This window comes from Brucella sp. HL-2 (assembly GCF_025846885.2).
In the GTDB taxonomy this organism is placed as follows: Bacteria; Pseudomonadota; Alphaproteobacteria; order Rhizobiales; family Rhizobiaceae; genus Brucella; species Brucella quorumnocens.
Genome location: NZ_JAOYTK010000001.1, coordinates 517181 through 574851 on the forward strand (window position 1 = coordinate 517181; position 57671 = coordinate 574851).

Consider the following 57671-nt stretch of genomic DNA (forward strand, 5'->3'; position numbering starts at 1 on the left):
AGGTTCGAATCCTCTCGCTCCGACCATTTTCTTCTTAATTAATATTCCAAAAAAATATGTATGCGAAACCGGTGAAACTACTTCGTTTTGCCAAATACGGACATTCGCATGAACTCGCCGTCATATTCGGCAATTTCGACCAGTCTTTGCCTGTCGAGAATTTCAACCTTATACGATCTGAACATCACGAGCCCTTCTTCGCGCAACTCACGCATCATGCGATTGAGATGAATGGGGGTCAGGCCCAGGGCGTCCGCGAGCTGATACTGTGTGAGTGGACAATAAAATGAGTCTGGCTCACCCATTCCGCAGGATTTGACGCGATCTGAAAGCTCCAGCAAAAGATGCGCCGTGCGGACAAATGCGCTTCGGCAGCCAACATTCGTCAGGTGTTCAATGAGCATCGAACGCTGCCGCGAAAGAAGCTCAATGAAAATCATGCTCAGTCTGGGAATCTGCCAGATTGTTTTTTCCAGCGATGTTAGCGGTATTTCATAAACCGACATCGGTGTGATCGTCTTGATCGTATTGTAGCTGTAACCGTCTGCGGTTCTCAGCCCGACAAAGTCACATCGCATGGGAAAGTCGATGATTTGGCGTTCGCCACTCGAAAGATCGCGATAAACGCATCCCCAGCCTGAACGCACCAGATGAATACTTCTTATACGAGCGCCCTGATCAATGATGACGGCATCAGCAGGATAACTGCTCTCGGAAATGACGAGAGACTGCAAAGCTTGTTTTTCTTGCGTGTTTAATTTGGCCAGAATTGGAGGAGACTCCAATAAGCTAACCAAGCCGTCGATCAGTAGGGCGGTGGTGTTCAGGTTACCACTATGCATTTGCTGCCTATGCCCAACGAAAGTTATAGAATTTATAACTTTCTGTTCCCGAAGTCGTTCTAATGGTGACTACATTTTTTTATAAAGCGCTAACATAAGTTAATGACACGTTTATTTGACGATAGCAATATTTAGACCAGTCTTCACCGGGGTTGGCAATAAAAATCCTAATAAACTAGCGCAGTTTTTAGCATGACTAGTGTTTTGCGTCGAATGCAAACCTGAGTAACAGGGGAAACTAAGCAATGTTGGAAGTTAGAGAACAGTACTTATGGGCGACACCTGATGGCAGCGGCGATGGAGTTTCTATTGCTATAGGTGAGCGAACAAAAGACAGAGGATATTCGGCCGGTTTGCCTGTGCAGAGTGAGCCACATTTAATGCTCGTCTGTAAAAGCAATCTGGAGCGGGAGTGCCTCTTCAACGGACTAATGATGAACGGACTTAAACTGCCCGTCGTTAGCTATGCATCTATCGATAAGAACATGGCGTTGAATGGTGCAATCGTTATCCTCATGCATATCGGCTCAAAACGTCTCGCCGATCCGTTTTTTTCCGATGAGGTGGAGGCTGCGGTAAAGGCATGGCATCCGATACCGCTCGTACTCCTTGCCGAACGTGAGGAGTGGTCGCAGGTTTTGCGTGCGATGGAGATTGGAGCGCGCGGCTACATTCCGACATCGGTCGATATCAAGATTTGCGTGGAGGCCATTCATCTTGCCTTGGCGGGTGGGATGTATGTGCCAGCTTCGATGCTGATGAAACCGCCGCCGGAGGACTTGAGCGATGATGTATTGGGCGAGTTATTGACGGTACGCGAGATTGAAGTCGTTCATGCAATCCGAGTGGGTAAGTCCAACAAGATCATTGCGTTTGAACTTGGTATGAGTGAAGGCACAGTAAAGGCGCATGTTCATAACATTATGAGAAAGATCGGTGCCGCCAACCGCACCGAAGTCGCTTGCAAGCTGCACAAAATGTACGGCAATAAATTCAGCGAGGAATGAAATTATCCGCATGCATACTGATACACTCTGGAAAATTTGAAGCGTCGGACTGAAAACTCAGCCGGCGCTTCTTAGTTTTTGATGCATCTATACGGTATTCGGAAAAGATGCTCGTTAAAACAAACAGTGAGAGCGAAACGCGCTCTGAGTAAAAGGGTAGGGGCAGATTTGCACCTGCCCCTACAGAATGAGAGTGGGTATCCTTTGAGGGGACTCTCATTCTTTTCTGAGCGAGAGTAAACGCGATGACCTCCCGCTGCAGTCTTTCGGTTAGGTTGATTTCAAGCTCCGTTTGAATCCTCTGCGAAAACCTGCTGCGCACGTAACAGCCCTAACTCCAATCAGCGACGAAGGCTGATGCTGCCAGATGATCCTCCGGATGTCGTGCCAAAGGCAGAACCTGCGGAACTGCCACCGAGAAACCCGGTTCCGGATTGGGCCGTAGCTGCCGACTGGCCGCCTGAGCCGGATGTAAAGTAGCCCGAACCAATGCCGCCGCTGCCGCCGTAATGACCCATTTTGCTACCCATGCCACCGCCTATGCCAAGGACCGTGCCTTTGCCTTCTGCCCAGCCAGTGGTTGCGGCCTGGCCAGCAGCGGTGGAACCTGCGCCGAATGCAAAGCCGCCCGTCACTGCCGAGCCTGCGCCGCTGGCACCACCAAAGCTGCCATTCCAGTTTACGGTTTGCGCGGCTGCAGGCAGAGCGCCAGCCGCGAGAAGTGCGATAGAAGCAATAATGATTTTCTTCACGATGAAACTCCTCCTGTTTTTGACCGACATGTGTCCAAAGCGAATAGCCGAGGGGTGTCGGAGTTAGACCACTAGAGCGAGCATCGGCCCAAAAAATTGATTTTGAGCCGATGCTCTGAGCCGCCGCCCCGGCTTTACATGAGCGGTCCGGGGCAGTGCCATGCCCGGCTGTTGCTCGATGTATTACGCAGAACACATCCCTTGGCGCGCAACTGGTCTGAACTCAGGCCAAGGGCTTTTGCAGAATAAGTACGCTTACGGCCAGTTGCTTGTGGTGGTGGCGTAGTACCAGTTGCACTTGCAGGAATTGACGCTGGCTCTTCGTTAGAGACAGATGCCAAAAGTGGTGCCTGCTTTACTTGACGCGGCGCGGATGCGGAGCGAGCTCCCTGTGAAGGGCAGAACACACCTGTCGCATTGAGGGATGCTCTGACTTCCTTGTTGAGGCAAATCAGATCAAGTGCCGCCCCGTTTTGCCCCATGCCCAGAAGTGCTGCCGCATAGGCGCGCCGATTACATTCACGCATTTCATATGTACTGCCGATGCCGAGGCCCCAGCCTGTAGCTCCGACGCCGACGCTCGCCGAACCTGCACAAGAATGCACGCCCGCTGCCACAAGTCCCGGTGCAAAGGCCGGAACGGTGGTTTTGATTTTGTCTGGCGAGTTGTTACCTCCGCCAACAGCGATAGCTGTGGCGCCGGCCTGAGCCGACGAGTTTGTGTTATTATCTACATTCACGGTTTGAGCGAACGCACTTCCTCCGAAGAGAAGAAGTGTGCCAGACAAGCAAAGGATACCCAGTTTAGACATAGCTAACCCCTTCCACTTTTTACTTTGTATTTTTATGCTTTTATTATGATAGAGGCGCCAATATCATTTATTTTATTATTTCCATTTTACGCACGAAAAGGATTATTTCGATATTATGAAAATTCGTAGGCTTGTGAATATAATGTTGTGTTATTTTTTACCTACAACGTGTAAGTGGTTTATTATTATTAATCTTTATTGCTATCGTTCGGATATTTTCAAATCGCCAATTATGACGTTAGTTTTGCTTCTAAACGAAAGTTTATAGCTAGCGATTGCGATTGCAGGACTATGTTGGGAGGGGAACGCGCAAAAAGCTGGTTGCCTTCAATTGAGAAGCGAGAATTTCTGCCTCGTGAGGTCGCTTTCCGGCTGATGTGTCATCAAGCGGTTGCTTTCTCTTGCAAAACAGCGAAATTACGAACTCAAAGCATGTCGCGGAAAAGTGGGAACCGGTTTTCCGATAACGGCATGCGTGAAAATAAAGAGACAGAGCGAGCGCGTTGGGTATGATCAAAAGCGACTCGCTCTAGTTAGAACAATTCCATCGCCGGGCACAAAATGCAGCTTACTCCTCGCCACAATGCAATTCTGGATATCGCTCGCCGACAAGGGCAGGTGCTGGTCGATGATCTGGCAGCCGCGTTCGATGTGACACCACAAACTGTGCGCAAGGATCTCAATGATCTCTGCAAGGCGCGTTTGCTGCGGCGCATTCATGGCGGCGCACTCTACCCATCTGGGGTTGAGAACATGGAATATGAGGCGCGCCGCCGTATCGCAGCGCATGAGAAGGAGCTGATCGGGCGGGCGGCTGCTGAAATGATCCCCGATGGCGCATCGCTTTTTATCAATATTGGCACGACGACCGAGGCTGTCAGTCACGCGCTCATAGACCACAATCACCTGATGGTCATCACCAACAATATCAATGTCGCCAACACGCTGCGTGTCTATCCCGAAATAGAGGTCGTTATTGCTGGCGGTGTCGTTCGTGCCTCCGACGGTGGTATTGTGGGTGAAGCGGCGGTTGATTTCATCCGTCAGTTCAAGGTCGATTATGCGATCATTGGTGCCTCAGCGATGGATGAAGATGGTGCTCTGCTCGATTTCGATTTCCGCGAAGTGAAAGTCGCTCAGGCTATCATCGCCAATGCACGCCACGTGATTCTTGTGACCGACTCAACAAAGCTCGAACGAACGGCGCCAGTACGACTTGGTCATATATCGCAGGTCCATACCTTCATCACTGACCGTTGTCCGTCACAGCAATTGCGCGATTTGTGCCGCGAAAACGAGGTCGAACTCATCGAAACCGCCGAGCAAGCCTCTGCTGAGGAGAAAGAATTGTAGTTTCGTTTCATTTTCGTTTTGCTTTCGTATGAAATGAATTATATTCGCTTTGGTGGTTGGAGAAGGTCTTCAGGGTTCGCCATGGCGCAGAATAAAATATTCGATAAAATATTCGACATTTTCGTAATCGGTGGCGGCATCAACGGATGCGGCATTGCAAGAGACGCCGTGGGGCGTGGCTTCTCTGTTGGTCTTGCCGAGATGAACGATCTGGCAAGTGGCACCTCGTCGCGCGCCACCAAGCTCATTCATGGTGGTTTGCGCTATCTGGAGCATTACGAGTTCCGTCTGGTGCGCGAAGCGCTGATGGAGCGGGAAGTGCTGTGGGCCAATGCGCCGCATCTCATCCACCCGATGCGCTTTGTGCTGCCTTTTCATAAGGGCGGCGTGCGTCCGGCCTGGCTTTTGCGCCTTGGCCTGTTTCTGTACGACCATTTGGGTGGCCGCAAGAAACTGCCTGCGACGCGCACGCTCGACATGCGAACCGACCCTTCTAGCGCACCATTGAAGCCACTTTTCACCAAGGCTTTCGAATATTCGGATTGCTGGGTGGATGATGCTCGTTTCACCGCCCTGACTGCGCGTGACGCCGCCGATCGTGGAGCGATGATCCGCACACGAACCAAGGTCGTATCCGCGCGCCGTGACCATGAAGCATGGACTGTGACGCTGGAAAATATCGACACTGGTAGGCGCGAAGAGGTTCGTGCGCGTCTGCTGGTCAATGCCGCTGGCCCATGGGCCGATAAGGTATTGCAGGGCGTTGAGGGCGATCGGCAACTGCACAATGTGCGTCTGGTTCAGGGTAGCCATATCGTGGTGCGCAAAAAGTTCTCCGATCCGCGTTCCTATTTCTTCCAGAACAATGACGGACGTATCATCTTTGCCATTCCCTACGAGGACGATTTTACGCTGATCGGCACCACTGATCAGGACTATAAGGGCGACCCGGCCAAAGCTGCGATCAGTGACAGGGAAACCGATTATCTCTGCGCTTGTGCCAGTGAATATTTCAAGGAGCCAGTGCGCCTTGAGGATATTGTCTGGACCTATTCCGGTGTGCGCCCGCTTTATGATGACGGCGCAAGCAAGGCGCAGGAAGCAACCCGCGATTATGTGTTGAAAGAAGATGCCCCTCAGGATGCCGCTCCGCTGATCAACGTGTTTGGTGGCAAGCTGACCACGGCTCGCAGGCTAGCCGAGCATATGCTTGAGAAGATCGAGCATCGTTTAGGCAAAAAAGGTGCATCATGGACCCATGCAGCACCTCTGCCGGGTGGCGATTTTGAGGCAACGTCCTTTGATCGTGAGCTTGAAAAGCTGAAAGCGGCCTATCCGTTTCTTTCGTCCACTCATGCGCGTCGTTTGTTCAGGCTCTATGGAACGCGAGCACACGTACTGCTTGGCAAGGCGAGTTCGCTGGCTGATCTCGGGCGGCATTTTGGTGCCGATCTCTACGAAGCAGAAGTGCGCTATCTCGTTGAGAATGAGTGGGCGCATACGGCACAAGACATTTTATGGCGACGCACAAAACTTGGCCTGCGAATGAACGCGATAGAGGTTTCTGCTCTTGAGGCTTTCGTTCAACCAGTGAAAGCTGCTTAATCCCTGACTTGCAACGCTTGATATAAAAAGTCATTATCTTCCGGCAGGCGGTTTCCAGCCTTTCTGGGAGGAAAACATGGGTGCACCGCAAGACAGAATTCATGCTGACCGCATCCAGTCCGCTATCGATACGGGTGGTGCGGCCCGCTCGGCTCTCGTCGCGTCATGGCGGCGATCAGCACAGTTGCATGGACTGGACCCGGCGGAGCTTGGTGCCGTCCAGACGCTTTCTGACGGCGAATTTCGCAATGTGCGTGAGCGTATGGAGCGTGTCGTCAATATAGCCCAAGCGAGCATGGATCGCCTTTATATGGCGGTCGGCGGTGTTGGTTGCTGTGTGCTTCTCGCTGACAGTGACGGCGTGCCGGTTGAGCGACGGGGTGCTGCAGGCGATGATGATACATTCTACGAGTGGGGTCTGTGGACCGGTGCCGTGTGGAGCGAAGCTGTCGAAGGCACCAACGGGATTGGAACCTGCATCGCCGAACAACGTGCGCTGACCATCCATCGCGATCAACATTTTCACACTCGAAACATAGGCCTTTCCTGCACGGTTGCGCCGATCCACGACCATCAGGGTCGGCTGATGGCAGCGCTTGATGTCTCATCATGCCGCAGCGATCTGACTGAGGCCTTTGTTCAACTGATTTCCGTCGCGGTTATTGATGCGGCTCGCCGGATAGAGGCTGAAAACTTCCGTCAGGCTTTTCCTCAGGCACGCATAATGCTGGCTCCAAGTGCTGATCGCACCGGCGGTGCGCTGATCGCAGTCGACAAGGATGATCTGGTGATTGGTGCGACAAGGGCTGCAAGGCTTTCTCTCGGTCTTACCGATGAAACCCTTTCGGCAGCACTTCCGGCTGCTGACATTTTGGGTTGGAATGCGGATCCGCGAGAGGATATGGCGGAGTCTGAAAGAAGCGTTATCCTGCGGGCCATTGCGCGTTCAGATGGCAATGTTTCCTCCGCTGCCAAGCTTCTTGGTATCAGCCGTGCCACGCTTCACCGTAAGCTCAATCGCCTGAAAATCATTCGTCCGAACTAGAATCTTCATTCGGTTTTCCAATGTGTCTCATTATTGAGACACATTGATCCTGCATAGTCATCGGTGTGGATGACTCCTCCCAAGAGCCGCGCCATCTTGAATTAAGAAACGCCGTAGGAGCGGCGTTGTCTTTGGGAGGAATGTCATGAACAAGGTAGAATTTCATCGCTCCGTAAAGCCGGAGTTTGCCAAACGCTATGGCAATTTCATTGGCGGCAAATGGGTTGAACCCAAGTCTGGCCGCTATTTCGAAAACACATCCCCAGTCAATGGCCAGGTTCTGTGCGAAGTTGCACGTTCTGATGCGGCCGATGTTGATGCGGCTCTTGATGCGGCACACGCAGCCAAGGATGCATGGGGCAGAACCAGCCCTGCTGAACGTGCCGTTATCCTTAACAAGATCGCAGACCGCATCGAGGCAAATCTGCCGAAACTCGCAGCCGCTGAAACATGGGACAACGGCAAGCCGATCCGCGAAACCACAAATGCGGATCTGCCACTTGCTATTGATCACTTCCGTTATTTTGCCGGTGCAATCCGTGCGCAGGAAGGCGGAATTTCGGAAATCGACCACGACACGGTCGCTTACCATTTCCACGAGCCGCTCGGTGTCGTCGGCCAGATTATTCCGTGGAACTTCCCAATTCTTATGGCTGTTTGGAAGCTGGCGCCAGCACTTGCTGCCGGTAACTGCGTGGTGCTGAAGCCAGCAGAACAGACACCTGCATCCATCCTCGTGCTGATGGAGATCATTGGTGATCTTCTGCCTGCGGGCGTGCTCAACGTAGTCAATGGTTTCGGTCTGGAAGCTGGCAAGCCACTTGCATCGAGCCCGCGCATAGCCAAGATCGCCTTTACCGGTGAAACGACGACCGGTCGTCTCATCATGCAATATGCCAGCCAGAACCTTATCCCGGTTACGCTGGAACTGGGCGGCAAGTCGCCAAACATCTTCTTCTCCGACGTCACTGCGGAAGATGACGATTTCTTCGACAAGGCTATCGAAGGCTTTGTCATGTTCGCGCTTAATCAGGGCGAAGTCTGCACCTGTCCAAGCCGTGCGCTGATTCATGAAAAAATCTATGACAAGTTCATGGAACGCGCTTTGAAGCGTGTCGAGGCAATCGTTCAGGGTGATCCTCTTGATCCGGCAACCATGATCGGTGCGCAGGCATCTAGCGAACAGCTGGAAAAAATCCTGAGCTATATCGATATCGGCAAGCAGGAAGGTGCAGAAGTGTTGACCGGCGGTGGACGCAATGAGCTCGCCGGTGATCTGGCAGGCGGCTATTACGTCAAGCCGACCGTCTTCAAAGGCACCAACAAGATGCGGATTTTCCAGGAGGAAATCTTCGGTCCTGTTGTTTCGGTCACGACCTTTAAGGACGATGCCGAAGCGCTCGCGATTGCCAATGACACACTTTATGGTCTTGGCGCAGGTGTATGGACGCGTGACGGTACGCGCGCTTATCGCTTTGGTCGTGCCATTCAGGCAGGCCGCGTCTGGACAAATTGCTACCACGCCTATCCGGCCCATGCGGCGTTCGGTGGCTATAAGCAGTCGGGTATCGGTCGTGAAAACCACCTCAAGATGCTCGACCATTACCAGCAGACCAAAAACATGCTGGTGAGCTACAGCCCGAAGAAGCTCGGCTTCTTCTAAAAAGTAAAGGCGGTTCGTGGCTTTCACGCCTCGAGCCGCCGCCTATCCTTGCAGTTTCATCGGTACAGTACGGCCTCACTTGCACTATCGATCTGAGGCCGTTCCCCCCTGTTTCCTCCCAGGAAAGTGGCGGGTCGGTGCGGTTTATACCCTTGCCGGCCCGCCTAAAAACAGAAGGAACTTCCAATGGCAAAGACAATGAAAGCGGCCGTGGTCCGCGAATTCGGTAAACCACTGACAATTGACGAAGTCCCGATTCCCCAGCCGGGAGATGGCCAGATTCAGGTGGCAATTCAGGCGTCTGGCGTCTGTCATACCGATCTTCATGCCGCTGAGGGCGATTGGCCCGTAAAGCCTAACCCTCCATTTATCCCCGGTCACGAAGGCGTTGGTTTTGTCTCGGCTGTCGGTAAAGGCGTCAAGCATGTCAAGGAAGGTGACCGCGTCGGCATTCCTTGGCTCTATACGGCCTGCGGCCATTGCGTGCATTGCTTGGGTGGCTGGGAAACGCTTTGCGAAGAGCAGCAGAATACCGGCTATTCCGTCAATGGCGGCTTTGCTGATTATGTCGTTGCTGATCCCAATTTCGTTGGACACCTGCCCAAGAACATCGAGTTCAACGAGATCGCGCCTATCCTTTGCGCAGGCGTAACAGTCTATAAAGGCCTCAAGGTCACGGACACCAAGCCCGGTGATTGGGTGGTGATTTCCGGCATTGGCGGTCTTGGCCATATGGCAGTGCAATATGCCAAAGCGATGGGGCTGAATGTTGCTGCCGTCGATATCGACGACAAGAAGCTGGATCTCGCCCGCAGGCTTGGTGCGACTGTGACGGTCAATGCCAAGACGCATAATGATCCGGCAGCCTATATCAAGAAAGAAACCGATGGCGGCGCACAGGGCGTGCTTGTCACAGCCGTTTCGCCGAAGGCTTTTGAACAGGCAATCGGCATGGCTGCGCGTGGCGGCACAATTGCGCTCAACGGGCTGCCAGCTGGTGAATTCCCACTGTCGATTTTCAACATGGTGTTGAACGGTGTTACCGTGCGCGGCTCTATCGTCGGCACGCGCCTTGATCTGCAGGAATCGCTTGATTTTGCCGCCGATGGCAAGGTTAAGGCGACCATTCGCACCGACAAGATCGACAATATTAATGCGATTTTTGATGAAATGCGCGCGGGCCAGATTGAAGGCCGCGTTGTAATGGACCTGACGCAGTAATCAGGGCATATTTGTAAATAAAGCCGCCGTAGTAATGCGGCGGCTTTCTTCATGGGAGGAGGAAGCATGGCGCAAGTTGCACAAAATCAGCAGGTTACTGCGACTGACGCAGCGCTCGAGCTGATAAATGAATTGCAGGCAGAATACGGGGCGATCATGTTTCATCAGTCGGGCGGTTGCTGTGATGGCTCCTCGCCGATGTGCTATCCGCAAGGCGATTTACTGTTGTCTGATGCAGATGTGAAGCTTGGCGAGATCGGTGGTGCACCGTTTTACATCAGCGGCTCGCAATACGAAGCCTGGAAGCATACCGAACTCATCATTGATGTCGTGCCGGGGCGAGGTGGTATGTTCTCGCTCGACAATGGCCGTGAAAAGCGTTTTCTCACCCGCTCCAAGATATGCACGATTTGAAACATGTCTCCCAAAAGTGGGCAACGGTTTTGGGGATAAAGACAGGCGTAAAAACAATAGTTAAAGCGCATCGCGCTTTAGCGCTTTGCGTTGATAGGCAAAGCAGCTACTTAAACTATTGGGAATACCGGGGAGAGAGTACATATCGGCCATGGCCGCATCCAATAAAAGAGCGACAATCCATGATGTGGCGCGTCTCGCTGGCGTGTCTATCAAGACAGTATCAAGGGTTTACAATGATGAACCCAATGTGCGCGACACGATCCGTGAGCGTGTGAGAGAAGCGGGTGCCGAGCTGCGCTATCGCCCGAATGCGGCAGCGCGCAATCTGGTTGAAAGACGCTCGCATCTCATTGGGCTTTTCTTTGAAAATCCAAGCCACAGTTATGTCACAGAATTGCAGAACGGAGCGCTGGATCGTCTGCGTGGCACCCGCTACCGGCTGCTGATATTTCCGGTCGAAAATCGTGCCGATATTCGCGGTTCGTTGATTGAAACCGCGCATGCTTCCGGGCTTGATGGCATAATCGTCACGCCACCCATGTCTGATGATCCAGAGATTTTGCAGGAATTGATTGCTTCCGCCATGCCATTTTCACGGGTGGCGGGTGATTTTAATGTGCATCCGACTGACAGCGTGGCAATCGATGACGCCGCCGCCACCTTTGACCTGATGGATTATCTTCTCAAGCAAGGCCATACGAGGATTGCTATCATTATTGGTGATCTGACGCATCGTTCTGCGCAGTTGCGCCTTGAGGGCTATCGCCGGATGCTTGATGAGGCAGGCATCGAGCACAATCCCGATTATGAAGTTGGCGGTGGGTTCAGTTTTGACAGCGGGTTGACGGCTGGCAGAAAACTGATGGAGCTGCAAAAAAGGCCAACGGCTATTTTCGCTTCCAATGATGATATGGCGGCAGCCGTTCTGCAGATTGCCTATGATTATAAGCTGGACGTGCCCGGTGATCTGACCATTGTGGGCTTCGATGACAGCGCTATCGCAAGCATGGTTTCGCCACAGATTACCACCATTCGTCAGCCCATACGCGAGATGACCCGTGATGCCGTGGATATGCTTTTACAGCAGATCGAAAGCGGCGACGCATCGCCATCGCGGCATGTCGAATATAAGCTGATCATCCGTCAGTCGTCCGGCAAAGCGGCGGAGTAAAGCATGTCTCCCAAAAGTGGGAACCGGTTTTTGGGTCGAGACATGCGGAAAAGCAAAAGATTAAAGCGGGGCCGGTAATCCCGGCCCCTTTCGTTTTTAAGATGGAAGAACATCTTCCAGTCCCTTGGTCAGTTCCAGGGCTTGTCGTTCAAACATGCGGCGATAAATGCCACCCGGCTTACGGATAAGTGCATCGTGATCGCCTTCTTCGAGGATCTCGCCTTTGTCGAAGACCAGCAACCGATCAAGCGCACGAACCGTCGAAAGCCGGTGTGCAATGACAAGCGTCGTACGACCGATCATCAGCCGCTCCATGGCCTGCTGGATCAGCAACTCCGATTCTGAGTCAAGGCTCGACGTTGCCTCATCCAGAATAAGGATCGGTGCATCTGCCAGAAACGCACGGGCAATTGCCACACGCTGACGTTCGCCACCAGAAAGCTTCACGCCACGCTCGCCAACAAGCGTCGCATAGCCCTTTGGTAGACGCATGATGAAATCATGCGCACTGGCAAGCATTGCTGCGTGCTCGATCTCGGCCTGTGTTGCGCCGGGACGGGCATAAGCAATGTTTTCGGCCAGCGTCCGGTGAAACAGAATTGGCTCCTGTTGCACGATGGCAATCTGTGAACGCAGCGAAGCCTGTGTGACTTCCGCAATGTTCTGACCGTCAATCTTAATGGCACCGCCACTGACATCGTAAAGACGCTGGATGAGCTTGACGAATGTCGTCTTGCCCGAACCCGAATGACCGACCAGCCCCACACGCTCACCAGCATCAATCTTGACCGAGAAGTCGCGATAAAGCGCTGCTGCGTGGTTGCCGTAATGGAAGGTGACGTTATCGAATGTGATCTCGCCATTTCCAATCTTGATTGCAGACGCACCCGGCCTGTCGGCAATGCCATAAGGCTCGGCTTCAATCTGAACCAGTTCTTCCATGTCATTGACCGAACGCTGCAGGTTGCGGATATGCATACCAACGTCGCGCAGATAGCCCTGCAACATGAAGAAAGCGGTCAGAACGAAGGTGATGTCACCCGCCGTTGCTTTACCCTGGCTCCACAGGTAAAGCGCAAAGGCAATGACCACACCGCGCATAATCAGCAGATTTGCGCCCTGAATGAAGCCGTTCAGTGTGCCAATCAGCCAGGTGCGGCGTGTCCGGCCGCGCCACTTGGTGACAACCTTTGCAAGACGCGCATCTTCACGACCTTCAGCACCGAAAGCCTTAACGACTGCATTGCACGAAATGGCATCGGCCAAAGCGCCGCCCATGCGTGTGTCCCAGCTGTTAGCGAGCGTTGCTGCAGGTGCAACAAAGCCCAGCGAAATCACGATCGTGCACACGATGAAAAGCACCGAGCCGATAGCAACCAGCAAGCCCATCATCGGCCAGTACCACGAAAGCAAAGCAACCGAACCGAGCAACATCAGTATTGACGGCAGCAGTGCGACGATCAGCGTGTCGTTGAGCAGGTCAAGCGCCCACATGGCGCGCGAAACCTTGCGCACCGTTGATCCCGCAAAAGCATTGGCGTGCCAATCGGTTGAAAACCGTTGCAGCCTGCGGAACGAGCTTGCTGCCATGTCACTCATGATCTTCAGTGTGAAGTCTGTAATGACATAGAAGGTCAGCTGACGTGTTATGAGCGCTACTGCGCCCAGCACAAGCAGGACGATCAGGGCCTCGATTGCGGCGTTCCATGCATTGTCGCCGCTAAGCGAAAGCGCATCGACCAGTCGCCCTGAATAGAGCGGAGTCAAAACATCTGCGGCTGTTGCAAGCAGCATGCCGATAATCATCAGCGACAGCCGCACGGGCTGACTTCGCCAGTGGCTGAAAGTGTAGCCAAGGACATTGCGGAACGCAGGTCCCCGGAAATCTATACGAAACCGAGTCATATGAATAATACCAGCCCGCAAAACGGCGGATTCTGGTTCCTTTAAAAGCATTTCCAGCAAAAGTGCGAAGCGGTTTTGCGTCGGACAAAGCGTGAAACGAAGATAAAACAAGCAGCCGGAAGGGCTGCGGCAAATTGGGAAGTTTTTAGGAATGTGCCCTTTTAGGGAGGGCGGTCAGGCCTTAGCCTGCAGCACGGGCCAAAGACTTAAAGCTTGGAAGCGCCCGCGTTAACACCGGGCACCGACGGAAATGGATAGACACGCATCTCATACCTCTTGCCAGTGTTTCAGATGTCTGCACAATAAATGAGCAAATGTTTTTGCCAAGTGGCAAAATGCGGAATTTTGCTTTCAACCTATTGAGTGTGGCAAAAATGTCAGACCAGAATGTCTCCCAAAAGTTGGAACGGTTTTGAGGCTAAGACATGCGTAGAGCAAAGACTTACAGCGGTTCCAGTTAATATTGAATCATTGAAGCTGCTGTAACTATTTGTTTTTACGCATTTCCAAACGCAAAAGCGGGAACCGCTTTTGCGTTTGGAAATGCTTTAAAGCACATCGCGCTTTATACCTTTCGTGGCCAAGCCGCGAGCTTGCGCGAGAAATGCGAAATGGTTGCATGCAGCAGCATTGTGAAGGCTGCCAGCACAAACAGGCTGGCGAACATGAGATCGACCTTGGCGCGCCCATTGGCAAGTAACATAAGATAGCCAAGACCTTTCGATGCGCCGACCCATTCGCCCACAACCGCACCGATTGGCGCATAGACTGCCGCCAAGCTCAAGCCTGAAGCAAGCGAAGGGAAGGCCGCGGGTATGCGAACGCGAAACAGAATATGCATCCGTTTGGCGCCGAGATTTTCCGCCGCGTTGATAAGGGTTTGATCGGTGCGCTGCATTCCATCCAAAAAGGTGGAAACGACCGGGAAAAAGATCATTAGAATGGTGACGGCAATTTTGGATGCCGGGCCGTATCCGAGCCAGAGGGTGAGGATCGGGGCAAGTGCAAATATAGGGATGGCCTGACTGAACACCATCACGGGCATGACAAGCCGTTGAGCAAGCGGCGACATCATCAGGCCAATTGCGGTCAGCACACCAATGGCACAGCCAAGAAAAAGCCCACCCAGTACTTCGCCAAATGTCACGATGGCATTATCCGCGATCAGCTGCGCATTGGTGAGGAGGGAGAGAACCACATCAAGTGGACCGGGCAAAATGAAGCGTGGCATTTGCCAGATGCTCACCACTGCCTGCCACAATCCGAGCACTGCAAACGCCGACAGAAACCCGTCGGCGATGCGTTTTTTACGGGAGCGAGAAACCACGCTCGTCACTTTGCTTTTAGCCCCATGCTCCAGAAATTCGCTTCAAGCCTGCTGGCGATTGCAAAAATCTGGCAGAGCTTTGGCCAGCGCGGACTGTTCTCGAAATCGGTGCCAATGCGATCTTTGGCGGCCTGATCAAAAAGCTTGCCGACCGTATGGCACATGTCCTGATAATCAGCCCCGGCATAGGTGTCGATCCACTCCTGATAAGGTGTGCCAGCCTTTGCCGTTGCGGCAAGGTTGATCCCGATTTCACCATAACCATGTGCGCAAGGCACAAGGGCGGTCAGCAGGTCGAGAAAATCGCCCTGATAGCCGCAATCCAGCACATAGCGCGTATAGGCCAGATTTTCCGGCTCTTCGCGGGTGTTGTAAAGATCGTCTTCGCTGATGCCTTCGCGCGCGCAGATGCCGACATGCAGCGGCAGTTCCGTAACCGCCAGCCCGTGCATGATTTCCGCGCAAAGCCGCGTTTCCTGCAAGCTGCCTGCCTTCACGACACCAAGCGCAAAGGCACGGGCATAATGATGCAGATAGACATAATCCTGTCTGAGATAGTGCAGGAAAGCTGACTTGGGCAACGTACCATCGCCAAGCCCACGTACAAACTCATGATCGATATAAGGCTTCCAGTCCTCAAGGGTTGCTGCCCGCAGACGGGTGAATAATTCTGACGAATAATGCGGCTGTGGCACGCTCATCATTTGCTCCCTTCAGCATTGATGTCGATGGCAAATTTCTCGACAGGCAGGATCGAGGGCACGAGGCCGTTTTCCTTGAGGTAGGTTTCGTAGCGGCTCCAGCGTCCATAATCGAGGCTGGCAGGGGAGCGTGAGAAACGGGCGACGGTATCTTTCCAGGCGCGCTGGTTCAGCTCGTCTTTGAGTTCAGAACTGTAGGACGCAAACACCTCATAGCTCTGCTCCGGGTGATTGACGATGTATTGCGCTGCCTTTTCCGTGGCAGAGAGAAAGCGCGAAATCTTGTCTTTTTCGGCGGCATCAAGCTTGTTGGAGTTGGCGACATAAACCAGCTCGTCATAGACTGGCACACCTTCTTCCTCGACGAAGAAACACTTGCCCGCAACACCTTCAACCGCCATCTGGTTGAGTTCGACATTGCGATAAGCGCCCATCACCGCATCAACCTGCTTCGACATGAGCGATGGTGCGAGCGAGAAGTTCACATTGATGAGTTCAACATCTGAAAGCTGAATGTCGTGTTTTTTGAGAATTGTGCCGAGCACTGTCTCTTCAACACCCGCAACCGAGAAACCTATCTTCTTGCCCTTGAGATCGGCGATTGAATTGACCGAACCGTCATCGCGCACCATCAGGCAGTTGAGCGGGGAATCCACCAACGTGCCGACACGGATCAGCGGAATATCGGCATGCACATCGAGATGCACCTGCTGCTGATAGGAAATTGCGAGATCAGCCTGCCCGGCCGCAACCATTTTGGGTGGCACGGAAGCGTCCGCTGGTGCCACGATGTCTACATCAAGTCCTGCATCCTTGAAGTAACCGAGCTTGTCAGCCACGATGATAGGCCCATGGTCAGGGTTCACATACCAGTCCAGAATGAGCTTGAATTTATCGTTGGCGTGTGCCGGCTGAGGTGACATCAGGGCAAGCGAAGCCGTGGCGCTGAAAAGCGCAGCAAAAATCAGTTTTTTCAATGTTTCCTCCAGAAACTAAATTACATAAGCACGGGTAATTTCGATCCATTGCCGCACGCGGGCTTCCGGATCGGGATTGAGGGTGATGTCGGTGACGACTGAAACAATGTCGGCGCCCGCCTTAAAGACGCCGGGCGCGCGGTCGACATTCATGCCGCCAATGCCAACGAGTGGAATGTTACCGAGGGCTGTCTTCCATTCCCGCACGCGGTCCAGTCCCTGTTCGTGCCATTTCATCTTCTTGAGAATGGTCGGATAGACAGGACCGAGCGCGATATAGGCAGGCTCAAGCGCCATTGCGCGATCGAGTTCTGCTTCATCATGGCTGGAAATACCGAGCTTTACGCCGCCCGCACGGATTGCATCGAGATCGGCGTCATCGAGATCTTCCTGACCAAGATGTATGAAATCGCAGCCTTCCTCTATCGCCAGCTTCCAGTAGTCGTTGACGATGAGCTGGCAGTCATGTGCTTTGCAAATGTCACGTGCTGCACGGATTTCTGTGCGCAGTTCTGCATCATCCTTATTCTTGATACGCAACTGCACCAGCTTGATGCCAAGTGGCACCATGCGTTTGATCCAGTCTGCACTGTCAAAGATCGGGTAGAACGGATCGAGGGCCATTACAAAAATGCCTTTCCGATAAGGGGAGTGGAGGGGGCGGCCATATCGCGCGCGTCGATCGGATCGGCTTCATAGGCGAGGCGTCCGGCTTCAACGGCAAGTGCGAAAGCGCAGGCCATTGCGGTGGGGTCACCAGCCTTGGCGACGGCGGTGTTGATCAGCACCGCGTCATAACCAAGCTCCATTGCGTGCGCTGCATGTGAAGGCACGCCGATGCCCGCATCCACCACCAGCGGAACGTCGGGAAAATGCGCGCGCATGGTTCTGAGCGCATAAGGATTGTTCAACCCGCGCCCCGAACCGATGGGTGCGCCCCATGGCATGAGCACTTTGCAACCAGCTTCGAGCAGCTTTTCGGCCACCACCAGATCGTCATTCATGTAGGGAAAAACATCAAAGCCGTCATCGCAAAGGATGCGTGCTGCTTCCACCAGCCCGAAAGGGTCAGGCTGCAGCGTGTCATGATCGCCGATGACTTCGAGTTTGATCCAATTGGTGCCGAAGACTTCACGTGCCATCCTGGCCGTAGTGACCGCTTCGCGTGGCGTGTGACAGCCAGCGGTGTTGGGCAGGACAGACACGTCCATCTGCTTGATAAGTTTCCAGAAATCCTGACCTGCACGCATGTCACCGCTTTCGCGCCTGAGCGAAACAGTCACGATTTCCGTCTTTGATGAACGGACGCTGTCCGCTAGAATGGCCGGTGATGGGTAAAGTGCTGTGCCAAGCAAGAGACGGCTTTCAAACGTTTTTCCATAAAACTCCAGCAACTTAACCTCCTTGCATCGGAGCGAGAACTTCGATGCGGTCGCCAGTAGAAATTGTAGTCGTTTCGCGCTCGTCACCCGCGATGAACTCACCATTGAGTGCCGTTGCCACCACAGCCTTGTCGAGTTCGATTTCTGTCAGCAAAGCTGCAAGAGTGGCCGCAGTCGTCTCTACGACCTCGCCATTGAGAACAATGGTCATGAAAGTTCCTCCAAAAGTTCAGGTCTTTCTTCGGGTTGCGTTGCTGCTGCAACGGCCATACGTGCGACCGCCGGTGACAGCAGAAAGCCGTGCCGGTACAACCCGTTGACATAAATGGTTTTGCCGCGCCTGCTTACACGCGGCAGGTTATCGGGGAAGGCGGGGCGGGCATCGACGCCGGTTTCCAGAATTTCCGCCTCGCCAAATGCCGGATGCAGCGCATAGGCGGCACTCAACATTTCCAGCGTCGAGCGAACGCTGATGCCGCCTCGCTCATCGCTTTCGATCATAGTTGCGCCGATCATGTGGATGCCGTCGCCACGCGGCACGATATAAAGCGGAATGCGTGGATGCAGCAGGCGCACAGGGCGCGAAAGATTGATGTCGCGGGAGCGGACCACCAGCATTTCGCCTTTAACCCCGCGCAGATCCTGCAACTGATCACGCGCCGCAAGACCACGCGCATCGACGGTGATATCGGCGTCGATCTTTACGTCTTTCGCATCCTGTCCCAGATGAAAGACCACGCCTTTTTTCTGCAGTCGGTCTGCCAGTTCGATCAGCGTCTTGCGTGGGTCAAGGTGTCCTTCCTGCGCGAAGAACAATCCCTGTCGGAAGCGGCCTGCAAGATCGGGTTCCAGAGCATCGATGCGTGCTTGATCAATAATATCGAAAGCATCCGTTCGACGGGCAAAGCGGCGCAATTCTGTGGTATCCCGCAGATGCGAAAGCACGAGTGTTCCCTCGCGTTTGACGCCAGATACCTGGCGTTCCCACCAGCCAATGGCCTCCTGTCCGAGACGAACGACCGGCTCTTCAGCGCTTTCGCCTTCGCACCATGGTGCAAGCATGCCGCCAGCAAGCCACGAGCAACAATCACTGCCGATTTTCGGACTGAGTGCAATGATGGTAACTGCATGGCCTTGATCGGTAAATTCGGCGGCAGTGGCAAGGCCCGCCACGCCTGCGCCGATGATCGTAACCCGCATCATACCTGCTCCCTGATATCTGTATTCCAGAGGGCATGAAAGTGATGCACAGGGCCATGTCCGTGACCAACCTTAAGCTTGTCTGCGTTCCGGATCGCGGCTTGCAGATAGGTGTGCGCCTCTCGAAGAGCGTGTTCAAGCGAGAGGCCTTTGCCAAGTCCTGCTGCAATCGCGGAGGACAACGTGCAGCCCGTTCCATGCGTGTTGGCGGTGTAAATGCGGGGTGCTTCAAGCCGAATTGTCGGCTGGTCACTGCGGATCAAAAGATCGGTGCAAATTGCCCCTTCCGCATGTCCGCCTTTCATCAAGACAGCCTTTGCACCAAGCTTGAGCAAGGCGCGACCTTGTTCCTCTGCCTCGTCGTCAGTCACTGCCGTTGGTGCGTCGAGAAGGCAGGCAGCTTCGGGCCTGTTGGGGGTCAAAAGGGCGGCAAGGGGGATCAGCTTTTCGCGCAGGATCGAAATAGCGTCTTCACTCAATAAACGATCACCTGATTTGGCGATCATCACCGGATCGAGCACGATAGGGCCGGAAAAATGCTCAAGGCCAAACGCGATTGCCTGAATAGTCTTAGGCACCGACACCATGCCGATTTTGACTGCGGTGACATTGAGATCGCTGAAAACCGCCTCGATCTGGCCAGCGACAATTTCCGGCGGCACATCATGCACCGCTGTTACAGCGCGGGTATTCTGCACTGTGATGGCGGCAATGACGCTTGCACCATAGACACCAAGTGCCGAGAAGGTTTTGAGATCAGCCTGAATGCCCGCGCCCCCACTGCTGTCAGAGCCAGCAATAGTTACGCATATGGGCACGGGCGCCGCAATGCAGCTTGATGTGGTTCGGGAGAAACTGTTTTTTTGGTCCATCATGTCGTCTCTTATTCCGAACGGAAAAATGAGACGTCATGAACCTGTTGGGAGCCTGAACTCCGATGAGGGAACTCCCTCGGCCGCGACGCGTCAAACTCCGTTCCCTACGCAGGTATTACCCGGATCAGGTTCAATGGGTTAACGCGATCAGCGTCTCTCAGCCTTTTGTGTCGCAATATCGGGCAGAAAAGCGCTAAGCACTTTTCTTGATATTGCTTCGAAGGCACCCCAACGAATTTTGTGCTTTAAGGCATAGGCCGGAACAGCAGGCCGGTCAAGAGACAGAGCAAAGCTCTCTGAATATCAAAATCAAAGGTGCTAATTTAGCGATTCCGATAATTTATATATAATTTGTTAAAATTATACGCAGTAAGCTATCCACGGGATTGTTTCGTCCTGCTACAGACAGTTTGGTCTGATTCTCCAGACACGAGAACAGAGAACATCCAGTCAGGATATGTCTGATGAGGGGACAATGATGAGGAAGCGGGAAGCCGGTCAGGCTCGCTCGGATGGTGCCATAGTGCGTACCTCCGAAGAAGATTTCCGCATTCTTTTTACAACCCATCCGACACCAATGTGGGTCTATGATCCTGACACGCTGCACTTCATTGTCATGAATGAAGCAGCCCATGGGCTCTATGGTTATTCCGTTGACGAAATACCCGGCATGACAGTGCTGGACATCCGCCCACAGACCGAACGCGACAGAATGTTTGCTGCCGTGCACGACCGGAGCGATCTGGAACGTCCTGAGCGCTGGCAGCACCTGAACGCCAACGGTCAGACCATCGATGTTCTGACTTATGGGCGTCAGGTTATCTTTGACGGTAAGCAAGCCATTCTTGCAATTGTGCAGGATATTACCGAGCTGGAAGAGGCCAACCGGCAGGCAAATCATGCCCAGTCGCTTCTCGACAGTCTCGTCAATAACTTGCCGCTTGGCGTGTTCGTTAAGGACATGAAGGATCGGGGGCGTTACCTCCTCTACAATCAGGCAGCGTCCAGCATCAGCGGGCACGATATTGATCGGGTTATTGGTTCGATTGATGCAGAAATCTTTCCTGCGGAGGAAGCAAAGCTTCTGACCCAGCAGGACCGTATGGCTATGCGCCGCGGCAGTGTTTTGACAGTCGAACGCGATATCCGTTGCGCCGATGGCAAGCCGCGCCGCATGCGTATTATCAAGCGCTCGATCCCTCCTATTGAGGGTGATCAGCCGCGTTATCTCATTGGTATGATAGAAGATACGACGGAGCGGCGACAGATTGAGGAACGCATGGCTCATGTCGCCATGCATGACAGTCTGACGGATTTACCAAACCGTGCCTATTTCTCGCAGCACATTACCGGGGTGTTGAAACAGAGAGAGTGTGCGCCTGCATTCGCGCTGTTTTATCTCGACATTGATCATTTCAAGAACATCAATGACAGCAGAGGTCATCAGATTGGTGATCTGCTTCTCCAGCAAGTCGCAGTTCGTCTTAAGAACATCATCAGTGATCAGTTCATCGCGAGGCTTGGTGGCGATGAATTCGCCATCATTTATCACTGCAATACGGTTGAACAGATCGCCATGTTCGCAGATCGCCTCCTTTCGGCATTCCAGGAGCCGTTCGATCTTGGTGACATCTCCGAATTTGTGACCTGTAGCATCGGCATTGCACAGGCTCCTATGCACGGTGACGATCCTGATGTGCTGATGCGAAATGTAGACCTTGCGCTTTATGCGGCCAAGGCAGATGGAAGGCGGACTTTCTGCTTTTATCAGCATTCCCTGCGCCTTGCCGTTGAGAAACGCCATGCCATGACGACCGACCTGCGGCTGGCTTTGGCTGCACAGCAGTTTGAGTTGCATTATCAGCCGATCTTCAATTTGGAATCCGGGCGCATATCCGGCTTTGAAGCCTTGCTGCGTTGGTATCATCCCGTATTGGGGCTGGTGTCTCCGGTCGAATTTATTCCGATTGCCGAAGAAGCAGGACTGATCGGGCCGATTGGTGATTGGGTTCTTTGTGAGGCATGTCGGGAGGCAGCTTCATGGCCCGAGGACATCAAGGTCTCGGTCAATCTTTCTCCAGTCCAGTTCAATCAGTGCACGTTGCTTGATTCTGTGAAGGATGCATTACATGCAGCCCCGCTTTCGCCGGATCGTCTTGAGTTGGAAATTACGGAATCCGTCTTTCTGCAAAACAGCAAGCACAATACGGAGTTGCTGTTCGAGTTGCGCCGATTGGGCGTCCGCATTGCCATGGATGATTTTGGCACCGGTTATTCATCGCTGAGTTATCTGCGCTCTTTTCCTTTCGACAAGATCAAGGTCGACCGAAGCTTCGTTTCCGGTATTGAAATAGACACCCGCGATCTGGCAATTATTCAGGCTGTTGCGACGCTTGGAGCAGGATTCAAGATTGTTACGACCGCCGAAGGTGTGGAGACAACGCAACAGCTCGACTGTCTGCGTAAACAGAATTTCGGTGAGGTGCAGGGCTTCCTCATGGGGCGCCCGATGCCTGCAGCTGACGTGCCGGAATTCATTCAGACCCGCTGCGGATCGATCCTCGCGACGATGCAACCGCAGAACGAAATGGCAGTCTGAAAATCATTCCATATTAAGGCTTGACCTTCCAACGGTGGGAAGGGTTAATTATTGTGCAACTCGTAATATCGCTCCTCAAAACAGGGGCTGAAAGGGATTGCCATGAACAAGCCAGTCAAACCGGAAGCCACAAGTTTTGCCATTCCCGTTGAGGGCATGAGTTGCGCTTCCTGTGTTTCGTCCATTGAAAAAGCCGTGGCGAAGGTGCCGGGCGTTGACAAGGTGCTGGTCAATCTTGCAACTGAACGCGCTGAAGTGACCTTTAAAGCAGCTCCCGATATGCCTGCGGTCATCGATGCCATTCGCAAGGCTGGCTATGACGTGCCATCCGGTAGCACTGATCTCGCTATTGAAGGCATGACCTGCGCGTCCTGCGTCAGCAAGGTCGAAAAGGCATTGAACGCCGTTCCGGGCGTAACGCGCGCCAGTGTCAATCTTGCGACAGAGCGTGCACATGTAGAGCTTGCGGGTCAGGTGCCGCTCAGTGACCTTATCAAGGCAGTCGAGACTGCAGGTTACGAAGCCCGTTCGCTTGATGAAGCGCGCAGCGATGCGACGCAGGAAACGCAGTCTGACAAGCGCGATGCAGAAGCTGCAGAACTGAAGAAGAGCGTTATCCTTGCCGCAGTTCTGACGCTGCCGGTTTTCATTCTTGAAATGGGATCGCATATCATTCCGGCTGTGCACATGTTCGTCATGGACACGATCGGAATGCAGAACAGCTGGTATTTCCAGTTCGTGCTCACCACAATGGTGCTGTTTGGCCCCGGTATGCGCTTTTTCAAGAAAGGCATTCCGGCATTGCTGCGCGGCACACCAGACATGAATTCTCTGGTGGTCGTCGGAACGACAGCCGCATGGGGCTTCTCCGTCGTTGCAACCTTCTGGTCTGATATTCTGCCCGAAGGCACAGTGAATGTTTACTTCGAGGCAGCGGCAGTCATTGTCACGCTGATCCTGATTGGTCGTTATCTGGAGGCACGTGCCAAAGGCCGCACCTCGGCCGCAATCAGCCGTCTGGTGGGTTTGCAGGCAAAATCTGCACGTGTGGTCCGTGATGGCGAAACGGTCGATGTGCCGCTCGACGATGTGCGCGTCGGCGATATCGTGCAAGTGCGTCCGGGCGAAAAGGTGCCTGTGGATGGTGAGGTGATTGAGGGTTCATCTTATGTGGATGAATCGATGATTACCGGTGAGCCGGTACCGGTTGCCAAGGAAGAGGGCGCAGAAGTCGTCGGCGGCACGATCAACAAGACCGGCGCCTTCAGCTTCCGCGCGACCAAGGTTGGCCGTGATATGGTGATCTCGCAGATCGTTCGTATGGTCGAAGATGCACAGGCCGACAAGCTGCCTATTCAGGCGAAAGTTGATAAAGTCACCGGCTGGTTTGTGCCTGCAGTGCTGGTCGCAGCGGCACTGACATTCGTGGTCTGGCTGGTCATCGGCGGCACAGGCATGATGGGCTTTGCGCTGGTCAATGCCATTGCTGTGGTTATCATTGCATGCCCATGTGCCATGGGCCTTGCAACGCCGACCTCGATCATGGTCGGAACGGGTCGTGCAGCCGAGTTTGGTGTGTTGTTCCGTCGTGGCGATGCATTGCAAACCCTGCGTGATGCATCGGTGATCGCTGTCGACAAGACCGGGACACTCACACAAGGCAAGCCTGCACTTGCACATTTTGCTGTTGTCGATGGTGTCAACAAAGATGAAGCTCTGGCGCTGGTCGCCGCTGTAGAAGCACGTTCTGAGCATCCGATTGCCGATGCCATTGTTACCGCAGCAAAGGAAAAAGGTCTGAAGCTTGCGGATGTCTCAGCCTTTGAATCTGTCCCCGGCTTTGGCCTTAAAGCCAGCGTTGCCGGTCATGAGGTTGCCATCGGTGCTGACCGTTATATGGCAAAGCTTGGCTATGACGTGGCGGTTTTTGCCGATGATGCAAGTCGCCTTGGCGATGAAGGTCAGACACCGCTTTATGCAGCAATTGATGGCAAGCTTGCAGCAATTATCACGGTTGCCGATCCGATGAAAGAAACCACGCCTGCAGCTATTGCAGCCATGCATGAGCAGGGTTTGAAAGTGGCAATGATTACGGGCGACAACCGTCGCACGGCGCAAGCCATTGCCAAGCGTCTGGGCATTGATGAAGTGGTGGCCGAAGTGTTGCCTGACGGCAAGGTCGAAGCATTGAAGCGTCTCTCAGCTGGTGGCAAGCGCATTGCCTTTGTTGGCGACGGCATCAATGATGCGCCAGCACTTGCCGCAGCCGATGTCGGAATTGCCATCGGTACCGGCACGGATATTGCGATTGAAAGTGCCGATGTGGTGCTGATGTCGGGTGATCTGCGCGGCGTGGTGAATGCAATTGCGATCTCGAAGGCAACGATCCGCAATATTAGCGAAAACCTGTTCTGGGCCTTTGCCTATAATGTGGCGCTGATCCCGGTTGCAGCGGGTATCCTTTATCCGTTCACCGGCACGTTGCTGTCGCCTGTTCTGGCTGCTGGTGCCATGGCGCTTTCAAGCATCTTTGTCCTGAGCAATGCTCTGCGACTGAGGGGCTTTAAGAGCCCAATGGCGAGTTAATAAAAACAATCATTGAATACTTGTATCGGCGGCCACATTGGTTGCCGATACATCAATAAGAACTTTTCGATACACTCCCTCTGGATTTTTTATTTTGCCGCCTATGTGGATGAGCAGGCAACGTAGTGTTGCGCGGCAAAGGATTTGCTGCGACACTCCCACCCAAATCAGGAATACCTCGAATTCGGTTTAATCCGTGCAGCTTTCATTAGAGTAACAGTCATGCACGGCGGGACTGCAGTCACTACTTGAAGGGGGTAATGTCTTGCTTGTTTCTCTTACGGCTATTGTGTTGTTACTGATTGGTCTTGCGCTCGGCGCAGCCGGGATCTATCTCGCCACGCTGGGTGGCAGCTGGGCCTTCATAGCCATCGCTGTCGGCCTCCTGCTGACCGGCTTTTTCCTTCTCAAACGAAATGCTTTGGCGCTCTGGATTTATGCGCTGGTCATTCTCGGAACACTTGGCTGGGCCGTTTATGAAGTCGGCTTTGATTGGTGGCGTCTCGGCTCCACTGGCGGCATTATTGTCCTGCTTGGCCTCTGGTTGCTCACGCCGTGGATCAGGAAGCCGCTGAATGGTGGTGGTTTACCGCTGACCATCGCGACGCTCGCAGCTCTTGTTGTCGCGGGTTACTCGATGACGCAGGACCCGACCAATATCAAGGGCGATCTGCCGACGGAAAAGGTTGCTGCAACACCTGATTTTGGTGGCAACGTGCCCGAGGGTGAGTGGCATCAATATGGGCGTACACCTTACGGGCAGCGCTATTCACCACTTGCGCAGATAACGCCTGAAAATGTCTCCAAACTGCAGGTCGCCTGGCAATATCAGACTGGCGATGTGAAACAGCCGCAGGATGTTGGCGAAACCACCTACCAGGTGACACCGCTCAAGATCGGCGACTCGCTTTATCTTTGTACCCCACATAACTGGGCGATTGCCCTTGATGCTGCGACGGGCAAAGAAAAGTGGAAGTTCGATCCCAAGGTTGGTTTTAATACCGATCGCCAGCACCAGACGTGCCGTGGTGTAAGCTACTGGAAGGATTCAACGGCAACGGCGGGAGCCAAATGCTCTGAGCGCGTTTATCTGCCGACTTCGGATGCGCGTCTGATCGCGCTTGATACTGCTACCGGGGAAATATGCACTGACTTTGCCAATGGTGGCACGCTCGATCTCAGCCATGGGATGAAATATAATCCGGCTGGCTATTATTACTCGACCTCGCCACCAGCTGTGGTTGGTGACAAGATCATCGTCGGCGGTGCGGTCAATGACAACTATTCGACCGAAGAACAGTCAGGCGTTATCCGCGCCTTCGATATCCGCACGGGTGAGCTGCTCTGGAATTGGGATTCGGGCAATCCGGATGTTACGACGCCGCTGCCGGAAGGCGAGCATTACACGACCAATTCGCCCAACAGCTGGTCGGTATTCAGCGTCGATGACAAGCTCAATCTTGTTTATATCCCGCTCGGTAATCAGGTGCCGGATCAGCTCGGCATGGGGCGTAGCGATAATGTCGAGAAATATTCTTCTTCCATTGTCGCCCTCGATGTGAATACGGGTCAAGTCAAATGGGTGCGCCAGACAGTGCATCACGACCTTTGGGATATGGACGTTCCAGCCCAGCCAGTTCTTCTTGACATCGATGGTGTGCCTGCACTGGTCGGGCCGACCAAACAGGGCGATATCTATGTGCTTGATCGCCGCACGGGCGAGCCGATCATTCCGATCAGTGAGATTGCGGCTCCAACAGGCGCTATCCCAGAGGATCATACGTCGCCAACGCAGCCGATCTCTGATCTGACATTCAGCCCACCACCGCTTAAAGAAAGCGACATGTGGGGCGTGACATTGTTCGATCAGCTCGCTTGCCGCATCGCGTTCCATCAGCACTTCTATGAAGGGCGCTATACGCCGCCTTCTCTGAAAGGCACGATTGTCTATCCAGGTAATTTCGGTGTCTTCAACTGGGGCAGCGTGGCGGTTGATCCGGTGCGTCAGGTGATGTTCGGCATGCCGACCTACCTCGCTTTCACCTCCCGCCTTGTGCCGCGTGCGGATATTCCGCCGCGTGGACAGGATGAGAAGGGCAGCGAGCAGGGGCTGAACCGCAATGACGGCGCGCCTTATGGCGTCTTCATGGGACCATTCTTAAGCCCGCTCGGCATTCCGTGTCAGTCGCCACCTTGGGGCTATGTTGCGGGTGTCGATCTGCGCACAGGCAAGACGGTTTATAAGCATCGCAATGGCACCATCCGCGACATGGCACCCGTTCCGCTGCCATTCAAGGTTGGCGTGCCGGGCATTGGCGGGCCGATGATTACGGCAGGTGGCGTTGCCTTCCTGGGTGCTGCGGTCGATGATTATCTCCGCGCCTATAATCTCACCAATGGCGAGGTTCTATGGGAGGCACGTTTGCCGGCAGGTGGTCAGTCCACACCTATGACCTATACGGTCGGTGATCAGCAATTCGTGCTGATGGTTGCTGGCGGCCACGGTTCGGTCGGGACTAAACCGGGCGACTACGTGATTGCCTATACGCTTCCGAAATAAAGCGCATCCCGAAAAGTGCGAAGCGGTTTGCGGAACAAGATGCGCGTAAAAATAAACCGACAGAGCACATCAAACAAAAACGCCGGGAAATTCCCGGCGTTTTGCCGTTTTGATATGTCTCTTGTCCAAAGAGCGTTTCAAACTTTCCCGTGCAGCAACTCGCCCTTTCGCGGTGCGGGGCGCACAGGCTTTTGCACGCTATGGGTGGCAAGCTCGTGAATAATCGGACAGTCGGGGCGATTATTGCCCTGGCAATTATGGGCAAGGTGGCGCAGCGTATCGGCCATATTCTGCAGCTGCTTCATCTTGGCTTCAAGATCTTCAACATGCTGGAGTGCGACCTTCTTCACATCGGCAGATGCGCGATTGCGATCGCGCCAGAGCGCCAGTAGTTCCTTGATTTGCTCGACCTGAAAGCCGAGATCACGGCTTGAACGGATGAAACGCAGCGTTTCGACATCATTCTGCGTATAGACGCGATAGCCCGAGCTGGTTCTATCGGCAGCCTCGATAAGCCCGATGGTTTCATAATGGCGGATCATTTTCGCCGATATGCCCGATGCTTTGGCGGCTTGCCCGATATTCATCCCGTTCCTCGCTGTATCGTGGTTTTACAGGATATAGGAATGGCAAGGCGTCATTCAAAGAGCCTTGCGAGCAGGTATTCGACGATTGTTATGTTAAGAGACCAGACTATAGCCATCTGGCAAAAGACGCTTGCCGATGAAACGCCCTCCCGCCAGATATCTGACAGGAGGACGTTTTAAGATGCCTCGATCAGGCAGAGAAGTAGTTCTGTGTGCCGTGCGCTTCGATGGCCTGTGCAAGGCGTTCCAGCGCATGCACATAAGCTGCCGAACGGACAGTAACCTTGTGTTGCTTGGCATGGTTCCAGATGGCACGGCCTTCGCGTTCCATGATGGTTTTCAGGCGTTCATGGATTTCTTCAAGCGTCCAGTAATAGCCCTGACGGTTCTGAACCCATTCAAAATAGGAAACAGTTACGCCACCGGCATTGGCCAGAATATCTGGCAGGATGATGACGCCCTTTTCCTCCAAAATCTTGTCGGCTTCAGGCGTAACAGGACCGTTTGCAAGCTCAACAATCAACTTGGTTTTGATGGATGCAGCATTATCGACATGGATCATGTTTTCCATGGCGCTTGGTGCCAATACATCGCAATCAACGGCGACAAGTTCATCAGCGCTGATCGCTTCATGGCCCTTGTTACCAGCAGTGGAAACAACCGATTTGCCCTGTTCCTTTGCTGCCAGAAGCAGATCAAGATCAAGACCTTTGGCGCAATAAACCGCACCCGACGAATCTGATACTGCTACGATCTTGTGGCCGTCACTGGCCATAAGTTTCGCAAAAAACTGTCCAGCATTACCGAAGCCCTGAACTGCAACGCGAAGCTGCGAAGCAAGCCCGAGGTCGTGCGCCAGATGGCGAACCAGATAGAAGCCGCCGCGTGCTGTCGCATCGTTACGACCAAGCGAGCCGCCGAGTGCCAATGGCTTACCGGTAATCACGGCAGGTGAGGATTGGCCGACGATCTGAGAGTATTCGTCTGCCATCCAGCCCATGATCATGGAGTTGGTATAGACGTCTGGTGCCGGAATATCGCGGTCTGGGCCGATGATGCCGGAGAAAGCCTGAATATAGGCGCGTGAAAGACGCTCAAGCTCAGCCTTGGAAAGCTTGCGTGGATCAACCTGGATAGCACCTTTGCCACCGCCATAAGGCAGGTTCATCACGGCGCACTTGAAGGTCATCCAGAAAGCGAGTGTTTCGACTTCTTCAGCCGTTGATTCGGGATGATAACGGATGCCGCCCTTGGTTGGTCCGCGAGTGTCGTCATAGCGGCAGCGCCATGCAAGAAAGGATTTACGCGAGCCGTCGTCCATGCGGATCATCAACCGCACCTTCATGGTTTCGCGCGCGTATTTCAGCTTTTCGATAACATCCGGATCGATATTGATATGGCTTGCGGCTTCATCAAGACGAACGAGCGCACTTTCAAGTAGATTTTCCCTAGTCATGAAATCACCTTTCTTGCTTTTATCCCTCTTTAAAGAGGCGTTTATGAACGCTTGAGTAGCGCTTCACGCAATAAAAGAAAAGAGAAAAGGACAACAATATTGTCCTATTTTGATAAAAACTATTTGGAGGCTTTCTAATATTATTAATCACTAATATTAAGGACATAGCAGCTCCTTCGGGCCGTCCGTGAAAACAACCAGAGCTTCGCAATATCCAGCCAAAACTAAAAAGTTTAGTTCAACCCTGCTTCAGATATCCGCGTTCTACACCTTCTGCGATTATCCGCTGAGCGGCGTCCCAAAGTGTGTCAGATGCCTGTGAAATGGGCGCTTTTCTATCCAGTACGTCTGATGCGGTCACACCCGGCGTGTGCCAGGTTCCGCCACTGGTGAAAAAGTTATGAAGGAGCGGCTGTAGCCTATCCATCGCGCGCGCGAATTGTGATTCAGGTGTTGCACGCGCCTCAAATTCATCCCACAGCGCGCGAAACTCCAGCGCCTGATCTTCCGGCAGAATGCCGAATAACCGGTCGGCGGCCTGTATTTCGCGCTCTTCCTGATCAACAGCTCCCACGGCATCATAAATGAACGTATCGCCCGCATCGATCTCCACGATGTCGTGGATGATCAGCATCTTGAGTACACGCAGGAGATCGACTTTCTCATTCGCATGTTCATGCAGAACCATCGCCATGAGCGTCAGTTCCCAGGTGTGCTCGGCATCATTTTCGCGCCGCGAAACATCCAGAAGTGGGGTCCGCCGTATCACCTGTTTCAGTTTTTCTACTTCAAGAATGAACTGGAATTGCTGTCGCAGTCTGGAATTCGGCACAAGTTTTGCAAATTCGCTCTCATGCAGATCTAGCGGCTTAAGCGGCAATGTATCGGTCATCGGCAATCCAGTTGAAGTTGATGTGACGTATTCAATCCGGTTCCACTACTGTCCTTGTCAGACGCGAAATGCAACACTTGGGCGCTCCGATCTTCGCCATGTCGCGAAATGGTGCTAATGTCGTATTTGTGACGTCTTTTGACGCAAGCCTGCTGTCGGTTTCACGCGCAAGCCAATACAAATATCACCAGAGATTTTTCATGTGCTGCATGGGTGCATGAACCGTAAGACTGGTGGTTGTTCATGTCCCGTTTTTCGTTAGCTTCTATCGTTGGCAACGCGCTTTCCGGCAATAAGAACTGGAAGCCGCAATGGTCGGATGCCGAACCCAAGGCCGAATATGATGTGATCATCGTCGGTGCTGGCGGCCATGGTCTGGGTGCCGCCTATTATCTGGCCAAGGAACACGGCATCACCAATGTCGCGGTCATCGAAAAAGGCTGGCTTGGCGGCGGCAATACGGGACGCAACACCACCATCATCCGCTCCAACTATCTCTATGACGAGAGCGCGCATCTTTACGAACACGCGATGAAATTGTGGGAAGGTCTAAGCCAGGACCTCAATTATAACGTCATGTTCTCGCAGCGCGGTGTGATGATGCTGGCGCATACGGTTCATGACGTGCAGAGCTTCAAGCGTCATATCCATGCCAATCGTCTCAATGGTATCGACAATGAATGGATGACCAAGGAGCAGGCGAAGGCATATTGTCCGCCGCTCGATATTTCGGCGAATGCGCGCTATCCGGTTGTTGGCGCCACCTTGCAGCGGCGCGGCGGCGTGGCCCGTCACGATGCGGTTGCCTGGGGCTATGCTCGTGGTGCGACTGAGCGCGGCGTTGATATCATACAGAATTGCCCGGTGACGGCCATTCGTCGCGATGCTTCGGGCCGTGTGACCGGCGTTGATACGCCACGCGGGTTTATCAAGGCAAAGAAAGTGGCCGTGTCGGCGGCTGGCAGTACGTCCATTGTCATGGATACCGCAGGCGTGCGCATGCCACTTGAAAGCTTCCCGCTACAGGCGCTGGTGTCTGAGCCGGTCAAGCCGATCTTCCCATGCGTAGTTATGTCCAATTCGGTGCATGCCTATATCAGCCAGTCCGATAAGGGCGAGTTGGTGATCGGCTCCGGCACTGACCAATATGTGTCCTACAGCCAGCGCGGTGGTCTGCCGCTGATCGAGCATACGCTTGCGGCCATCTGCGAAGTCTTCCCGATTTTCACCCGTATGCGGATGCTGCGCAAATGGGGCGGTATTGTTGATGTCACGCCGGATCGTTCACCGATCATCGGCAAGACGCCGGTGCCGGGCCTGTTTGTGAATTGCGGTTGGGGCACGGGCGGCTTCAAGGCGACGCCAGGTTCGGCGCATGTCTTTGCCCATACGATCGCACGCGACGAACCACACTGGATCAACGCACCGTTCACGCTTGAACGCTTCACCACCGGTCGCCTGATCGATGAAGCGGCTGCTGCCGCCGTGGCTCACTAAGGAAATAGGGGAAACACAAAATGCTTCTTATCCGTTGCCCTTATTGCGAAATGGAACGCCCAGAGCTTGAATTCGCCTATGCAGGCGAAGCGCATATTGCGCGCCCAGCCGACCCATCGACGCTGACCGATGATGAATGGCGCGACTTCCTGTTCACGCGCTCCAATCCACGCGGCACCCATTTTGAGCGCTGGCGGCATATCAATGGCTGCGGCCGCTTTTTCAATGCGGTGCGCGATACGGTGAGCGACAAGTTTGTCACCACCTACAAGGCCGGTGAACCCCGTCCTGCTTTGGCAGAAACTCCGGCTGCGGAGACGAAATAATGACCGATATGCGCATTCATAACAAAGGCCGTGTCAACAAGGCCAAGTCCGTTCGGTTCAGCTTCAATGGCAAGACCTATTCCGGCTTTGAAGGTGATACGCTGGCATCCGCCATGCTTGCCAATGGCGAGCATCTGGCCGGTCGTTCGTTCAAATATCACCGCCCGCGCGGCATTCTCTCTGCCGGTTCCGAAGAGCCAAATGCATTGATGGGCGTATCACGTGGACCGGGTCGCTATGAGCCAAACACCCGCGCAACGGTTCTCGAACTCTATGACGGCTTGAAAGCCGAAAGCCAGAACCATTGGCCGTCGCTCAAGCACGATGTAGGCGCGATCAATGATGCGTTCTACATGTTCTTCTCTGCGGGCTTTTACTACAAGACCTTCATGTGGCCGAAGAGCTTCTGGAACAAGGTCTATGAGCCTTTCATCCGAGGCGCTGCCGGTCTTGGCAAGTCGCCATCCGAACCGGACCCAGACACCTATGCCAGCCGCTATGCTTTCTGCGACGTGCTGATCGCCGGTGGTGGACCTGCCGGCCTGGCTGCTGCGCTCGAAGCTGCAAAGAGCGGCGCGAAGGTCATCCTCGTGGATGAGCAGGCCGAATTTGGTGGCTCGCTTCTGTCCGAGCCAGAGCCGGTCATCAATGGCCGCGCAAGCTGGGACTGGCTCAATGAAACCATAGCGGCCCTTAAAGCCAATCCGAATGTCACGCTTTTGCCGCGCACAACGGCCATTGGCTATTACCATCAGAACATGGTCGGCCTTTGCGAACGCCTGACCGATCATCAGGCAAAGCCCGCCTCCAATGCACCGCGTGAACGTATGTGGCGTGTGCGTGCAAAGCAGGTGGTGCTGGCGCAGGGCGCGATTGAAAAGCCGCTGGTCTTTGCAGGCAATGACCGTCCCGGCGTGATGCTGGCTTCCGCGGGACGCACCTATCTCAATCGCTATGGCGTCAAGGTTGGCAATCAGGCTGTCGTCGTCACCTCGCATGACAGTGCATGGCTCGCGGCTTTCGATTTGGCGGTGGCAGGCGTCAAGGTTCCTGCCATCATCGATGTGCGTTCGAGCGTTGCCGACAGCCTTATCAACCGTGCCAAAATGCTCGGCATTGAAACACTGACCGGCTGGACTGTTACGGACACTGGCGGACGTCATCGTGTGTCGTCCGTGCGCGTCAATCCGGTTTCCAATGGCTCGGTCGGTGCTGCACGCATAATTGCCTGCGATGTGGTGCTGATGTCTGGTGGGTGGAATCCGAGCGTGCATCTCTTTTCGCACACAAAAGGCTCGCTTGTCTGGGATGAGGCGCGTCAGATTTATCTTCCGGGTAAGCCGACCGAGGAAAGCCGTTGTGCAGGAGCAGGCAATGGCAATTTCGATTTGCAGGCCGCTCTTCGCGAAGGTGCAGATGCAGGCGCTGCTGCCGCAAAGGATGTTGGGCATAAGGCCAAAGCATCTGAATATGCAGTTGCTGGTGATTTCATCTGCGATGGTGAGAGCGTGCGCGAACTGCCGACAGATCGCGATCCCGGCAAGGCCAAGGCTTTCATCGATTTCCAGAACGATGTGACGGCCAAGGATATTCGTCTGGCTGTGCGCGAGGGCTTCCGCTCTATCGAGCATGTTAAGCGCTACACCACCAACGGTATGGCGACCGATCAGGGTAAGACGTCCAACATTAATGGTCTGGCGATTGCAGCGGATGCGTTGAAGAGGCCAACGCCGCAGGTGGGTCTCACAACTTTCCGCCCGCCTTACACACCGACCACCTTTGGTGCTTTCTGCGGCTACAATCGTGGCAAGCTGTTTGATGTGACACGCAAGACGCCAATCGATAGCTGGGCCGAGCAGCATGGCGCTGCTTTCGAGCCGGTCTCGCTGTGGCGACGGGCATGGTACTTCCCGAAAACCGGCGAAGACATGCACAAGGCGGTGGCACGCGAATGCAAGGCCACGCGTCAATCATTGGGCATGTTCGACGCTTCAACGCTTGGCAAGATCGAAGTGGTCGGCCCCGATGCGGCAGAGTTCATGAACCGCATGTACACCAATCCATGGACGAAGCTCGGTGTCGGGCGCTGCCGTTATGGTCTGCTGCTTGGCGAAGATGGCTTCATCCGTGATGACGGTGTAGTTGGTCGTCTCACGCAGGATCGTTTCCATGTGACAACCACAACCGGCGGTGCCGCGCGTGTTCTCAATATGATGGAAGACTATCTCCAGACCGAATGGCCGGAGCTGAAAGTCTCGCTCACCTCAACCACTGAGCAATGGGCAGTTGTGGCGATCAACGGTCCCAATGCGCGCAAGCTTATCGAACCGATGGTCGAAGGGCTGGATATTTCAAACGAAAACTTCCCGCATATGTCGGTCGCGGAATGCACATTCCTCGGCGTGCCAGCACGTCTGTTCCGTATGAGCTTCACCGGCGAACTTGGCTTCGAAATCAACGTGCCTGCGCGTTACGGTCTTTCACTTTGGAAGGCACTCTATGAGGCCGGTCAGCAATATGACATCACGCCTTACGGCACGGAAACCATGCACGTTCTGCGCGCGGAAAAAGGCTATATCATTGTCGGTCAGGACACTGACGGCACGATAACGCCGGATGATGCAAGCCTCGGCTGGGCTGTTGGCAAGCAGAAGCCGGATTTTGTCGGTAAGCGCTCGCTGGCTCGCCCTGATATGCTTAAATCTGATCGCAAGCATCTTGTGGGTCTGTTGACCAACGATCCGAAGCTGGTTCTGGAAGAAGGCGCACAGATTGTTGCCGATCCAAAACAGGCGCTGCCAATGACCATGCTTGGCCATGTCACTTCGTCCTATTGGAGCGAGGCCCTTGGTCGGTCTATTGCCATGGCGGTTGTTGCTGGCGGCAAGGACCGTATTGGTGAAACGCTTTATATGCCGATGTCCGATGGAAGCGTACATGAAGCCACTGTTTCGGGAATGGTCTTTTATGATCCCGAAGGCGCGAAGTTGAACGGATAAGGATTGAACCATGCTTGTTGAGACAAAACCTTATTCGAACCGCAAGGTCGTTATTCCGGGTCGTCTGGAAATCCACGCAGCCGATGACGCTGCCCGTTTCGTATTGCGCATTGCGGCCACAAAACTGAAGCTAGCAGAAAAAGCGCTAGGTGCAAAAATCCCAGCAAAGATCGGCGATCTTATCCGCACGGATGATATCGCAGTCGCCTGCATCGGGCCGGATGAATGGTATATCTGGGCCGAGGAAACCAAGGGCGCAACCATCACGCAGGCATTCGCCAAGCTCTATGAAACTGAGCCGCATAGCCTGACGGAAGTGAGCCATCGCGAAACCGGCGTCGATATTACTGGTCCGAAGGCCGAATGGTTATTGAATGCCGCTTCTCCGCTGGAACTGGCCAAGATGCAAGCGCCAGGAGCCGCCCGTACGATATTCGATCATGCCCAGATTATTCTTCTGAAATGGGACGAAGATCATTATCGCATTGAGGTGTGGAACTCATTTGCCGATCACGTCTGGACCCTGCTGGAACTTGCCAGTAACGAAGTCGAACTCGCAGTCTGATTGATACCTTATTCCTCCAAAAACGCCGCCCAACCGGGTGGCGTTTTTGCATTCTAGAGCGTGACATCTCTTTCCCTCATCCTGAGGAGCCGTTGAAAACGGCGTCTCGAAGGCGAGGGAAAGCGAACCAAGCCTATGCCCTCGTCCTTCGACACGGTGCTTCGCACTGGCTCAGGATGAGGAGGGCGTTCGAAAACCCCATATTTCTGAAAGCGAGAGGCTTTCGCTCTCCCAGAGCACCGATCTGACACATTCACACCGAACCGCGCTCGAACCCCAATTTCACCTTGCCTTCCATAAATCCATATGTGAAGACTATATTCACATAGAAATTCGTGAGGAGGGAATTTCCCGATGTCGGAAAACGAACTGCCGCTGAGCGGGCTCGTCATTGTCGATATGAGCCAGTTTTTGTCGGGGCCTTATTGCTCGTTGCGCCTGATGGACTTAGGCGCACGCGTTATTAAGATTGAGCGGCCCGATGGCGGCGATCTCTCGCGCAGGCTTTATCTGAGTGACACGGAAATAGGTGGTGATTCCACGATTTTTCATGCGATCAATCGCGGCAAGGACAGCCTTGCAATCGATCTGAAAAACCCTGACGATTTGGCGGCGTTGAAGAAGCTTCTCACACAGGCTGACGTGTTGATCCAGAACTTCCGTCCCGGTGTCATAAAGCGTCTTGGCCTCGATTATGAAGCAGCTCAAGCAATCAATCCGCGTCTCGTCTATGCATCGATCAGCGGTTATGGCGAAGAAGGTCCATGGGTCGGGCGTCCGGGACAGGACTTGCTGGCGCAAGCGCGTTCGGGCCTGATGTGGCTGAATGGTGATGAAGGGCAGGGGCCGGTGCCATTCGGTTTGGCGGTCGCTGATATGCTGGCAGGCGCTGCCGCAGCGCAGGGCATTCTCGCCGCACTGGTCCGCCGTGGCATTACCAACAAAGGCTCGCATGTCGAAACCAGCCTTCTCGAAGCGCTGGTTGATTTCCAGTTTGAAGTGCTGACCACTCATTTGAACGATGGTCGCCGTCTGCCGAAGCGTTCTGAGTTCCGCAGCGCCCACGCTTATCTTTCAGCACCCTATGGGGTTTATCCGGCAGCGGACGGTTATCTCGCCATTGCCATGATGCCGATTGCAAAACTCGCGCCCCTGCTTGAAACAGATACACTTGCGCCTTTCATTGACGATCCGAAGATCGCATTCGCTAAGCGCGATGAAATCAAACGCCTGATTGCGGCGCGTATTGCTGAGAAAACAGTCGATGAGTGGCTCGCCATTCTGGAACCGGCCGACATCTGGTGTGCCCGCGTTCTCAACTGGGAAGAACTGCTCAAAAGCGAAGGCTTTTCGGTCCTCGACATGCTCCAGACGGTGACACGTGAAGACGATGTTTCCATCACCACTACACGTTCACCACTGCGCATCAATGGTTTGCGTGCGAAGGTCGCGCGTGCGGCACCGCGCATTGGCGAAAACAGCAGGGAAATTCGCGAGGAGTTCGGCCTATGAGCAAGATCACGCTTAAAGGCATGACCTGGAGCCACCCGCGCGGTTATGATCCGATGGTGGCGGCGGCTCAACAATGGTTGCAGGATAAGGGTGTCGAGATTGAGTGGGAAAAGCGCTCGCTTCAGGATTTTGAGACTTATCCTGTCGAGGAACTGGCGCGCAATTTCGATATGATCGTGATTGATCATCCGCATGTGGGGCAAATTACCAAGGAAAATTGCCTGCTGCCGCTTGATGTAGCTGGACGCGAAACAGAACTTGCGGCGCTTGCGGATGGTTCGGTCGGGCAGTCTTTCCCGAGCTATAACTGGCAGGGGCGGCAATGGGCGTTTCCGCTGGATGCTGCAACGCAGGTTCAGGCATGGCGTCCTGATCTGATGGACAAGCCTGCAACCTCGTGGGGCGAAGTGCTGCGGCTTGCACGCTCTGGAAAAGTGCTGTTGCCACTGCGTTCGCCGCATTCGCTGATGAGTTTTTACACACTTGTCGCCAATGCCGGAACACCTTGCTCTGTGGAAGGCGAGCTGATCTCTGTTGAGGATGGTGCCAAGGCTTTCGAGCAGTTACGTGAGCTTGCTTCACTGGTGAAGCCTGAATGTTTTGGCATGGACCCGATTGCTGTGTTTGAGGAAATGGCGAAGCCTGATTCCGAGATAGCCTGCTCACCGCTGATCTATGGCTATGTGAATTATGCCATGCCAGAATTCCGTGAACGTTTGATCCGCTTTTCCGATATTCCAGCGGGTGCGGCGGGTGTTGCAGGTTCTGCTCTCGGCGGCACGGGTATTGCGGTTTCTGCCTTCAGCAAGCATTCAGACGCAGCCATTGATTTTGCTTATTGGATTGCGAGTGGGGATGTGCAGAAGGGGCTTTATGCGGCCTCCAACGGCCAGCCGGGGCATGCGAGTGCCTGGGAAGACGCCATTGTAAATGCAGCGACGTCAGACTTCTATCGGGATACGCGTGCAACGCTTGAAGGCGCATGGGTGCGCCCACGTCACGATGGCTATATGCCATTTCAGGAAGCGGCATCCGAGCGCATTAACAAGGGCTTAGTGGAAAATGAGAAGGCGGAAGATGTTATCGTCGATCTCAATAGGCTTTTCCGCGAAAGCTTTTAATTAAAAAAAGGCTGGCGGTTTGTCGCCAGCCTAATCAGTTTTACAGCTTCCAGAGGCGCGTTGCATTCTCAGAAAGCAGCAGCGCTTTTTCGTCTTCGCTGCATCCTTCAAGAAGCGCATGGGTTGTGGCAACCCATGTCGAAAGCCCAGCATCGACACTGCTCGCCCCCGGAACTGCTAAGGTGCAGACCGGCCAGTCACTCCCCCACACGATACGCTCCCAACCGAACGACTGAATGACATGCTCCACATAAGGGCGCAGGGTTTCTACGGTCCAGCTTGCGGAGTCCGCATAAGCCACAACGCCTGAAATCTTGGCGACCACATTGTCGCGCTGAGCAATCTCAGTAATTCCCTTCTGCCAGACTTCCAGCGCACCTGATTTGATGTCCGGCACACCGCAATGGTCGAGTACGAATTGCGCATCTGTTGCGAGGTCGGCGAGAGCCACGGCTTTGTCGATTTGATGCGGCAAAGTGCAAAGATCAAATGTCAGACCGGTGCCTTCCAAGCGCCTGATATTTTCGCGGAACAAAGGCTTTTCCGACAAATCGTCAGGCACGACATGCAACACGCGCCGAAAACCTTTCACGAAAGGATTGCCAAGCTGCTGTTCCAGATATTCGGCAAATTCTGGTTCTTCAGGGCGGCAGGATGCGATTGCACCCTTAATGTAGCCATTATATTGCCGCGAGATTGCCTCAATGTGAGCGGTCTCGGCCACAATTTGTGCCGGTAAAACATCCACTTCCATATGAAGCGCTGCTGTAATGCCGCAGCGTTCGGCCTGCTTCTGATAGGTCTCAAACAGAAAGTCGCGGTTCAAGGCTGGTACGTCTCCCAGCCATGGATAATTCAACGCGCTTTTGTCGATCAGATGCAGATGGGTATCGATAATCATGAAAACTCTCCTCCTATGTCATACTTTCAAAAAAGAAGAGAGTTTTCAAATAAGAATTATCGCAGTGAACTATTCTGTTGTGCCGATATCAGAACCAACCAGTTTGGACAGGTCTTTTACCGTATTCTGTAGCAGTGTAATCGTCTGAGTAATGTCTGGTGCAGGGGCAGAATTGACGAGCGTCACATAGGGGCAGGTGAGTGCTGCAATGCAGGCACCATCGGGACCGAGAATCGGTGCGGACAAATTGTAAACGCCTGCGACCTGCGCACTCGGCATCATCTCGTAGCCACGCTCTCTGATCTGGTCGAGCCTCTCATAGAAGCTTTCATCCAGCTTGATGCTATCGCTGTCTTTCACATATTCGGCAATCATCATCTTACGCTCTTCAGGCGAGCGGAAGGCAAGCAGTACATGACCGGAACCCGTATCAAACAGGCTGATATGCGAGCCGACACGGATGGAGATTCCCCAGTAATCCGGGGCTTCCTGCTGGGCGATGACCACTACCGAGCCACGGTCAAAAACCGCGAGCTGGTTGGCTTGTTTTGAGCGGTCGGCGAGATCACGCATATAGGGCGTGGCGAAGGATGCAAGCCTGCGAACCGGCGCATGCAGATGCGCCAGACCGAACAGCTTAAGGGTCAAAGAATAGCGGTCGCCTTCGAGTTTCGTGACGTAGCCGCGCTTCACCAGCCGGTCGAGCATCCGGTAAAACTCATTCGGACTGCGGTCGAGATGTTTTGCAATCTCGGCCTGGCTGAGACCTCCATCAACGCTTGCCAGCAATTCAAGAATGTCCAGCCCCTTGTCCAGCGCTGGCGCGCGATAGCGGTCATCTGTTTCCAAACTCGTCCCCTTCATGAATAGCCTTCTTCATATACGAACATTGCAAATGACGAAAGTCGTGAACGCATCGAAAGCGCCTTGACCGGGTGTGAATATTATGTTTGCATATAAATACACAATTCACAATTGGGGGTGGGCATGGGAGTTGCCCGTCAAGAGGAGGAGAAGCATGAGAAATTTCACGACATCTGTGCTGGCAGGTTCTGTGCTGCTGGCTGCAGGGATGGTTTCCGCGGGGGCTGCGGAACTTCCGGGCAAATTTGAAGGCGTTACAATTGACGCCAAGCTGATCGGCGGTCAGCAATATGAAGCGCTTTATTCGCGCATTGCCGATTGGGAAAAGGCAACCGGTGCCAAGGTCAACATCCTGTCCAAGAAGAACCACTTCGAACTGGACAAGGAAATCAAATCGGACATCGCATCGGGTTCGATCAACTGGTGCGTCGGTTCCAACCATTCATCCTTTGCACCGCAATATCCTACCCTTTATGCCGATCTGAACGGCTTGCTTCCGAAAGAAGAAATCGAAGGCTTCGTGCCATCGGTCATCAAGGCTTCAACGCTCAACGACAAGCTGATCATGCTGCCGCGTGCACAGTTCGACGTATCGGCACTTTATTATCAGAAGAGCCTCTACGAGGATGACGCCAAGAAGACGGCATTCAAGGAGAAATACGGCTACGATCTGGCACCGCCAAAGACCTGGAAAGAAGTTTCCGATCAGGCTGTGTTCTTTGCTGATCCACCGAATTTCTACGGCACACAGTTTGCGGGCAAGGAAGAAGCCATCAATGGCCGCTTCTATGAAATGCTCGTTGCTGAAGGCGGCGAATATCTCAAGGACGGCAAGCCAGCTTTCAATTCGGAAGCCGGTGTTCGTGCGCTTGACTGGTTCGTCAATCTCTACAAGGCCAAGGCAGTTCCTGCCGGCACGACAAACTATCTCTGGGATGAGCTGGGCGCTGGCTTTGCATCGGGCACCATCGCGATCAACTTGGATTGGCCAGGCTGGGCGACCTATTTCAACGATCCAAAGTCGTCGAAAGTCGCAGGCAATGTCGGGATCGTTCCTCCACCTGCAGGTTCATCGGGCAAGCGCACTGGCTGGTCGGGTCATCACGGCTTCTCGGTCACTGAAACCTGTAGCAACAAGGAAGCCGCTGCATCGCTCGTCTGGTTCCTGACCAACGAAGATTCGCAGAAGCAGGAATCGGCTGCAGGCACTTTGCCAACGCGCACAGCTGTCTGGGATTACGTCATCGAACAGGCTGCGTCCGATCCATACAAGAAGGAAGTGCTCTCGGTATTCCAGGAAACGGCAAAGACCGCTTTCCCGGTTCCTCAGACACCATCCTGGATCGAAATTTCAAACGCTGTCTATCCTGAGCTTCAGGCCGCGATCCTTGGCGACAAGACTTCGCAGCAGGCGCTTGACGATGCAGCCAAGAAAGCAACGCAGATCCTCGAGGATGCAGGCGAACTCTGATTTCGCTTGGTAACTTTATGGCCCGCCTTTGGGAAACCGACTGGCGGGCCGTTTTGACAGGTTTTCCGCTTAGAGTGCCATGCATCCAATTGGACGCACAAAGGACGCTCTAAACTATTGAATCTACGCATCGTGCTTTCCAAAAATCGATTTCGATTTTTAGGCCGATGCTGTGGTCCGCCGCTTCGGAAGAACAATGTTTAAACGAATTTCCCCGCCGGTACTGCTTCTGCTTCCGGCCTTCATCATTCTCGCGGCGGTGGTCCTGTTTCCCCTCGCGCTTTCGCTTTATTCAAGCTTCACGCCGTTCCGGCTGACGCGTCCAGAAAGCCTGTTCACCTTCATCGGCCTGCGCAACTATCAGCGCATCATGACCGATTGGGTGTTTTGGGCTGCATTCATTCGTACGGTGATTTTCCTTACCATCGCACTCAATCTGGAAATGCTGCTTGGCCTCGGGCTGGCGCTGCTCATCAACAAGGCTACCCATGGTCAGCGCCTTCTGCGCACCTTGATGATGTTCCCGATGATGTTCTCGCCCGTGCTGGTCGGCTTCCAGTTCAAGTTCATGTTCAACGATAATATTGGTCTGGTGAACAATGCGCTTCAGTCGCTCGGTATCACCAGTCAAGCCATTCCATGGCTGATCGATGGCAATCTGGCGCTATTTGCCATTCTGATGGCAGAAGTCTGGATGTCGACCTCGGTGTTTGCGATTCTTATTCTGGGCGGTCTTTTGTCCATGCCACAGGATCCGGTTGAGGCCGCGCGCGTTGACGGCTGCACGCCATGGCAGACCTTCCGCTATGTTATCTGGCCTTATCTGATGCCGTTTGCGTTCATCGCAATGACCATTCGTTCGCTCGATGTGGCACGCGCCTATGATATTGTGAAGATCATGACCGATGGTGGCCCGGCACGGCGAACCGAGCTTATTTGGACGCTTGTGGGACGCACCGCCTATTCGGATGCACAAATGGGACTGGCAAATGCCATGGCATATGTCGCGATCCTGCTCTCGATCCTCTTCACCGTAATGTTCTTCCGCAAGCTTGCTGCCGCACGCGCGCAAATTGGAGCGGAGTGGTAATCATGGCTCACAAAGCACTCTCCAATAACCAGCATCGTCTGCTGCGTCGCGTCAAGAAAGTCGCCTATCTGGTCGGCCTGTTCCTCGCGATGACCGTTATCTGCCTGCCGGGTCTCTGGATTGTTCTGTCTTCGCTCAGACCGCCAGTCGAAATCATGGCGAAGCCGCCGGTTTGGATTCCGCAGGAAATCACGCTTGATGCTTATTACTCGATGTTTTCAGGCGCAGGTGGGGGCGGTATTCCAGTGTGGGATTATTTCCGCAACTCGCTGATTATCTCGGTCACGTCGACAGTGATTGCGCTCATCGTCGGTGTATCGGGCGGTTATGCTTTCGCGCGCTTCCGCTTCTGGGGTAAATCGACGACCTTTCTTGGCCTCATGCTGACACGCTCTGTACCGGGTATTGCATTGTCGCTGCCACTTTTCATGCTCTATTCGCGCATTGGTATCATCGATACGCATTTCGGTCTGATCGTAACTTATGTGGCGCTCAACGTGCCTTTCACCATCTGGCTGATCGATGGTTTCTTCCGTCAGGTGCCAAAAGATCTGGCGGAAGCAGCCCAGATCGATGGCTGCACACGCTGGCAAGCATTCTGGCAGGTGGAGTTTCCGCTGGCCGGTCCCGGCATCGCGACGGCAGGCATCTTTGCCTTTCTCACCTCATGGAACGAATATGCGCTGGCATCCCAGCTCACTCGTTCGGTGAATTCCAAGACCCTTCCTGTTGGTCTTCTCGATTACACCGCTGAATTCACCATCGACTGGCGTGGCATGTGCGCGCTTGCAGTCGTGATGATTATCCCGGCGCTGACCCTCACATTCATCGTTCAGAAGCATCTTGTTGCTGGTCTGACGTTCGGCGCGGTTAAAGGTTAATATAGTAATGGCTCAGCTTTCCATTAAAAATCTCGTCAAGCGCTACGGCACAATCGAAGTGGTGCATGGCATTAATCTCGAAATCGCCGACAAGGAATTTGTAGCACTTGTTGGACCATCCGGCTGTGGCAAGTCCACGACGCTGCGCATGATTGCGGGTCTTGAGAGCATTTCCGACGGTGCGCTCGAAATCGGCGGCAAGGTCGTCAATGATCTGCCGCCGCGGGATCGCAACATCTCCATGGTGTTTCAGTCCTATGCGCTTTATCCGCATATGTCGGTGCGCGAGAACATGGGTTTCTCGCTCAAAATTGCCAAGCAGCCGCAAGCGGAAATCGACCGTCGCGTCAATGAAGCATCAGCCATTCTTGGTCTTGAAGCACTGATGGAACGCCGTCCGGCACAGCTTTCCGGCGGTCAGCGCCAGCGTGTTGCCATGGGTCGCGCTATCGTGCGTAATCCAGAAGTATTCCTGTTCGACGAACCGCTTTCCAATCTTGATGCGAAGCTGCGCACGCAGATGCGCACCGAGATCAAGAAGCTTCATGCCAAGGTGCAGTCCACGGTCGTCTACGTAACGCATGATCAGGTCGAGGCCATGACGCTGGCTGATCGTATTGTCATCATGCGCGACGGCCATATCGAGCAGGTCGGCACACCCGATGAAGTGTTCAAGCGTCCGGCAACCCAGTTCGTGGCAGGTTTTATCGGCTCGCCGCCGATGAATATGGCTGAAGCAACGGTGCAAGCGTCAGAGCTGGTTTTTGCCAATGGTGACCGCTTGCCGGTGCCTGCCCAATTCAAGGCTCAGGTCAAGGATGGTGCAAAGGTGACGTTCGGCCTGCGACCGGATGATCTTTTCCCGAAAGGCCATGGCCTTTCGTCGGGTGAGGCCATTCACGAAGGCGGCTTGCGCGTTTCCATCACTGAGCCACTCGGCAATGAAACACTGGTCTTTGCGGAGTTCGCAGGAAAGGAATGGGTGGCGCGCATGCTGAACCCGCGTCACCTGCAACCGGGCGAAACCATTCCGATGCAATTTGATTTGTCGCAGGCGCACCTCTTCGATGCCGCAAGCGGCAAGAGCCTGGCCCAAAATCAGGCCCAGGACCTGGTGGTGTAATCATGGCACGTATTGAAAAAGTTGAACTGCGGATGGTCGACCTTCAGCCGAAGGTCAAGCGTACCGATGCGATCCAGAGCTTTGTCAGCCAGGAAACGCCTATCGTTACCATCACCGATAGTGATGGTGCGGTCGGCACCGGCTATAGCTATACAATCGGAACCGGCGGCTCGTCGGTGATGCGGCTGCTCAACGATCATCTGGTGCCATTGATCATCGGGGATGATGCGGATTGTATCGAAGCAATCTGGCGCAAGCTCGAATTTGCAACCCATGCCACAACCATCGGCGCGATTACGGCACTTGCGCTGGCTGCCATTGATACGGCCCTTTGGGACTTGCGTGCGAAAAAGCAGAACCTGCCACTGTGGAAACTCGCAGGCGGTGCCAAGGATCGTTGCCCGCTTTATACGACCGAAGGCGGTTGGCTGCATATCGAAAAAGAAGCGCTCGTTGAGGACGCACTGCAAGCCAAGGCCAAGGGCTTCTCCGGCTCCAAGGTGAAAATCGGTAAGCCGCATGGCTCGGAAGATTACGCACGTCTTTCGGCTGTTCGTGCAGCCGTAGGTGACGGCTTTGAAATCATGACTGATTGCAATCAGGGCTTTACGGTCGATGAGGCAATCCGCCGTGCCGAGCGTCTGAAAGAGCTTGATCTGGCGTGGATCGAAGAGCCGCTTCCGGCGGATGATCTTGATGGTCATATCCGCCTGACGCGCTCGACCGCGACGCCAATTGCAGTGGGTGAATCGATCTATTCGATCCGCCATTTCCGCGAATATATGCAGAAGGGTGCATGCTCGATCGTGCAGGTCGATGTGGCGCGCATCGGCGGCATCACGCCATGGCTGAAAGTGGCGCATGCGGCGGAAGCCTTCGATATTCCGGTTTGCCCGCACTTCCTGATGGAACTGCATGTCAGCCTCACCTGTGCTGTGCAGAATGGCCGTTATGTGGAATATATCCCGCAGCTCGATGAACTGACCACCAAGGGCATGGAAATCCGTGATGGTCACGCCATCGCGCCGTCCGAGCCGGGCATTGGTATCGAGTGGGATTGGGATGCCGTTCGCAGCCGTTCTGTTGCTGAGTTCACCCGTGAGATCGTGAGCGCGGCATGAGTACACGTATGGGTATGGTTATCGGGCTCAAGCCTGAAAAGATCGCAGAATATAAAAAGCTGCATGCGAGCGTGTGGCCGGAAATTCTGGCACTCATTTCCGAGTGCAATATCACCAATTATACGATCTTTTTGAAAGAGCCTGAGAACCTGCTTTTCGGTACGTGGGAATATGTCGGCCAAGACTTTGAGGCCGACATGAAGAAGATGGCTGATAACCCTAAAAATCAGGAATGGTGGTCGGTTTGCATGCCATGCCAGAAGCCGCTTGAAACCCGTAAAGAGGGCGAGTGGTGGGCCATGATGGAGGAGGTTTTCCACCATGACTGAGACCTTCGATCCCAAAACCTTGCGCCAATGGTCGGCCAAGCCGTCTGAGCCGAAGCCTATCGTGATCTTCGGTGCAGGCAGCATTGTCGGCGACGCGCATCTGCCCGCCTATAAGCAGGGCGGCTTTGCGGTTGCAGGCGTTTTCGATCCCAATTTCGAGAAGGCATCGGCGCTTGCCAACCAATGGGGCGTGAAAGCTTTTGCAAGTCTTGAAGAAGCGATTGCAGTTGAAGGTGCGATCTTCGATCTGGCGACACCGCCTTCAGCCCATGCTTCGATCCTTGCGCAATTGCCGGAAGGTGCGGCCTGTCTCATTCAGAAGCCGATGGGCAGTGATCTTGCCGCTGCTACGGAAATCCTGAAGGTCTGCCGTGCGCGTAATCTGAAAGCTGCGGTGAATTTTCAGCTGCGTTTCGCGCCAATGATGTTGGCACTTTACGATGCCGTCGATAAGGGCTTGCTTGGCGAAGTGGTGGATTTCGATGCATGGCTGGCGCTTGCGACCCCTTGGGGTCTGTGGCCGTTCCTCAAAGGTCTGCCGCGTATCGAGATCGCCATGCATTCGATCCATTATCTGGATTTCGTGCGCGGTCTGCTCGGCAATCCGCAAGGCGTTCACGCCAAGACTATCGGTCACCCAAACCACGAAGTCGCTCAAACCCGCACCGCTGCGATCCTCGATTATGGCGACCGGGTTCGCTGCGCGCTGTCGGTCAATCACGATCATGATTTTGGCCGCAAATTTCAGGCCTGCGAGTTCCGCATTTGTGGAACTGAGGGTGCTGCCTATGTGAAGCTTGGCGTTAATCTCGACTATCCGCGTGGCGAACCGGACGAGCTCTGGATCAAGCCGAAGGGTGGCGACGATTGGGTGCAGGTCGCGCTTGAAGGCGCGTGGTTCCCGGATGCATTTCTCAATCGCATGGCGCAGTTGCAGCGTTTTGCGTGCGGTGAAGATGCAGCACTCATCGGCTCGGTTGAGGATGCCTGGCATACAATGGCACTAGTCGAAGCGGCCTATCAGTCAAGTAGCTCACCCGCTACCCCGCTTGCTGCAAAGCCGGAGTTTTAATCATGTCCGAACAGACGATCTATTTTGAAGATTATGAACTTGGCCATGAGCGGGTCACTTATGGCCGTACCATCACCGAAACGGATTTCGTGGTGCATGCCGGACATACGGGCGATTTCTTCCCGCATCATATGGATGCGGAATTCGCCAAGACCTTGCCGGGTGGCCAGCGCATTGCCCATGGCACGATGATCTTTGCTATCGGCGTTGGATTGACGGCGACGCTTATTAACCCTGTTGCGTTTTCCTATGGCTATGATCGCCTTCGTTTCGTGCGTCCGGTGCATATCGGCGATACGATCCGCACGCGCGTGACGATCAGTGCCAAGGAAGATGATCCGAAACGGACAAATTTGGGCCGCGTTACGGAGCGGTGCGAAGTGCTTAATCAGCGGGACGAAGTGGTGCTTGCTTGCGACCACATCCTGCTTGTTGAACGAAAGGCATAAAGATGACGATACGATTTGATGGAAAAACCGCACTGGTGACAGCCGCAGCTCAGGGCATTGGTCGTGCAAGTGCGCTGGCTTTTGCGGAAGCTGGCGCAAAGGTCTATGCGACTGACATCAACGAGGGCGCTCTCAAAGAACTCGAAGGTGTCTCTAACATCATCACCCGCAAGCTCAACGTGCTTGATGAGGCGGAAGTGAAGTCACTCGTTGCCGAGATCGGTCAGGTCGATATCCTGTTCAACTGCGCAGGTGTCGTCCATGGCGGTTCGATTTTGGAAATGAAGGACGAAGACCTCGATTTCGCGGTCAATCTCAACATCAAGGCGATGATCCGCACCATCCGTGCCGTGCTGCCGGGTATGCTGGAACGCAAAGACGGCGCAATCGTCAACATGGCGTCGGTTGCTTCCAGCGTGAAGGGTGTGCCGAATCGCTTTGCCTATGGCGTCACCAAAGCTGCCGTCATCGGTCTTACCAAGGCTGTCGCGGCTGATTATGTCGCGAAGGGTATTCGCTGCAATGCGATCTGCCCCGGTACGGTTGAAAGCCCGTCGCTGCAGGATCGTCTGCGCGCGCAAGGTGACTATGAAGAGCAGCGTGCAGCCTTCATCGCCCGTCAGCCGATTGGCCGTATTGGCCAGCCGGAAGAGATCGCGGATCTCGCGGTCTATCTCGCTGGTGCCACCTATACCACGGGTCAGGCTTACAACATCGACGGTGGCTGGACGATCTAGTCCAAGCTGCCAATTCTATCCCCGCAAAGGAGTAAACTCATGAAATTTCTTCGCTATGGCGAAACCGGTCACGAAAAGCCGGGCCTTCTCGATGCTGATGGCAATATCCGCGATCTGTCTGCTCATGTGAGCGATCTGTCGGGTGCCGCTTTGAGCCCTGAAGCGCTTGCCAAGCTCGGTTCGCTCGATGTGAATTCTCTGCCAAAGGTTGACGGCAACCCGCGTCTTGGCCCATGCGTTACCGGCACCGGAAAGTTCATCTGCATCGGTCTCAACTATTCCGACCATGCGGCTGAAACGGGCGCTACCGTTCCGCCTGAGCCGATCATCTTCATGAAGGCAACCTCCGCCATCGTTGGCCCGAATGACGACCTTCTCATTCCTCGCGGTTCTGAAAAGACCGACTGGGAAGTGGAGCTCGGCATCGTGATCGGCAAGACCGCGAAATATGTCAGCGAAGACGATGCGCTTGATTATGTCGCCGGTTACTGCACCATCCACGACGTCTCCGAGCGCGCATTCCAGATCGAGCGTCAGGGTCAGTGGACCAAGGGCAAATCCTGCGACACGTTTGGTCCAACCGGCCCATGGCTTGTGACGAAGGAAGAAATCGCTGATCCTGAAAACCTTGCCATGTGGCTCAAGGTCAATGGCGAAACCATGCAGGACGGCTCGTCCAAGACCATGGTTTATGGCGTGCGCTACCTCGTTTCCTATCTCTCGCAGTTCATGTCTCTGCAACCTGGCGACATCATCTCCACCGGCACACCTCCCGGCGTTGGCATGGGCATGAAGCCACCGCGCTATCTCAAGGCTGGCGACACTGTCGAACTCGGCATTGAAGGCCTCGGCTCGCAGAAGCAGAACGTGCGCGCTGACGTTTAATTTTTTTGAGCATGATTCCCAAAACGCGTTGCTACTTTTGGGGGTCATGTTCGGATCGCGGAATTACAAATGACCAAAATTACTGATCTGCGCGTTTTTGATCTGCGCTTCCCGACTTCGCAAAGTCTGGACGGTTCTGACGCGATGAATCCGGACCCGGACTACTCGGCAGCTTATGTCATCCTAGATACGGATGACGAGGCTCTGAAAGGTCACGGCCTCACCTTTACTATCGGTCGCGGCAATGACATCTGCTGTCAGGCTATTCTTGCGATGCGCCATCTGGTGGTCGGCGTCGATCTCGACGTTGTCCGCTCCGCACCTGGCAAGTTCTGGCGCCATCTGACAAGCGACAGCCAGCTGCGCTGGATCGGCCCTGAAAAAGGTGCGATGCATCTGGCAACCGGTGCTGTCGTCAATGCTTTCTGGGATATTCTGGCAAAGCAGTCCGGCAAGCCGGTCTGGCGTCTGGTGTCGGAACTCTCAGCAGAGGAAATCGCCGACATCGTCGACTACCGCTATCTGACCGACGTGCTCACCCGCGACGAAGCCGTTGAAATTCTGCGCAAAGCAGAAAGCGGCAAGGCGGAGCGTATCGCGAAGCTCGAAGCGACTGGCTATCCTTGCTACACGACTTCGGCAGGCTGGCTCGGCTACGACGACGAAAAGCTGCGCCGTCTTTGTCAGGAAGCCATCGACGAAGGCTTCAATCATGTGAAGATGAAGGTCGGCCGTGATCTTGAAGACGATATTCGTCGTCTTACCATCGCACGTGAAGTCATCGGTCCAGACCGTTATCTGATGATCGATGCCAATCAGGTGTGGGAAGTCGATCAGGCGATTGAGTGGGTCAACAAGCTTGCTTTCTCAAAGCCGTTCTTCATCGAAGAGCCGACCAGCCCGGATGATGTTGCAGGTCATCGCAAGATCCGCGAAGCTATTGGCGACGTGAAGGTAGCGACCGGCGAAATGTGCCAGAACCGCATCATGTTCAAGCAGTTCATCGCAGAAGGCGCCATCGACATCGTTCAGATCGATTCATGCCGCATGGGTGGTCTGAATGAAGTTCTGGCCGTGCTGCTGATTGCTGCCAAGTACAACAAGCCGGTCTGGCCACATGCAGGTGGTGTTGGTCTGTGCGAATATGTGCAGCATCTTTCGATGATCGATTATGTTGCCGTTTCAGGCACCATGGACGGTCGCGTGATCGAATATGTCGATCATCTGCACGAGCACTTCATTGAGCCATGCATCATCAAGGATGCGGCCTATATGCCGCCATCGCTGCCGGGCTTCTCCATCGAAATGAAGCCGCAGTCGATTACGGAATACACCTTCAAGGGTTGATAAAAAAAAGCCGCGCTGAAAAAATACAGCGCGGCTTTTGCTTTTAGAGCGCGTTTCGATCTGATTGGATCAGATCGGCGCTCTAATTATCTGTTTTAACGCGCATCTTTGTCCGAAAACCGTTTCACACTTTTCGGGATGCGCTCTAGAGAAAGCGGATCATCAAAGCGCCGGTCAGCAATAACACGGCTCCGGCTACGCGCCCTGCAGTGATTTCGCGTACTGCTACTCCCATGAAACCGATACGATCTGCGGCAAGTCCCGCCACCAATTGCCCGGCGACGGCAAGCCCCATCACGGCCGCAGCACCGATGCGTGGTGTGAGCAATACAGACGTGGTCACATAAATACAGCCAAGCGCACCGCCAGCCACAAACAGCCAGCCAGAAGGCACGTTGAACGCTGGCATCGCGCCTGTTGCTCGTGCGGTTATGGCTGCGATTATGCCAAGAATGACTGCGCCTGACAGAAAGGAAATCGCTGCTGCGGTGACCGGAGAACCAAGTCCACGCGCGAGCGCCGCATTGATGGGAGCCTGAATGGCGATACAGGCACCCGAAAGAATGCCGAACAAGGTCCAGATCATGGAAAATCCTCGCTTAGATGTGGATCGTAATTGTGTGATGATAAACGGAGTGCACCGAAACTTTACAGATAACACTCCCAATTATCTGTAGGGGCAATAGGCCAATGTCTCACTGAAAAGTGAAGCCTTATTTCTGTTCGCCGGCCGTGATCAGGTTTTTACCGCGCCGCTTGGCGTCATATAGCAGTGCATCAGCCGCATAGAGAGCTGCCGTAACATCTTTAGGAGCCGCAGTGAAGCTCACAAGGCCCATCGAAAAGCTGACAGGGAAACTTGCGCGGGAAACGGCATCATCCAGAAGAGCCTTGATCTGCTGGGCTTCAGCGAGATCGCTTATTCTTGTACCGCCGAGGCGTAGCACGATGAATTCATCGCCGCCAGGACGTGCGCTGACCTCGTCAGGACGATTGCGCCCGGCCAGCACTTCGCCGATCAACCGCAACAATTCGTCTCCTGCGGCGTGGCCACACGCGTCATTGACCTGCTTGAACCGGTCGACATCGAAGTAAAGCAGCGAAAAGGGTAGATCGTGATTGCGAAGTGCAAGGATTGCCTTTTCGATTTCCAACTCGATGCCAGTACGATTGGCAATGCCGGTCAATCCATCGACAAGCGCCAATTTACGCGCTTCGCGCATGTAGCGACGCATGCTCAGAATCTCGACAGCAGTGCTGGCGAGACTGATGAGCTTTATCTTTTCCTCAGAAGTGCATTGTCTGACTTTGGTATCCAGAGCACAGATTGCGCCAAGTGTAGAGCCATCGGGCGCGATCAGTGGAGCACCAAGATAAAATCGAATCCCCGGCGCATCTTTCACGAAAGGATTCGTGGCAAAACGATCATCGGAAGTGGCATCTTCTATCAGAAAAGGATCAGTACTCTCGATTGCGCGGGAGCAGAACGTGTTTTCATTGGCTACATCACCGAACACGCAGCCAGCCATGCCGATATGATGCGTCACACACTCATCGACAAGCGACACCGCTGCCATGGGCACACCAAACGTCGATAGAACCAGATTGCAGAGCGCATCCAGTGTGCGATCTTGCCCCATCTCGATCGTGTTATAGGAAGTGAGAACAGCGAGCCGATGTTTGTCGTGTAGAAGCATGTGCCTCATTAAGCAAATTGGACTGGCGCGATCAACTATCAAATATGCGCGCCAGCCACTTGCTGGGTGGTCATGTCAACGAGCAGTTGTGACCTATAACGTCTTCCAACGGAGGGTCGTATTTTCCTGCCACCCATTCTCATGCAGGAGCGGTATATCGCTGGTGAAGCATGGCCAGCCGATACACAGATAATGACTGAAAATCCAATGTTCTGGCACGTTGAACAGGTGCTTCATGGCGAGCGGATCGAGAATGGAAACCATTCCGACACCAAGTCCCCGTGAACGGGCCATGAGATTGAGATTCTGGACGGCCATTGCGGTGCTTTGCTCAAGCGTAGCGGCCATTGTCTGTCGCCCAAGGCCGTGGCCTTCAGCGGGGTCTGTTTCGGTGAAAATGGCGAGTTGAACCGGGGCCGTGCGGATCGCCTCGAGCTTCAGTTTTCCGTATTCCTCTGCACGAGCGTAGTCATAGACAGTAGCCGCATCGCAATTTGTTTTTTCGAACAGGTGATGCACCGCTTCACGCATTTCGGCGCTTTGGACGACAAAGATACGCCAGGGACGCGAATTTCCGACAGATGGTGCATAGGCCACTGCCTCTTGCAGTTTTTCGAGCACTTCATAGGAAACAGGATCAGACAGGAAATGGCGTACATCCCGCCGCCACTGCAGAATGCGGAAGAGGGCGTCTTGATCGGCAGGGGAAAATTTCATGAGTGCTCCGGATCGAACTCACCGAATATAAGGCAGTCGCTAACATACTGCGTAACATCAGAAAATCATTCTCAGGAGAAAAATGGTGCCCGGAGACGGATTTGAACCGCCGACACGCGGATTTTCAATCCGCTGCTCTACCAACTGAGCTATCCGGGCATCCTATCAGTGATTTCTCACTGGGTGGCGGTGTTGGTGTCCGCCGGAAGTGGGTGGGTTATAGCATTAAATTTCGCGCTGTCCAGCACCCCATCGCAATTTTTATAAGATTTCTTATAAACACGCTAAAGTGCCGATTTCACTGTGGAAATCCCTATTGAACAGCCTCAGTTGTCGTTTTCTTCTTCCTCCTCAATCGTTTTTCCAGGAATGACATAGCTTCCTGAAAGCCAACGATTAAGATCAATGCTTTTGCAACGTGGCGAGCAGAACGGATACGTGTCACGGACCGACGGCTTACCGCATTCAGGGCAGGGGCGAGTCGGGCGCAACGGTGTAACGCGCGAACCGGCAGCTGCGGATATATCTTTCTTGTCGCTCATGGAAGTTCTCAGACCTTGCCGTTTATCCAGTTATCGTAAACGGGATAGTCGCCATCGGCCAGCAGGCTCACAGTTTCCTGCAAGGGGAGGCCAACCACATTGGTGTATGATCCAACAAGCTTGACCACAAAGCTGCCAGCGAGCCCTTGAATGGCATAACCACCAGCCTTGCCACGCCATTCGCCAGAAGCGAGATAGGCGTCGATCTGTTTGCGTGTCAGCCGCTCGAAACGCAGGCGCGTTTCGATAAGCGTCTGACGCAAATTGCCATTGGGCAGAATGAGGCACACGCCAGTGAAAACCTTATGCGTGCGTCCTGACAAGAGGCGCAGGCATTCCCGTGCTTCGTCGTTGATCTCTGCCTTGGGCAGGACACGACGCCCCACAGCTACAACCGTGTCAGCCGCCAGAACAAAAGCATTTGCGAAGTTTTCGTCGCCCTTTAATTGTTCCTGTGCGGCTTTTGCCTTTTCGCGCGCAAGACGACGCGCCAGTGAACGCGGATGTTCGGCGCGCTCAGGCGTTTCGTCAATATCAGCTGGCTGAATATGATCTGGCTCAATGCCGACCTGCCCCAGAAGCTCGATCCTGCGGGGAGAGCCGGAGGCAAGAACCAGCTTATGTTGCGCGCTCATAGACAAGTTTTTTCCTGAGACAAGGTTTTCCTGAAAGGTAGTTAGTCGCTTACTTGAAGCGGTAGGTGATACGGCCTTTGGTAAGGTCGTAAGGGGTCATTTCGACCAGAACCTTGTCGCCAGCGAGAACGCGGATGCGGTTCTTGCGCATGCGGCCTGCGGTGTGGGCAATAATCTCATGTTCGTTTTCGAGCTTCACGCGGAACATTGCATTCGGCAGCAGTTCCGTAACAACACCCGGAAATTCGAGGACTTCTTCTTTCGCCATGCGATACCTGTTACTTTCTTTGATAAAATTGGCCCGAAATCGGGCCGCAGCTTTAAATTTGGCCGGAACCTATATGATTAGACGGCATTTGTGAACAACCGAATTGGATTAGGCTCAGGAGCTTTTAATTCGGTGCCAATCTCTGTGTGATTTGCCGCTTCAGGCGGTCTCGTACATCACGATAAGCATTCATGATCTGCTCACGGCTTCCCGTCATAAGTGTGGGATCGGGCGTAGGCCAATATTCCACATCGACGGAAAAGCCACGCATCCGCTCCAGCACCGTATGATGCGCAAGCGGGGTGAGCGTGATGATAAGATCGAAATAGCCGTCTGCCAGTTCTTCCAGTCCGCGCGGTTGCCGGGCATCGAGTGACAGGCCTTCTTCATTGAGCACTGCATCGACAAACGGGTCACGCTCGCCGCGCTGAACACCGGCAGAAGCTATATACATATTGGGTGGAAGCAGCTTTCTTGCAAGAAGTTCGGCAATTGGCGAACGGATAGAATTCTTTCCACAGACAAAAAGCACTGAAGTGGGCCGTTTGGCGGCTTCACTTTCTTCAGCAGGGGCAATCGCTTCCTGAGCGCTCATCAAGAATCAGCCCCGCCAGTGCAGCACGCAGACGAGCGTGAAAAGACGCCGCGCAGTCGCAAAATCGACTTCGATTTTGCCGTTCAGTCGCGTTTGAAGAGTTTGTGAGCCTTCATTGTGCAAGCCGCGCCGCCCCATATCGATCGCCTCGATCTTGCTGGGGCTCGCGGAGCGAATGGCCTCATAATAGCTTTCGCAAACCAGAAAATAGTCGCGCACAACGCGCCGCAACGGGGTTAGCGAGAGGATGTGAGTAGCAACGTCATCCCCGCTTTCACGCATGATGGAAAAAATCAGACGTGATTCCATCAGTGAAAGCTTCAGCTTGTAAGGACCACCCGTATCATCGCCGACCGGGTGAAAAGCGTTTTCTTCAATCAGGTCAAAAATCGCGACCGCGCGTTCATGCTCGACGTCAGGCGTCGAGCGGCCGATGGATTCATCGAGCTCGACGTCAACTAGACGGGCATTAGGAACGCCGGCGGTCATGATACCTCATAGATTGAGCCGGATGGCGACAGATTGCGCGTGGGCGTCGAGGCCTTCGGCACGAGCGATTTCTATGGCTGCGGGGCCGAGGGCGTGCAACTGATCCGGGCCAAGTTTGAGAAGCGAGGTGCGCTTCATATAATCAAGAACCGAAAGGCCGGACGAGAATCGTGCAGAGCGCGCTGTTGGCAGAACGTGATTGCATCCGCCGACATAATCACCAATCACTTCCGGCGTATGGGCGCCGATGAAGATCGAACCGGCATTGCGAATTTTGGGCAGCAGCGCTTCAGGATCTGCGGTGGCGATTTCCAGATGCTCGGCGGCAAGTCGGTTTGCCAGTGGAATGGCAGCGTCGAAGTCTTCAACCAGAATGACAGCACCAAAATCGCGCCAGCTTGCGGCGGCTGTTTCAGCGCGTGGCAGCGTCTTGAGCTGACGCTCCACGGCTTCTTCGACAGCCTTTGCAAAAGGCTCATCATTGGTCATCAGTATCGACTGTGCTGCGGTGTCATGTTCCGCCTGCGCCAGAATGTCGGCGGCCAGCCAATCTGGATTGTTGTCCTTATCGGCAATCACCAGCACTTCGGAAGGCCCTGCGATCATGTCGATGCCCACCGTGCCGAACACAATGCGCTTGGCGGCTGCCACATAGGCGTTGCCGGGGCCAACGATCTTGGCGACCGGCTCAATGGTTTCGGTGCCATAAGCGAGAGCTGCAATGGCTTGAGCACCACCCACGCGGTAGACTTCCGATACACCTGCGAGACGTGCTGCCACCAGAACCAGTGGGTTCAGCTTGCCATCGGGCGAGGGGACAACCATGACGATCCGGTCAACGCCTGCAACCTTCGCAGGCACTGCATTCATCAGCACAGAACTTGGATAGCTTGCCGTGCCGCCAGGTACATAAAGGCCTACCGCTTCAATTGCCGTCCAGCGAGAACCAAGTTCAACGCCAAGCGCATCGGTATAACGGTCGTCTTTGGGCAGCTGTCGTGCGTGATGCTTTTCGATGCGTTCATGAGCAAGCTTCAATGCTTCAATAGTCGAAGCGGGTGCCTCATCAAAGGCCGCATCGATTTCTGCTTCCGTCACGCGGATACCGGTCTTATGAAGATCGATACGATCAAACCGCTGGGAATATTCAATAAGCGCTGTATCGCCTTCGCGGCGCACGCGATCAACGATTTCGCGGGCAGCCCGATCCACATCTTCCGAGACTTCGCGCTTACCGGTCAGGAAAGTAGCAAAGCTCTGTTCAAAATCGGGATCGGTTTGTCTGAGCGTCGTGACCACGCTGGTATTCCTTTAAAAGTCAGTCTGGTAATTGGCAGTCTGGGCGTAGCCCGTCAGTTATGTGAAGCAGTCGTCCGCGACAATCAGGTGTCGTGTCGCGGCACAGAAGCTGTTTCCCAGGCAGGCCCCAGATCCGTCAACTGTGCTTCTATGCATTCCACATCCAGTCGGATAGCCGCATTTGCCGAAAAAGTCAGTTCGATT

General features: G+C 54.1%; 55 protein-coding genes, 2 tRNA genes and 1 riboswitch (2 of these 58 running past the window's edge). Of the genes, 29 read left to right on the forward strand and 28 right to left on the reverse strand.

Annotated elements, in window-relative coordinates; translation table 11 throughout:
* A tRNA-Pro gene (locus OIV19_RS02440) sits at positions 1-26 on the forward strand (it extends 51 nt beyond the left edge of the window).
* A 51-nt stretch (positions 27-77) separates the two neighbouring features.
* Here OIV19_RS02440 and OIV19_RS02445 read toward each other — a convergent pair.
* Positions 78-842, reverse strand: a complete 765-nt coding sequence (locus OIV19_RS02445) for a Crp/Fnr family transcriptional regulator (protein ID WP_095445940.1) — start codon at positions 840-842, stop codon at positions 78-80.
* A gap of 245 nt (positions 843-1087) precedes the next feature.
* Here OIV19_RS02445 and OIV19_RS02450 point away from each other — a divergent pair, with 245 nt between their 5' ends.
* On the forward strand, positions 1088-1849 hold the full coding sequence (locus OIV19_RS02450; protein WP_151094739.1) for a helix-turn-helix transcriptional regulator: 762 nt from the start codon (positions 1088-1090) through the stop codon (positions 1847-1849).
* A gap of 341 nt (positions 1850-2190) precedes the next feature.
* On the opposite strand, the gene OIV19_RS02455 is transcribed toward OIV19_RS02450, so the two are convergent.
* Both OIV19_RS02455 and OIV19_RS02460 read right to left on the reverse strand, forming a co-directional pair.
* The gene (locus OIV19_RS02455) at positions 2191-2601 is read right to left on the reverse strand and encodes a hypothetical protein (protein ID WP_095445942.1); all 411 of its coding nucleotides are present in this window, start codon (positions 2599-2601) and stop codon (positions 2191-2193) included.
* 134 nt (positions 2602-2735) lie between these two features.
* Positions 2736-3413 carry a hypothetical protein gene (locus tag OIV19_RS02460; protein ID WP_264230560.1) on the reverse strand — a complete coding sequence of 226 codons (678 nt, stop codon included), beginning with the start codon at positions 3411-3413 and terminating at the stop codon, positions 2736-2738.
* A gap of 561 nt (positions 3414-3974) precedes the next feature.
* Between OIV19_RS02460 and OIV19_RS02465 the strand changes: the two genes are divergently transcribed.
* The 7 genes from OIV19_RS02465 to OIV19_RS02495 all read left to right on the forward strand — a co-directional run bounded on the left by OIV19_RS02465 (position 3975) and on the right by OIV19_RS02495 (position 11888).
* Entirely contained in the window at positions 3975-4766 is a 792-nt protein-coding gene (locus OIV19_RS02465; protein ID WP_264230561.1) for a DeoR/GlpR family DNA-binding transcription regulator, read from the forward strand.
* A gap of 81 nt (positions 4767-4847) precedes the next feature.
* Positions 4848-6371, forward strand: a complete 1524-nt coding sequence (glpD, locus tag OIV19_RS02470; RefSeq protein ID WP_264230562.1) for a glycerol-3-phosphate dehydrogenase — start codon at positions 4848-4850, stop codon at positions 6369-6371.
* 76 nt (positions 6372-6447) lie between these two features.
* Positions 6448-7416, forward strand: a complete 969-nt coding sequence (locus tag OIV19_RS02475) for a GAF domain-containing protein (RefSeq protein ID WP_264230563.1) — start codon at positions 6448-6450, stop codon at positions 7414-7416.
* Between the two features lie 145 nt (positions 7417-7561).
* Positions 7562-9079, forward strand: a complete 1518-nt coding sequence (adh, locus tag OIV19_RS02480) for an aldehyde dehydrogenase (protein ID WP_095445947.1) — start codon at positions 7562-7564, stop codon at positions 9077-9079.
* A 186-nt stretch (positions 9080-9265) separates the two neighbouring features.
* Complete coding sequence (adhP, locus tag OIV19_RS02485) at positions 9266-10300, forward strand: alcohol dehydrogenase AdhP (RefSeq protein ID WP_095445948.1); 1035 nt, start codon at positions 9266-9268, stop codon at positions 10298-10300.
* A 66-nt stretch (positions 10301-10366) separates the two neighbouring features.
* The gene (locus tag OIV19_RS02490) at positions 10367-10714 is read left to right on the forward strand and encodes a DUF779 domain-containing protein (RefSeq protein ID WP_264230564.1); all 348 of its coding nucleotides are present in this window, start codon (positions 10367-10369) and stop codon (positions 10712-10714) included.
* Positions 10715-10865: 151 nt separating this feature from the next.
* Positions 10866-11888: a LacI family DNA-binding transcriptional regulator gene (locus tag OIV19_RS02495; RefSeq protein WP_095445950.1), complete on the forward strand. Its 1023-nt coding sequence runs from the start codon at positions 10866-10868 to the stop codon at positions 11886-11888.
* Between the two features lie 96 nt (positions 11889-11984).
* Here the strand turns inward: OIV19_RS02495 and OIV19_RS02500 are convergent, their stop codons facing one another.
* From OIV19_RS02500 to thiD, 9 genes are all read right to left on the reverse strand, one after another.
* Positions 11985-13793 carry an ABC transporter ATP-binding protein gene (locus OIV19_RS02500; protein WP_264230565.1) on the reverse strand — a complete coding sequence of 603 codons (1809 nt, stop codon included), beginning with the start codon at positions 13791-13793 and terminating at the stop codon, positions 11985-11987.
* A 565-nt stretch (positions 13794-14358) separates the two neighbouring features.
* The gene (locus tag OIV19_RS02505; protein ID WP_264230566.1) at positions 14359-15129 is read right to left on the reverse strand and encodes an ABC transporter permease; all 771 of its coding nucleotides are present in this window, start codon (positions 15127-15129) and stop codon (positions 14359-14361) included.
* The gene (gene tenA, locus OIV19_RS02510; protein ID WP_264230655.1) at positions 15126-15821 is read right to left on the reverse strand and encodes a thiaminase II; all 696 of its coding nucleotides are present in this window, start codon (positions 15819-15821) and stop codon (positions 15126-15128) included. Before tenA ends, OIV19_RS02505 begins: the two co-directional genes overlap by 4 nt.
* Positions 15821-16798 carry an ABC transporter substrate-binding protein gene (locus OIV19_RS02515; protein WP_095445954.1) on the reverse strand — a complete coding sequence of 326 codons (978 nt, stop codon included), beginning with the start codon at positions 16796-16798 and terminating at the stop codon, positions 15821-15823. Before OIV19_RS02515 ends, tenA begins: the two co-directional genes overlap by 1 nt.
* A 15-nt stretch (positions 16799-16813) precedes the next feature.
* Positions 16814-17422: a thiamine phosphate synthase gene (locus OIV19_RS02520; protein WP_264230567.1), complete on the reverse strand. Its 609-nt coding sequence runs from the start codon at positions 17420-17422 to the stop codon at positions 16814-16816.
* Positions 17422-18192 (reverse strand): thiazole synthase, encoded by a 771-nt coding sequence (locus OIV19_RS02525; protein ID WP_095445956.1) that lies wholly within the window; start codon positions 18190-18192, stop codon positions 17422-17424. The genes OIV19_RS02520 and OIV19_RS02525 overlap by 1 nt, the downstream gene beginning before the upstream one ends.
* A gap of 1 nt (position 18193) precedes the next feature.
* A complete protein-coding gene (gene thiS / locus OIV19_RS02530) occupies positions 18194-18391 on the reverse strand; it encodes a sulfur carrier protein ThiS (RefSeq protein ID WP_264230568.1) in 198 nt (65 codons plus the stop codon).
* The gene (locus tag OIV19_RS02535; protein WP_264230656.1) at positions 18388-19380 is read right to left on the reverse strand and encodes an FAD-dependent oxidoreductase; all 993 of its coding nucleotides are present in this window, start codon (positions 19378-19380) and stop codon (positions 18388-18390) included. Before OIV19_RS02535 ends, thiS begins: the two co-directional genes overlap by 4 nt.
* Positions 19380-20252, reverse strand: a complete 873-nt coding sequence (thiD, locus tag OIV19_RS02540; RefSeq protein ID WP_264230657.1) for a bifunctional hydroxymethylpyrimidine kinase/phosphomethylpyrimidine kinase — start codon at positions 20250-20252, stop codon at positions 19380-19382. Before thiD ends, OIV19_RS02535 begins: the two co-directional genes overlap by 1 nt.
* Positions 20253-20339: 87 nt before the next feature.
* A riboswitch (TPP riboswitch) is annotated at positions 20340-20496 on the reverse strand.
* A gap of 237 nt (positions 20497-20733) precedes the next feature.
* Between thiD and OIV19_RS02545 the strand changes: the two genes are divergently transcribed.
* The 3 genes from OIV19_RS02545 (at position 20734) to OIV19_RS02555 (ending at position 28000) form a co-directional block, all read left to right on the forward strand.
* A complete protein-coding gene (locus OIV19_RS02545) occupies positions 20734-22854 on the forward strand; it encodes a bifunctional diguanylate cyclase/phosphodiesterase (protein ID WP_264230658.1) in 2121 nt (706 codons plus the stop codon).
* Positions 22855-22956: 102 nt separating this feature from the next.
* Entirely contained in the window at positions 22957-25440 is a 2484-nt protein-coding gene (locus OIV19_RS02550) for a heavy metal translocating P-type ATPase (RefSeq protein ID WP_264230569.1), read from the forward strand.
* 265 nt (positions 25441-25705) lie between these two features.
* Complete coding sequence (locus tag OIV19_RS02555; RefSeq protein ID WP_264230570.1) at positions 25706-28000, forward strand: glucose/quinate/shikimate family membrane-bound PQQ-dependent dehydrogenase; 2295 nt, start codon at positions 25706-25708, stop codon at positions 27998-28000.
* A 137-nt stretch (positions 28001-28137) separates the two neighbouring features.
* Here the strand turns inward: OIV19_RS02555 and cueR are convergent, their stop codons facing one another.
* The 3 genes from cueR to OIV19_RS02570 form a co-directional block, all read right to left on the reverse strand.
* A complete protein-coding gene (cueR, locus tag OIV19_RS02560; protein ID WP_095445960.1) occupies positions 28138-28587 on the reverse strand; it encodes a Cu(I)-responsive transcriptional regulator in 450 nt (149 codons plus the stop codon).
* 190 nt (positions 28588-28777) lie between these two features.
* Positions 28778-30043 (reverse strand): Glu/Leu/Phe/Val family dehydrogenase, encoded by a 1266-nt coding sequence (locus OIV19_RS02565; RefSeq protein WP_264230571.1) that lies wholly within the window; start codon positions 30041-30043, stop codon positions 28778-28780.
* A 238-nt stretch (positions 30044-30281) separates the two neighbouring features.
* Complete coding sequence (locus OIV19_RS02570; RefSeq protein ID WP_264230572.1) at positions 30282-30935, reverse strand: HD domain-containing protein; 654 nt, start codon at positions 30933-30935, stop codon at positions 30282-30284.
* A 243-nt stretch (positions 30936-31178) separates the two neighbouring features.
* Between OIV19_RS02570 and OIV19_RS02575 the strand changes: the two genes are divergently transcribed.
* From OIV19_RS02575 to OIV19_RS02600, 6 genes are all read left to right on the forward strand, one after another.
* Positions 31179-32432 carry a sarcosine oxidase subunit beta family protein gene (locus OIV19_RS02575; RefSeq protein ID WP_264230573.1) on the forward strand — a complete coding sequence of 418 codons (1254 nt, stop codon included), beginning with the start codon at positions 31179-31181 and terminating at the stop codon, positions 32430-32432.
* Positions 32433-32452: 20 nt separating this feature from the next.
* Positions 32453-32758 (forward strand): sarcosine oxidase subunit delta, encoded by a 306-nt coding sequence (locus OIV19_RS02580; protein WP_264230574.1) that lies wholly within the window; start codon positions 32453-32455, stop codon positions 32756-32758.
* Positions 32758-35757, forward strand: a complete 3000-nt coding sequence (locus tag OIV19_RS02585; protein ID WP_264230575.1) for a sarcosine oxidase subunit alpha — start codon at positions 32758-32760, stop codon at positions 35755-35757. The genes OIV19_RS02580 and OIV19_RS02585 overlap by 1 nt, the downstream gene beginning before the upstream one ends.
* Positions 35758-35767: 10 nt before the next feature.
* Positions 35768-36322, forward strand: a complete 555-nt coding sequence (locus OIV19_RS02590) for a sarcosine oxidase subunit gamma (RefSeq protein ID WP_264230576.1) — start codon at positions 35768-35770, stop codon at positions 36320-36322.
* A gap of 354 nt (positions 36323-36676) precedes the next feature.
* Positions 36677-37834 carry a CaiB/BaiF CoA transferase family protein gene (locus OIV19_RS02595; RefSeq protein ID WP_095445967.1) on the forward strand — a complete coding sequence of 386 codons (1158 nt, stop codon included), beginning with the start codon at positions 36677-36679 and terminating at the stop codon, positions 37832-37834.
* Positions 37831-38955: an ABC transporter substrate-binding protein gene (locus OIV19_RS02600; protein ID WP_264230577.1), complete on the forward strand. Its 1125-nt coding sequence runs from the start codon at positions 37831-37833 to the stop codon at positions 38953-38955. Before OIV19_RS02595 ends, OIV19_RS02600 begins: the two co-directional genes overlap by 4 nt.
* A gap of 40 nt (positions 38956-38995) precedes the next feature.
* Here OIV19_RS02600 and OIV19_RS02605 read toward each other — a convergent pair whose 3' ends face one another.
* Both OIV19_RS02605 and OIV19_RS02610 read right to left on the reverse strand, forming a co-directional pair.
* Positions 38996-39856 carry an amidohydrolase family protein gene (locus OIV19_RS02605; RefSeq protein WP_095445969.1) on the reverse strand — a complete coding sequence of 287 codons (861 nt, stop codon included), beginning with the start codon at positions 39854-39856 and terminating at the stop codon, positions 38996-38998.
* A gap of 69 nt (positions 39857-39925) precedes the next feature.
* Positions 39926-40720 carry an IclR family transcriptional regulator gene (locus tag OIV19_RS02610; protein ID WP_095445970.1) on the reverse strand — a complete coding sequence of 265 codons (795 nt, stop codon included), beginning with the start codon at positions 40718-40720 and terminating at the stop codon, positions 39926-39928.
* A gap of 154 nt (positions 40721-40874) precedes the next feature.
* Between OIV19_RS02610 and OIV19_RS02615 the strand changes: the two genes are divergently transcribed.
* From OIV19_RS02615 to OIV19_RS02665, 11 genes are all read left to right on the forward strand, one after another.
* A complete protein-coding gene (locus OIV19_RS02615; RefSeq protein ID WP_095445971.1) occupies positions 40875-42191 on the forward strand; it encodes an ABC transporter substrate-binding protein in 1317 nt (438 codons plus the stop codon).
* A gap of 196 nt (positions 42192-42387) precedes the next feature.
* Positions 42388-43281, forward strand: a complete 894-nt coding sequence (locus OIV19_RS02620; protein ID WP_095445972.1) for a carbohydrate ABC transporter permease — start codon at positions 42388-42390, stop codon at positions 43279-43281.
* A 2-nt stretch (positions 43282-43283) separates the two neighbouring features.
* Positions 43284-44162 (forward strand): carbohydrate ABC transporter permease, encoded by an 879-nt coding sequence (locus OIV19_RS02625; protein WP_264230579.1) that lies wholly within the window; start codon positions 43284-43286, stop codon positions 44160-44162.
* A gap of 7 nt (positions 44163-44169) precedes the next feature.
* Positions 44170-45285, forward strand: a complete 1116-nt coding sequence (locus tag OIV19_RS02630) for an ABC transporter ATP-binding protein (RefSeq protein WP_095445974.1) — start codon at positions 44170-44172, stop codon at positions 45283-45285.
* Positions 45286-45287: 2 nt separating this feature from the next.
* On the forward strand, positions 45288-46406 hold the full coding sequence (locus OIV19_RS02635; RefSeq protein ID WP_264230580.1) for a mandelate racemase/muconate lactonizing enzyme family protein: 1119 nt from the start codon (positions 45288-45290) through the stop codon (positions 46404-46406).
* Positions 46403-46735, forward strand: coding sequence for an L-rhamnose mutarotase (locus tag OIV19_RS02640; RefSeq protein ID WP_095445976.1), 333 nt, complete (start codon positions 46403-46405; stop codon positions 46733-46735). Before OIV19_RS02635 ends, OIV19_RS02640 begins: the two co-directional genes overlap by 4 nt.
* On the forward strand, positions 46728-47807 hold the full coding sequence (locus OIV19_RS02645; RefSeq protein ID WP_264230581.1) for a Gfo/Idh/MocA family protein: 1080 nt from the start codon (positions 46728-46730) through the stop codon (positions 47805-47807). The genes OIV19_RS02640 and OIV19_RS02645 overlap by 8 nt, the downstream gene beginning before the upstream one ends.
* 2 nt (positions 47808-47809) lie before the next feature.
* Positions 47810-48256 carry a MaoC family dehydratase gene (locus tag OIV19_RS02650; protein WP_264230582.1) on the forward strand — a complete coding sequence of 149 codons (447 nt, stop codon included), beginning with the start codon at positions 47810-47812 and terminating at the stop codon, positions 48254-48256.
* Positions 48257-48258: 2 nt separating this feature from the next.
* On the forward strand, positions 48259-48993 hold the full coding sequence (locus tag OIV19_RS02655) for an SDR family oxidoreductase (protein ID WP_095445979.1): 735 nt from the start codon (positions 48259-48261) through the stop codon (positions 48991-48993).
* Between the two features lie 39 nt (positions 48994-49032).
* Complete coding sequence (locus OIV19_RS02660; RefSeq protein ID WP_264230583.1) at positions 49033-49878, forward strand: fumarylacetoacetate hydrolase family protein; 846 nt, start codon at positions 49033-49035, stop codon at positions 49876-49878.
* A gap of 69 nt (positions 49879-49947) precedes the next feature.
* Positions 49948-51225: an L-fuconate dehydratase gene (locus OIV19_RS02665; RefSeq protein ID WP_264230584.1), complete on the forward strand. Its 1278-nt coding sequence runs from the start codon at positions 49948-49950 to the stop codon at positions 51223-51225.
* Between the two features lie 145 nt (positions 51226-51370).
* Here OIV19_RS02665 and OIV19_RS02670 read toward each other — a convergent pair whose 3' ends face one another.
* From OIV19_RS02670 to OIV19_RS02720, 11 genes are all read right to left on the reverse strand, one after another.
* A complete protein-coding gene (locus OIV19_RS02670) occupies positions 51371-51811 on the reverse strand; it encodes a DMT family transporter (protein ID WP_095445982.1) in 441 nt (146 codons plus the stop codon).
* A 127-nt stretch (positions 51812-51938) separates the two neighbouring features.
* Positions 51939-52922, reverse strand: a complete 984-nt coding sequence (locus tag OIV19_RS02675) for a sensor domain-containing diguanylate cyclase (RefSeq protein WP_264230585.1) — start codon at positions 52920-52922, stop codon at positions 51939-51941.
* A gap of 93 nt (positions 52923-53015) precedes the next feature.
* Positions 53016-53639: a 5,6-dimethylbenzimidazole synthase gene (gene bluB / locus OIV19_RS02680; RefSeq protein WP_264230586.1), complete on the reverse strand. Its 624-nt coding sequence runs from the start codon at positions 53637-53639 to the stop codon at positions 53016-53018.
* An 83-nt stretch (positions 53640-53722) separates the two neighbouring features.
* Positions 53723-53798, reverse strand: a tRNA-Phe gene (locus OIV19_RS02685).
* Between the two features lie 167 nt (positions 53799-53965).
* Entirely contained in the window at positions 53966-54181 is a 216-nt protein-coding gene (gene yacG, locus OIV19_RS02690) for a DNA gyrase inhibitor YacG (protein ID WP_024898072.1), read from the reverse strand.
* A gap of 8 nt (positions 54182-54189) precedes the next feature.
* On the reverse strand, positions 54190-54816 hold the full coding sequence (locus OIV19_RS02695) for a Maf-like protein (protein WP_095445985.1): 627 nt from the start codon (positions 54814-54816) through the stop codon (positions 54190-54192).
* 49 nt (positions 54817-54865) lie between these two features.
* Complete coding sequence (gene infA, locus OIV19_RS02700) at positions 54866-55084, reverse strand: translation initiation factor IF-1 (protein ID WP_002965531.1); 219 nt, start codon at positions 55082-55084, stop codon at positions 54866-54868.
* Between the two features lie 124 nt (positions 55085-55208).
* Positions 55209-55679, reverse strand: a complete 471-nt coding sequence (locus OIV19_RS02705) for an arsenate-mycothiol transferase ArsC (protein WP_095445986.1) — start codon at positions 55677-55679, stop codon at positions 55209-55211.
* 6 nt (positions 55680-55685) lie between these two features.
* Complete coding sequence (locus OIV19_RS02710) at positions 55686-56168, reverse strand: UPF0262 family protein (protein ID WP_095445987.1); 483 nt, start codon at positions 56166-56168, stop codon at positions 55686-55688.
* A 6-nt stretch (positions 56169-56174) separates the two neighbouring features.
* Positions 56175-57467 carry a histidinol dehydrogenase gene (gene hisD, locus OIV19_RS02715; protein WP_264230589.1) on the reverse strand — a complete coding sequence of 431 codons (1293 nt, stop codon included), beginning with the start codon at positions 57465-57467 and terminating at the stop codon, positions 56175-56177.
* 83 nt (positions 57468-57550) lie between these two features.
* Positions 57551-57671, reverse strand: partial view of a DUF2948 family protein gene (locus OIV19_RS02720; protein ID WP_095447837.1) — the end only. 320 nt of this gene lie beyond the right edge of the window; 121 of the gene's 441 nt are visible here — the last part of the coding sequence; its start codon lies beyond the right edge, outside the window; the stop codon is at positions 57551-57553.

Bases quoted from the DNA above. Each gene is read 5' to 3' on its own strand.
- OIV19_RS02445 (WP_095445940.1), bottom strand. From the start codon at position 842: ATGCATAGTGGTAACCTGAACACCACCGCCCTACTGATCGACGGCTTG.
- OIV19_RS02450 (WP_151094739.1), top strand. From the start codon at position 1,088: ATGTTGGAAGTTAGAGAACAGTACTTATGGGCGACACCTGATGGCAGC.
- OIV19_RS02460 (WP_264230560.1), bottom strand. From the start codon at position 3,413: ATGTCTAAACTGGGTATCCTTTGCTTGTCTGGCACACTTCTTCTCTTC.
- OIV19_RS02465 (WP_264230561.1), top strand. From the start codon at position 3,975: ATGCAGCTTACTCCTCGCCACAATGCAATTCTGGATATCGCTCGCCGA.
- glpD (WP_264230562.1), top strand. From the start codon at position 4,848: ATGGCGCAGAATAAAATATTCGATAAAATATTCGACATTTTCGTAATC.
- OIV19_RS02475 (WP_264230563.1), top strand. From the start codon at position 6,448: ATGGGTGCACCGCAAGACAGAATTCATGCTGACCGCATCCAGTCCGCT.
- adh (WP_095445947.1), top strand. From the start codon at position 7,562: ATGAACAAGGTAGAATTTCATCGCTCCGTAAAGCCGGAGTTTGCCAAA.
- adhP (WP_095445948.1), top strand. From the start codon at position 9,266: ATGGCAAAGACAATGAAAGCGGCCGTGGTCCGCGAATTCGGTAAACCA.
- OIV19_RS02490 (WP_264230564.1), top strand. From the start codon at position 10,367: ATGGCGCAAGTTGCACAAAATCAGCAGGTTACTGCGACTGACGCAGCG.
- OIV19_RS02495 (WP_095445950.1), top strand. From the start codon at position 10,866: ATGGCCGCATCCAATAAAAGAGCGACAATCCATGATGTGGCGCGTCTC.
- OIV19_RS02500 (WP_264230565.1), bottom strand. From the start codon at position 13,793: ATGACTCGGTTTCGTATAGATTTCCGGGGACCTGCGTTCCGCAATGTC.
- tenA (WP_264230655.1), bottom strand. From the start codon at position 15,821: ATGAGCGTGCCACAGCCGCATTATTCGTCAGAATTATTCACCCGTCTG.
- OIV19_RS02520 (WP_264230567.1), bottom strand. From the start codon at position 17,422: ATGGCCCTCGATCCGTTCTACCCGATCTTTGACAGTGCAGACTGGATC.
- thiS (WP_264230568.1), bottom strand. From the start codon at position 18,391: ATGACCATTGTTCTCAATGGCGAGGTCGTAGAGACGACTGCGGCCACT.
- OIV19_RS02535 (WP_264230656.1), bottom strand. From the start codon at position 19,380: ATGCGGGTTACGATCATCGGCGCAGGCGTGGCGGGCCTTGCCACTGCC.
- thiD (WP_264230657.1), bottom strand. From the start codon at position 20,252: ATGGACCAAAAAAACAGTTTCTCCCGAACCACATCAAGCTGCATTGCG.
- OIV19_RS02545 (WP_264230658.1), top strand. From the start codon at position 20,734: ATGAGGAAGCGGGAAGCCGGTCAGGCTCGCTCGGATGGTGCCATAGTG.
- OIV19_RS02550 (WP_264230569.1), top strand. From the start codon at position 22,957: ATGAACAAGCCAGTCAAACCGGAAGCCACAAGTTTTGCCATTCCCGTT.
- cueR (WP_095445960.1), bottom strand. From the start codon at position 28,587: ATGAATATCGGGCAAGCCGCCAAAGCATCGGGCATATCGGCGAAAATG.
- OIV19_RS02565 (WP_264230571.1), bottom strand. From the start codon at position 30,043: ATGACTAGGGAAAATCTACTTGAAAGTGCGCTCGTTCGTCTTGATGAA.
- OIV19_RS02570 (WP_264230572.1), bottom strand. From the start codon at position 30,935: ATGACCGATACATTGCCGCTTAAGCCGCTAGATCTGCATGAGAGCGAA.
- OIV19_RS02575 (WP_264230573.1), top strand. From the start codon at position 31,179: ATGTCCCGTTTTTCGTTAGCTTCTATCGTTGGCAACGCGCTTTCCGGC.
- OIV19_RS02580 (WP_264230574.1), top strand. From the start codon at position 32,453: ATGCTTCTTATCCGTTGCCCTTATTGCGAAATGGAACGCCCAGAGCTT.
- OIV19_RS02585 (WP_264230575.1), top strand. From the start codon at position 32,758: ATGACCGATATGCGCATTCATAACAAAGGCCGTGTCAACAAGGCCAAG.
- OIV19_RS02590 (WP_264230576.1), top strand. From the start codon at position 35,768: ATGCTTGTTGAGACAAAACCTTATTCGAACCGCAAGGTCGTTATTCCG.
- OIV19_RS02595 (WP_095445967.1), top strand. From the start codon at position 36,677: ATGTCGGAAAACGAACTGCCGCTGAGCGGGCTCGTCATTGTCGATATG.
- OIV19_RS02600 (WP_264230577.1), top strand. From the start codon at position 37,831: ATGAGCAAGATCACGCTTAAAGGCATGACCTGGAGCCACCCGCGCGGT.
- OIV19_RS02605 (WP_095445969.1), bottom strand. From the start codon at position 39,856: ATGATTATCGATACCCATCTGCATCTGATCGACAAAAGCGCGTTGAAT.
- OIV19_RS02610 (WP_095445970.1), bottom strand. From the start codon at position 40,720: ATGAAGGGGACGAGTTTGGAAACAGATGACCGCTATCGCGCGCCAGCG.
- OIV19_RS02615 (WP_095445971.1), top strand. From the start codon at position 40,875: ATGAGAAATTTCACGACATCTGTGCTGGCAGGTTCTGTGCTGCTGGCT.
- OIV19_RS02620 (WP_095445972.1), top strand. From the start codon at position 42,388: ATGTTTAAACGAATTTCCCCGCCGGTACTGCTTCTGCTTCCGGCCTTC.
- OIV19_RS02625 (WP_264230579.1), top strand. From the start codon at position 43,284: ATGGCTCACAAAGCACTCTCCAATAACCAGCATCGTCTGCTGCGTCGC.
- OIV19_RS02630 (WP_095445974.1), top strand. From the start codon at position 44,170: ATGGCTCAGCTTTCCATTAAAAATCTCGTCAAGCGCTACGGCACAATC.
- OIV19_RS02635 (WP_264230580.1), top strand. From the start codon at position 45,288: ATGGCACGTATTGAAAAAGTTGAACTGCGGATGGTCGACCTTCAGCCG.
- OIV19_RS02640 (WP_095445976.1), top strand. From the start codon at position 46,403: ATGAGTACACGTATGGGTATGGTTATCGGGCTCAAGCCTGAAAAGATC.
- OIV19_RS02645 (WP_264230581.1), top strand. From the start codon at position 46,728: ATGACTGAGACCTTCGATCCCAAAACCTTGCGCCAATGGTCGGCCAAG.
- OIV19_RS02650 (WP_264230582.1), top strand. From the start codon at position 47,810: ATGTCCGAACAGACGATCTATTTTGAAGATTATGAACTTGGCCATGAG.
- OIV19_RS02655 (WP_095445979.1), top strand. From the start codon at position 48,259: ATGACGATACGATTTGATGGAAAAACCGCACTGGTGACAGCCGCAGCT.
- OIV19_RS02660 (WP_264230583.1), top strand. From the start codon at position 49,033: ATGAAATTTCTTCGCTATGGCGAAACCGGTCACGAAAAGCCGGGCCTT.
- OIV19_RS02665 (WP_264230584.1), top strand. From the start codon at position 49,948: ATGACCAAAATTACTGATCTGCGCGTTTTTGATCTGCGCTTCCCGACT.
- OIV19_RS02670 (WP_095445982.1), bottom strand. From the start codon at position 51,811: ATGATCTGGACCTTGTTCGGCATTCTTTCGGGTGCCTGTATCGCCATT.
- OIV19_RS02675 (WP_264230585.1), bottom strand. From the start codon at position 52,922: ATGCTTCTACACGACAAACATCGGCTCGCTGTTCTCACTTCCTATAAC.
- bluB (WP_264230586.1), bottom strand. From the start codon at position 53,639: ATGAAATTTTCCCCTGCCGATCAAGACGCCCTCTTCCGCATTCTGCAG.
- yacG (WP_024898072.1), bottom strand. From the start codon at position 54,181: ATGAGCGACAAGAAAGATATATCCGCAGCTGCCGGTTCGCGCGTTACA.
- OIV19_RS02695 (WP_095445985.1), bottom strand. From the start codon at position 54,816: ATGAGCGCGCAACATAAGCTGGTTCTTGCCTCCGGCTCTCCCCGCAGG.
- infA (WP_002965531.1), bottom strand. From the start codon at position 55,084: ATGGCGAAAGAAGAAGTCCTCGAATTTCCGGGTGTTGTTACGGAACTG.
- OIV19_RS02705 (WP_095445986.1), bottom strand. From the start codon at position 55,679: ATGAGCGCTCAGGAAGCGATTGCCCCTGCTGAAGAAAGTGAAGCCGCC.
- OIV19_RS02710 (WP_095445987.1), bottom strand. From the start codon at position 56,168: ATGACCGCCGGCGTTCCTAATGCCCGTCTAGTTGACGTCGAGCTCGAT.